The organism is Cycloclasticus sp. (assembly GCF_019090545.1).
GTDB lineage: Bacteria > Pseudomonadota > Gammaproteobacteria > Methylococcales > Cycloclasticaceae > Cycloclasticus > Cycloclasticus pugetii.
In genome coordinates this window covers 1-45,602 of sequence record NZ_JAHRVT010000040.1, presented here as the reverse complement: position 1 = coordinate 45,602, position 45,602 = coordinate 1, and the positions used below count along the sequence as shown (strand labels likewise).

Sequence of the window (45,602 nt, the reverse complement as noted above, 5' to 3'; positions counted from 1 at the left end):
ACTAGGGAGTCTCTAGACAATGTACGCGGTAATTCAAACAGGCGGTAAACAATATAAAGTCGCCGAGGGTGATTTCCTTAAGATCGAAAAGTTAGACGTTGAAGAAGGTAACGAAGTTACGTTCGATTCAGTTTTATTAGTAAATGGTGAAGCAGGCCTGAAAATTGGCACACCAAATATTGATGGCGCAACGGTGACGGCAACAGTCAAATCTCAAGGTCGTCACAAAAAAGTGAATATTATTAAATTCAAACGTAGAAAACACCATATGAAAAAGATGGGTCATCGTCAGTATTACACTGAAGTACTCATTACTGGTATTTCGGCTTAATTAAACAAAGGACAGATTCATGGCACATAAGAAAGCAGGCGGTAGTACTAGAAACGGTCGCGATTCGGAGTCGAAACGACTTGGCGTTAAGCGATATGGTGGTCAAAGTGTTCTGGCGGGAAATATTTTAGTTCGTCAAAGAGGAACACGTTTTCATGCAGGTGAAAATGTAGGCATGGGCAAAGATCACACATTATTTGCGACAGAAGAAGGTAAAGTTGTATTTGAAGTTAAAGGCCCAAAGCGTAAAAAATATATTCGTATCGAAACTGTTTAGTATAAACAGTGCGCTGCGGTTATAGCGGCAGGTACGTATTAAAAAACCCTGTCTAAGACAGGGTTTTTTATTGCGTTAAAAGATTAAGTCAAAACAAGTGGCAAATAGATAAAACATTGAGACATAAACCATGAAATTCGTAGACGAAGCGACCGTTAGAGTTGAAGCAGGTAATGGCGGTAAAGGCCATGTCAGTTTTCGACGTGAAAAATATATCCCATTTGGCGGCCCAGATGGCGGTGATGGCGGTGATGGTGGAAGTGTTTACTTGCAAGGTACCGAGGCACTCAATACGCTAATCGATATGCGCTTTAATCGCTTAATTAGGGCGGAACATGGTGAGCGAGGTCAAAGTCGTAACTGTACTGGTAAGGGTGGCGAAGACTTAATAGTGCCGGTTCCACTGGGGACTATTGTTTACGACGATGGCACAGACGAGCTAATTGGGGATGTCACCGAAGAAGGTCAAAAATTGCTTGTTGCATCGGGTGGTTTTCATGGGCTTGGGAATACGCGTTATAAAAGTAGTACAAACAGAGCTCCTCGACAGTTTTCAAATGGGACAGAAGGTGAGCAACGTGTTTTACGGCTTGAGTTAAAAGTATTGGCAGATGTTGGAACACTCGGTTTGCCAAATGCAGGTAAGTCGAGCCTAATTCGGGCAATTTCATCGGCGCAGCCTAAGGTAGCCAATTACCCTTTTACTACATTGCACCCAAGCTTAGGTGTAGTGCGAGCAGATGAGCTACGAAGTTTTGTGATTGCAGATATTCCAGGCATTATCGAAGGGGCGGCTGAAGGAGCGGGGTTAGGTAATTTATTTTTACGCCATTTAGCGCGAAATAATTTATTGTTGCACGTGGTAGATGTTGAGCCATACGAATCAGATATTGACCCAGTAAAGGCAGCAAAAGCGGCGATAGAGGAAATTGAAAAGTGGGGTGGTGATTTAGCAAAGAAACCACGTTGGCTTGTCTTGAATAAAATTGATTTGTTACCAGAAGATGAAGTGGATAACTATTGCCAAATGATTGTTAATGAATTGAAGTGGGAGGGACCTGTCTTCAATGTTTCTGCCATTAGAAAGCAAGGTACAAACCAGTTGGTTCATGCCATTATGGATTACCTAGAAGAGCAAAAAAGGCTTGAAGTTGAGCAAGCAGACAAGCCAAAGGACGATAGTTAATTTATTCAAATGAAATCAAGAGTCGATTTAAAACGGGCTAAATGCTGCGTTATAAAAATTGGTAGCGCCGTTTTAACAAATAATGGTCAAGGTTTAAATCGTTCGGCTATTAATCATTGGGTCGCACAAATTAGCCAATTAAAAGCACGCGGAATTGATGTAATTATTGTTTCATCAGGTTCAGTGGCAGAAGGAATGGTGAGATTAGGTTGGTCCGCTCGCCCGCATGCGCTTCAGGAGCTTCAAGCGGCTGCTTCAGTTGGTCAAATGGGGCTTATTCAGGCATATGAACAAAGCTTTCAAGCAGAAGGCTATAAAACGGCGCAGGTTTTGCTAACACATGATGATCTGGCAAATAGAACGCGGTATTTAAATGCCAGAGCAACCATTAAGACCTTGTTAGATTTCTCGGTCGTACCAATTATTAATGAAAATGATGTGGTTGCAAATGAGGAATTACGTGTTGGTGATAACGATACGCTGGCGGCTATTATTGCTAATTTAATGAGTGCAGATTTGTTGATGATTCTCACAGACCAAGATGGTTTTTTCGATAGCGATCCAAGAGTCAATTCGGCTGCAGCCTTATTAAATGAAGTAGGTGTTGATGAAGAGTTTCTAGATCAAGCGGCTAGCGGTGGTTCTGGAACTTTGGGGCGAGGCGGTATGCAAACAAAGTTAACAGCAGCGCGAATCGCATCTCGTTCTGGAACGGCAACTATTATTGCTCCAGGGTTAAGGCAAAATGTTATTTTAAGTATTATTGATGGTCGGGCGATAGGGACCTTGCTAATACCTAATGAAGCCCCTGTTTCGGCGCGTAAACGGTGGTTAACAGCGCATTTAGATGTCAAAGGTCGGGTTGTACTAGATGTTGGAGCTGCGCAAGCAATAAAAAGGTCTGGGGTGAGTTTGCTGCCAATTGGTGTTGTTGCCGTTAATGGTGAGTTTGCTAGGGGCGAATTAGTTGTTTGTGTTAATGAAAGTAGTGAAGAATTGGCCCGTGGCTTAGTGAATTACAGCTCAACTGATATAGATAAAATTAAGCAAAACAATAGTTCTGAAATTGAACGGTTACTTGGTTATGTTGGTGAGTCAGAAGTTATTCATCGCGATAATTTGGTCTTGCTATAGGCCGGCAATTTATGGGCAATAAAAAAGCCGACCATATGGTCGGCTTTTTTTATAAAACTTAATAACTACTTATGCTTGCTTAAGTTTAACAATGCGAGCATTAAGGCGGCTCTTTAGGCGAGCAGCTTTGTTTTTATGGATAATGCCTTTAGTGACAGCGCCATCAATGTAAGGAACAGCTTCATGATAAGCGGCTTCTGTTACCTCAGCATTACCTTCTTCCGCACTATACACAACACGCTTAATTTTTGTGCGTAATCGTGTACGCGCAGCCATGTTAAGTTGGCGATTTTGTTCTGATTGTTTGGCGCGTTTTAACGCTTGTGCACTGTTAGCCAAGGTAAATCCTCTAGTGATATTAAAAAAGATTGCGCATTTTGATGAAATAATCGGGCTTTGTCAAGCCCGAGGTGCAATAGGGCATTAATAAAAGCGAGTCTTTGATGGGATTTTCATGGGTTAAATAGGTAGGTGACGTTAAATTAATAGCTCTACTCTTGGCTTTGCTGTCGTTTCGTTATTAAGGTCTTTTTCAACACGGGGTTTGCAAGTAAATAAACGAGTTGCTTTTAAATGATAGTTGTTAACGAGGTGGGTTTTTACAGCAACTTGGCGTTCGCTTGCTAGTTTTAGTAAAGGTTCTTGCAGGGGTTTTTCATTGGGGGCTGTTGACGTTGAGGTGTCGGCGCTGTCACTGTTAGCTAAGTTTTGTAAAAACATGTGGTCATGTTGGGTAGCAAAACCACAGATGTGGATGCTTAACTGTGGTCTTTTTTGCATTAATTCGCCGATTTTATTTATCTGATTTATTGAGTTTTCTGCTAGCACGCTATCTCCAGGAGGGAAAATCAATGGTTCTAATTTGATAGAGGTTGCGATGCCATACGCTTTTTCTGCCGCCATAAACATCACGCCGTATGGCTGCAGTGCATATTTCAAAACATTTTTTACGGTACCTTGTAAGGCATTTCCTAGAGCGGTATTAATCACATCACTGATATTGAAATCTGGTGAGGCGAGATCTCCTTTAACAGGGATGTTGAGTTTAATATTGTTGTTATCATCACGTAGCATGGATAAAGCAGATTCCAGTGGCATTGATAGTTGTTGAGTGATTTTTTTCGCCGTACTTTCATTAGCTGGTTCTAGTGCTAATTGGTTTATTTCTAAGCTGGTTTTCCCGTCAAGGATATTGTCTTTTATATCAATATCCAGGTCTGCATTTAGTTGCCCGTTTTCGATGGTGTAACCGAGTTCATTTTTAAAAATGGGTGAAAAATCATGCAGTTCAAAAGCGGATAGCTGAGTTTGAATAGAGGTGTTTATTTTTTCACTAAGAGGGGCGACCTGGCCTTTTATGGACAGTTTAGAAAATTGATCTATTGTCGCTTGAATATTAATCGGTGTTGGTTTCTTTGGTGTGAGTGAATTAATATTACCAATGTTGAGCTGATCTATCATGATCTTCTTCTCAACGCGTTCCAGCTCAGTTTCTTTTGAAAATTTAATTTGACTGTTTTTTGAAATATCTATGTTAGCCACTTGAAATTGAAAAGGCTTAGCAGCGTTATTTGTCTCGCTGGTCTTTTTTTCATCTGCTGCGGGTAGGCTCTTGGTTAGTGTGTTGAGTAAAGGAATGTCACCTTGTTTATTGATATCGAGAACCGCATTCAAGCCATCAATGTTGATTTTTTTAATATCGATATTATTAAGATCATGCAATTGGAGTTTGTCGATAATCAGCTTTTTGCTCTCTAGGAGCGAATTGTTTGATGCTGTTTTGCCAATCGATAGATCGCCTACCTCTACAGATGAGATCGCTATGTTATTAAGTTTTTTAATGCTTAATTGTTTTACCGTTAATGTCTGAGTATTAGCTAAAACCAACTGGGTGAGTTGATTTGTACTCGAGAGCTCGCTTAGAGTTAGTTGGCCTTCAGCGTTGATGCTTGGTTTCTCGGGGCTTGTTATTACTTGTACCGAGCCACTCCAATCACCAGATCCCAATGTGTGCTGTACAGAGGCGCTCGTTATCACAGCTTGTTTGATTGATAATGAGCCCGTTTGGCTATAATCAATACTGTTTTTACCTAATAACAATGAAAACTTGATATCAGTATCGAGTAGCCCTTTTAACTCCTCAATGTTTTCTCCTGCTAATGCCTTAAAGGCATTAAGATTTAGGTTTTTAACGTTGAGCTGACCCTTAACAGAGGGCTGTTCAGAAAACAGAGAAGCACGAATGTGGCCGTTGATTGGTGATGTATTAAGCTGTGTATTAAAAGAGAGGGTGGACAGGTTATTTGGGTCCCAACTAAAAGCTTCATTAATGGTTAACTGGCTGATGGTGAAGTCGTCTGAGAAAGCGTCAGATTGAAAGGTAAAAGAATTGTTTATTATATTAAGTTTATTTAAGCCTAATTCCCAACTTGTTGATGCCTCTTCATTCGTGTCACGGCTTGCGCCGTTCAAAGGAATTTTAATGCTGCCAATATAGAGAGTTTGGGAGTCTTTTTGCTGAATTTTTATATGTGCGTCTTGAATTGTAAGAGAGTTGATGAGCAACCGTTTATTAAATAGGGGTAGCCAATCAATTTGCAGGTTAACAGAGGATATCGAGAGGTCGGCTTGTTGAGGTTCTTGCGTCCGTAAATGGCTAATGGCTAGTTTGCCAGTAAAAGGATTGAAGTCGACATCATCAATAATGACCGTTTTGCTTGCTGCATTGTTAAGCCCTTTGATAAGGCCAAACTGGATGGCGTAAGGCAGTGCAATAAGTAATACGACGAATAACAATGAGCTAATGATTAAGCGTTTTAGCCAAACAATACGAGAGGTTTTTTTATGATCTGAAGCCAATTTCATTATCCGTTTTTTGCCTGATTTGATTCTAAGTGTATTGTGGCGGCTGTTCAACGATAACTTATAATCGAAGGTGTGTTGATTGCCGTCAGCCCTTATAATAAAAGCCTGATAAGTTTGAACATAACTAGAATCAACTCGATACTAATAAAGCTTGCCTCTGAAGAAGGTAAGGGCTATTTAATAAACAGAGGTTAAGGCGCTGAGTAAAACGTTAATAAAATCGACTGCTATTGTGGGCAGCATGACGATGATTTCGCGTGTTCTGGGGTTTGTTCGTGACATTGTTATCGCGCGTTTTTTTGGTGCGAGCGAAGGTACCGATGCATTTTTTGTGGCCTTTAAAATTCCAAATTTTATGCGGCGCTTATTTGCAGAAGGTGCATTTTCACAGGCCTTTGTACCTGTTTTGTCAGAATATAAAGAGACTCAGTCAACCGAAGCACTAAAAGAATTGCTGGCTAAAACGGCTGGTACGCTGGCAACAGTATTATTTTTTATAACGTTACTGGGTGTTATTGGAGCGCCAGTTTTAATTTATATGTTTGCCCCGGGTTTTGACTCAACAGGCTCACGCTACGAGTTGGCCGTTGATATGTTGAGGATAACATTTCCTTATCTATTTTTTATTTCACTGACAGCCATGGCCGGTGGTGTCTTAAACACCTACGGTAAGTTTGCAATTCCTGCGGTAACGCCAGTGTTATTGAATTTATCATTTTTAGCGGCAATATGCTGGTTGTCTCCCTTGCTTGAAAGGCCAATTATGGCGTTAGCGTGGGCTGTTTTGTTGGCAGGAATCGCTCAACTTGCCTTTCAATTTCCTTACTTAAAACAGTTGGGTTTATTGCCTAGAATGTCATTTGATCGTGGACATGCAGGCGTTAAGAAAATTATGAAGTTAATGTTACCAGCCTTATTTGGTGTGTCGGTAACGCAAATTAACTTGTTGGTAGATACTTTGCTGGCATCATTTTTAGTGGCTGGCAGTGTTTCATGGCTTTATTTTTCTGATCGCTTAGTGGAATTTCCGCTCGGTATATTTGGTATTGCCTTGGCAACTGTCATTTTACCTAATTTATCTAAAAGCCACGCGGCAGGTAAGACTAAAGACTTTTCTGCAAGCCTGGACACAGGCTTACGTTGGGTGGTGTTTCTTGGTTTGCCAGCAGCAGCAGGTTTGTTTTTTCTAGCTCAGCCAATGTTAGCAACACTGTTTCAGTACGATGCGTTTACAAGTACTGATGTCGATAATGCATCGTTAAGTCTTATGGCTTACTCAATAGGCCTGCCTGCCTTTATCCTTGTTAAGGTATTGGTGCCGGGTTTTACCGCGAGGCAAGATATGAAAACGCCCGTTAAAATTGGTATTATTGCCGTGGTTTCAAATATGTTAATGAGTGTTGTCTTAGTATTCTTTTTTCAACATGCAGGCCTGGCTTTGGCAACATCGTTAGCGGCTTTTGTTAATGCCGGTTTGTTATTTACTATTTTGATAAAATCTGAAGCGTTCAAACCTCAACAAGGGTGGGTGAGTTTTGTTATAAAAGTGTTGATTGCCAACCTGGTTGTCGGTGTCATCTATGCCTATGATTATTCGCCAGTTCAGTGGTATGAATGGGGTGCGTTTGACCGAGTTTTGCATTTAACGTTGGAAATACTCATGGTGGTTTTGTTGTATGTTACGACCGCGTTCTTAGTGGGTGTGCGTCCTCGGCATTTGTTACTTAAGGGCAAATAATTTATGAGATTAATTAGGTACTTGCCAGATGGGCAGGCTTTTCCAAATGGTAGCGTGTTAACTATCGGCAATTTTGATGGTGTTCATGTTGGACACCGGATGGTGTTGAGCGCCTTAATTGAACAGGCGAAAAGCTTAGGCTTGCAAGCAGTTGTTATGTGTTTTGAGCCACAACCTATTGAATATTTTCGGGCTGAGGCAGCCCCTGCACGTGTGTCGACTGCGAGAGATAAAATAGAGCAGTTGTCGGAAACCGGCGTTGATGCGCTTTATCTTGTGCGTTTTAATGACTTGTTGGCGAATATGTCTGCAGGGCAGTTTGTAGAAATGTTGGTACAACGGCTTAATGTTCAATTATTGATCGTGGGTGATGATTTTTGTTTTGGCAAAAATCGCCAAGGTAATTTTGAGTATTTAAAAGTCGCGGGAGAAAAATATGGTTTTTCCGTACAGCGCTCCCATTCTTTTAAAATTGAAAATGAGCGTGTTAGTAGTACATTAGTTCGACGTGCGTTGGAAAATGGGCGCCTAGATAAAGTGGCGGTTTATTTAAATAGGCGCTTTAGTATGTCGGGTCGTGTTATGCATGGGCACAAACGAGGGCGAGAGTTGGGTTTTCCTACGGCTAACATCCGGGTGAAAAATAGAAAAACTCCGCTTAAAGGTGTTTTTGCCGTTACAATAACACTCGAATCGGGCGTGGTATATAAAGGGGTTGCGAACGTTGGAACGCGGCCTTCCATTGAAGAAGCAACAGCGGTTTTATTAGAAGCACACCTATTTGAATTTTCTGGTGACTTATATGGTCAACGCGTTGTCGTTGCGTTTGCAAAAAAATTACGCGAAGAGAAAAAATTTGAAAATTTAGAACAGTTAACGCAGCAAATTTTAATTGATTCTGAACAAGCTAAAACATACTTTAATCAGACATTAACATCCTAAGAGCATCATGGATTACAAAACAACACTGAACTTGCCAAAAACCAGCTTTCCGATGAAGGCTAACCTTGCTAACCGTGAACCCAATGCGTTGAAACGTTGGCAGGAAATGGGGTTGTACCAGAAAATACGTGAAAAATTTGCTGGTCGTCCTCAATTTGTCCTACATGATGGACCGCCATATGCAAATGGCCCTATTCATATTGGTCATGCGGTGAATAAAGTACTTAAGGATATGATTATAAAGAGTAAAACCCTGCAAGGTTTTGACTCGCCTTATGTGCCAGGTTGGGATTGTCATGGCCTGCCTATTGAATTGATGGTGGAAAAGAAAATCGGCAAAGCAGGCGTGAAGGTGTCAGCAGCTGAGTTTCGTAAAGCCTGTAGAGCCTATGCGACCAAACAAGTAGCTATGCAGAAAGAAGAGTTTGTGCGTCTGGGTGTTTTTGGTGATTGGGAGCGTCCTTATCTGAGTATGGGTTTTCAATTTGAGGCGGATATTGTTCGCTCACTAGGCCGTATTATTGAAAAAGGTCATTTGCATAAGGGATCAAAGCCTGTGCATTGGTGTACCGATTGTGGCTCTGCGTTAGCAGAAGCAGAAGTGGAATACGAAGATAAACGTTCACCAGCCATTGATGTGCGTTTTACGGTCAATGATGAGTCAAGGTTTTTACAACAACTCCACAGCAGTGATAATGCACCTGGGCAGGGCCCTATCTCCGTCGTTATTTGGACGACTACACCGTGGACTTTACCGGCGAACCAAGCGGTTTCATTAAATCCTGAGTTTGATTATGTGTTGGTTCAAAGCGGTGATGAGCGCCTTGTTTTGGCGGAAAAGTTATTAAAAGATGCAATGTTACGTTATGGCATTGAAGATTACCGTGTGCTTGGGTATTGCAAAGGTAAAGATTTGGAACATATGACGCTGAGTCACCCGTTTTATGATCGTGTTGTTCCTATTATTGTCGGTCATCATGTAACGGCTGAGGCAGGCACAGGTGCAGTGCACACTGCGCCGGGCCATGGGCAGGACGATTATATTATTGGTCAGCAATATAAGTTACCAGTGGACAACCCTGTTGGCGATAATGGCGTGTTTTTAGTCAGTACTCCTTTGTTTGCTGGTAAACATGTTTTCAATGCGAATGATGAGGTGATTGACGTTTTAAAAGAACGTGGTGCGCTCGTGCATTCAGAAGTGTTAAATCACAGCTATCCACATTGCTGGCGACATAAAACGCCTATTATCTTTAGGGCGACGCCACAGTGGTTTATCTCAATGGATAAAAATAACCTACGTGAGAAGGCCTTAGCAGAAATTAAACGGGTTAACTGGGTGCCTGAGTGGGGTGAAGCGCGTATTAATAGCATGGTTGAGGGGCGGCCAGATTGGTGTATTTCTCGTCAGCGCAACTGGGGCGTGCCGATTGCTTTGTTTGTGCATAAAGAAACGGGTGAATTACACCCCAATACGGCTGGCTTGATTGAGCAAGTGGCGGTTCTTATAGAAGAGTCGGGTATTGAAGCCTGGTTTGATTTAGATGCTTCGACATTGCTAGGTGATGAAGCGGATGAGTACAGTAAAATTAATGATATTTTAGATGTATGGTTTGATTCTGGTGTAACGCATGCCTGTGTTTTAGAGCGGCGTGAAGCATTAACGTTTCCAGCGGATATGTATCTTGAAGGGTCAGACCAACATCGAGGTTGGTTTCAGTCATCTTTGCTGACATCGGTTGCCATGAATGATCAAGCACCTTATAAGGCTGTTTTGACACATGGTTTTACCGTCGATGCGAAAGGTATGAAAATGTCTAAGTCAAAAGGCAATGTCATTGCGCCTCAAAAGGTGATTAACTCCCTTGGAGCGGATGTTTTACGCCTTTGGGTTTCAGCTAATGATTACAGTGGCGAAATGACTGTCTCGGATGAAATTTTAAAACGAGCATCTGATGTTTATCGTCGATTGAGAAATACCGCACGTTATTTGTTATCAAATTTAAATGACTTTGATCCAGCAAAAGATATGGTAGCGTTTGCTGATATGTTGCCCTTAGATCGTTGGGCGGTTGAAAAAACCCGTGATGTTCAAAAAGACGTATTGAAACACTATGATCAATACCAGTTTTTACAAGTTCACCAAGGTATCCACCACTTTTGTTCTGTTGAAATGGGCAGCTTTTACTTAGATGTCATTAAAGACCGCCAATACACATTACAACAAAATAGCTTAGCAAGGCGTTCATCGCAAACGGCAATGTTCCATATTGCCGAAGCATTAGTGCGTTGGGTAGCACCAATACTCAGTTATACAGCCGAGGAAATTTGGTCAGCAATGCCAGGTGAACGTGAAGAGTCAGTGTTTTTGGCCACTGCTTATGACGGTTTCCCGATTGAGGATACTGAAGTAAGTAATGAGTTGGCGTTTTGGAAGCCGGTGATAGAGATGCGTGAATTGGTTAGTAAAGAGCTGGAACGCGTCAGAGAAGAAGGTCTAATTGGTTCTGGCTTAGATGCAAGCGTCATCTTGTATTGTGAGGGTGAATTATATGAAACACTGGCTAAGATGAACGATGAACTACGTTTTATCTTTATTACCTCATATGCCGAAGTAAAACCTCTTGCAGACAAACCCGAGCAGGCAAAGGCAACGGATAATGCTCAGTTATTCATCACCGTTACTGCCAGTGAGCATGAAAAATGTATTCGTTGTTGGCATCACCGTCACGATGTGGGTGAATCTGAAACGCACCCTGAACTATGTGGGCGTTGCGTAGAAAATATAGAAGGCAGCGGTGAGCAAAGACTGTTCGCTTAGAGTAAGCCGTATGTTTAAGTGGTTAGGATTGTCACTGCTGGTTATAGTTCTGGATCAGGTCAGTAAACTTTGGGTGGTTGCATCTTTTAGCTTATACGAGTCTATTGATGTTATGCCGTTCGTGAATTTAACGTATGTGCATAATAAAGGCGCGGCGTTTAGTTTTTTAAGTACCGCCGGTGGTTGGCAACGTTGGTTCTTTGTCGCAATCGCATCGATTGCAACACTGATTTTGGTGATTTGGTTAAGCCGTTTGAAGCCGAAAGAAAAATGGATGGCCGTGAGCCTGTCATTGATTTTGGGTGGTGCAATAGGTAATCTATATGATCGGGTTGCCTATGGTTATGTTATTGATTTTATAGACGTTTATTATAATTCTTACCACTGGCCCGTATTTAATATTGCTGATTCAGCCATTTCAATTGGCGTTGTAATGATGTTGATAGATATGTTCCGAGGCGAAGACTCAACGGCCAGTCAGTAGCGTCCTAAATTTTTGCCAATCGAAGCTTTCGCCAGGGTCAGTTTTTCGGCCCGGAGAAACGTCACAATGACCAACGATGGTTTCTGTAGAAAGCTCAGGATAATGTTGTATCAAAGTTTGGCAGCAGCAACTAAGTGCTTGGTATTGTTTCTCTGTATAAGGGATATGGTCCGCACCTTCTAATTCTATGCCGATAGAAAAATCATTACAGTTGTCCTCGCCGGCATACTGTGAAACACCAGCATGCCATGCACGTTCTTGAAACGGAACATATTGCGTCACGCTACCATCACGACGGATTAATAAATGTGAAGACACTTTAAGAGTGCAAATCTCTTGAAAATACGGGTGTTGTTTAGGGTCTAATTGATTAAGAAAAAAATCATCAATCCAACCCGCTCCAAATTGATCAGGGGGCAGGCTGATTCCATGCACAATAATTAACCGAATATCAAAAGGGTTTGGACGCTCGTTTTTATTCGGCGAAGCTTTAAATTCAGCAGTTTCTAGTAGACCTAGGCGAATATTTGTTGGTGTGTCAGGCATATAAAATGAGGGTATCTAAATATGTGCTCTAGCGCACAACTTTATACATAAGCTGACTATACTCTATGTATATTAAAGTAACTTCTTAACGTTATGAAGAATGTAAAAAATATAGAGACTCCTGCTCGTCAAAGTAATAACCAGCCTCCGAGGAGTACTATGGAATCAAATAAACGAAACTTAATTAATGCGTCAGTTGGTTTATTAAAAGGTTTTTTACAAAAAAAGTTGGAGAATGAGTTTGAGCAAAGCTTAAACGACCAGTTAGAGCAAATCAAGTTGCAAATATTTGATGGTAAAGGCAGTAAAAAATTGGATGATGCACTCACTGACATCAAAGTCTTTCAGAAGAAGTCGCAGCAAGTTTCGTCACGTTACATCGAAGAGGTCGTTAAAAATATATCAGGTTTTTCAAATGGAGGTAATGTAAATGTTCCTCGTGGGTTGATAGCAACGATTGAAGTGAAAGATTGGTCTAGTTTGCAATTAGTTGAAACAGATGACATTGAAAACCAATTATTACTTGATGAATATATATCTACTTGTACAAGTGATTTATCTGATGTCTTGTATGCTTTGAGGCACAGGGTTGGGTTTTTGATGAGCGTAAAAGAGCTTAAGGCAAGCGAAAACCCTTTTGGACCAGCTGTTTTACTAAATACGTTTACAGATTTAATGAGTACTGAGCTGTTTTCAAAAAAAGGCTTTGAGATCATTAATAGATCATTTTCACAAGCGGTCTTAAGTAATTTAGGTGATGTGCTTAAAGAGGTGAATGAGCTTTTTATTAAGGCTAATATTATGCCTAAGCTCCCTAAGCATAAGATTGCAAATCATGGCTCATTGAACATAAAAGATACACAGTCATTGACCCATGCAGATACGAAATCTTCAATGATAGGGCAAACTCAAATGCCAGAAATTCAAGGAGGGCACGTTGGAGTCGCCTCTTTAACATCAATGGGGATCGATCCAGTTATATATGCTGACTTAATAAAGATGGCGCAGTTACATCGGTCTCTACAGGGTGAAAATTTTGTGTCCGATGGTTTAACTGTATCTGGAAGTCAGTTGCCAACAACAAAGCTTATTGAGGTATTAACGAGCCTACAAAAAGAAGGTGCAAGGGAGGAAGTTGATTTATCTGAAAGTGTTCGATTACAAGTGGGTGAAAAAATCCAAGTTGACGGACAACGTCAACCGTATGCTGAACAAGATGACACGTTAATTGACGTTGTTGCAATGTTTTTTGATGTGATATTACAAGATCGGCAGTTGCCTGATACAGTTCGAGCGATGATTGCACAATTACAAATACCAATTTTAAAAGTTGCGATGATAGATAAGGACTTTTTTGCAAAAAAAAGCCATCCTGCTAGACAGTTTTTAAATGCGATGTCACAGGCAGGCCTAGGCGTCAGCGGAAATAACCAACAAATTAAAAGTTCGATCTTTGAGAAAATGGAAGAGTTGGTGATGCGGGTTTTGATGGAGTTCGATAATGATGTAGGTATATTTGTGGGGCTTTGCGATGAGCTTGGCGTTTTTATGGAGCAGCAGCAGCGCCAGGTTGATTTGTTAGAGGAGCGTTCTCGTAAAGCAACAAAAAGCTCTGAACAACTAGAGTTAACAAAACGTCAAGCCGCCTATGAAATTGCTTTGCGGATAAATGGTAAATCTATCCCTGAATTTGTTCAAATTTTCTTGGATGAGACATGGAAGGATGTGCTTGTGCTAGCTTTGTTAAGAAAAGAAAGGGAGCCGCAAGAAAGTCAACAATGTATTGATGTGATTGATAGGCTTGTGGTCAGTGTCGTTGAGCCAGTAGACTATGAAGCTAAAGAGTTGATTATTAATAGTTTGGCCAGATTACTGAAAGATATTAAAGTTGGACTGGAAAATATTTCATGTGACTTTCATCAATCAGCTACATTTTTTAAAGAATTAGAATCTTGGCATAAGCAACTTTTGGCGATGGGGCAGGGGGAGCCAAGCGATGTTGCTAGTGTCGAAAAGGTTGTAATGGTTGAGCTAAACGAGGAAATGTATGCCAGCCTAGAAGAGGACTTATTACAAGAGCTTGAAAGCAAAAAAGCACAAATGCCAAACGATAAATTCAGCAAGTTGGCATCTAAAATAGATGTTGGTGATTGGGTTGAGTATACGGGGGAAGATGGTGGTGTTTTACGTGCCAAATTGTCTTGGAAAAGTTCGGTTACTATGCAATGTCTTTTTGTGAATGATTGCGGCGTTAAAGCAATGGATATTAGTCTGGATGATTTAGCAGAAGCGTTTAGGCAAAAACGAATGACTATTATTGGTCAAGAAAGGGCGCCGCTAGTAGACAGGGTGTTAGCGGGAATGAAGAGCCTAATGACATCAAAAAGTGCTGAACCTGGCTTGGCATGAGATTCTTATTAGCATTAAATTATGTGATAATAAAGAGCCTCTAACAAAGAGGCTTTTTTTATTTTTCAGGTGAATGGATTTTTATGCTCGACCCCAAAATAATAGACGAAGATGTTTGTCGGTTTTTAGCAGAAGATGTTGGTAGTGGTGATTTAACCGCACTGGTCATTCCAGAAGATAAATTAGCTAAAGCAACTATTCTAACGCGTGAAGCCATGTTGGTATGTGGCCAAGCATGGGTGAATGCGGTTTTTAAAAAGCTGGATGAAAAGGTTGTCATCGATTGGCAGTTTAAAGAAGGCGAGCAGGCATATGCTGGTGATACCTTGTGTTACCTATCAGGCTCTGCACGGGCTTTATTAACAGGAGAACGCGCAGCGTTAAATATGTTGCAGACCTTATCGGCAACAGCGTCACTTGCTAAGCAATTTGCGAAAGCAGTTGAAGGTACGTCAGCGACCGTATTAGATACGCGTAAAACAATCCCTGGCTTACGGTTGGCGCAAAAGTATGCAGTTCGCTGTGGCGGAGCGTCTAATCATAGGGTTGGCTTGTACGATGGTATGTTGATAAAGGAAAATCATATTATGGCGGCTGGTTCAATTGCAAAAGCGGTCGCTGCTGCTCGTCTAAGCAGCTCGCTGGTTGATGTTGAGGTAGAGGTTGAAAACTTAGACGAGGTGAAACAAGCACTTGAAGCGAAAGCGGACATCTTGTTATTAGACAACTTCACTTTAGAGCAATTGCGTGAAGCGGTTGAGCTTAATAAAGGCGTTGCGAAACTAGAGGCGTCGGGTAATGTTAATTTATCGACTATCCGAGATATTGCTAAAACAGGTGTGGATTTTATTTCGGTAGGCGCGTTAACAAAAAATATTCAAGCTGTCGACTTATCAATGCGCGTGGACTTAGAAGCCTAAGCTAGTCATTAACCCTAGCGGCTAATACATCACAGGTTGCACCGTGTAGGACTGCATTAGCGGTAGAGCCGAGTAATAAACTAAGTCCACGTCGTCCATGACTTCCCACCACAATAAGGTCGCATGGCAGGTCTTTGCTGAGCTGATGAATCGTATCAGCGGGGCGGCCAATTTGGATTAATTGGTTTTCTTCTGCTAGGTCGATGGAAGCGGCGAGTTTACTGAGTTTCTTTTTTGCTGACGCTTCAATCTCATCTTGAACCGGTAATAAATCAGTTGAGATAGTCCCATCAAATGCCAAATGTGAGGACTCTACAAGGGGTTCAATAACATGAATAGCTGATAATTTGGCGTGGTTTTGTTGAGCAAGCTCGTGCGCTTTTTTTAAAACAAATAAGGAATGTTCGCTGAGGTCTAGGGCTACTAAAATATGTTGGTAAGTCGTCATGGTAATTCCTTACTGTTTGCTTCCTTACTGTAAGAATAAGGGTTAGTCATCTGGTTTGGCAAGCCATTTTATGCGTCTATTGGAAATACCTTATCCGGATTTAATAGATTTTTGGGGTCAAATTGAGCCTTAATTTTTTTCATAATGCCGATAGCTGTGGCTTCTAGTTCTAAATTAATATAATCACGTTTTTCAAGCCCGATACCGTGCTCGCCAGATAGGCTGCCATTAAGTTGTATGACTAATTCAAATACCTCGGCTAAACATTCTTTTGCTCTATCTAGCTGCTCAAGCTGAACGAGAAGATTAACATGAATGTTTCCATTTCCTGCATGACCAAAATTAACAATAGGGATTTGATAACGTTTAGATAGTGCCTGAAGGCCATTAATTAACTTAGGAATATGGCTAACGGGAACAACCACGTCTTCATTTATTTTTTTTGGAGCGACTTTTCGAAGTGATGGAGAAAGGGCTTTTCTAGCAGACCAAAGCTGTTTAACTTGTTCAGCTGTATGGGCAATATGAATGTCGATGAGGCCATCGACCGATGCACTCGCTGCGACTTTATCTGCAATGGCATCCAGCCCAAATTGATCACCATCAACCTCTATCATTAGTAAGGCTTGTGCATTATCAGGTAAATCTAATTGGGCGTCTTCTTTAACCAGTGAAATTGCGGTTCCATCCATAAACTCCAAGGCGCAAGGGGTGATTGGTTGTGCCATGATGCGTGCAATGGCATTAGCCGCGGCTTGAATAGAATCGTAAGTAGCTTGAAGTGTGCGTTTGCTTTCAGCCAAAGGTGTTAGTTTTAGGGTTGCTTGGCTAATAATGGCTAAGGTGCCTTCAGAGCCAATAATGAGTCGAGTTAAGTCGTAGCCGACGACGCTTTTTGTGGTGTTTGCGCCGGTTTTTAAGGTTTCTCCACTGCCGGTAATACAGGTTAGCCCTAATGTGTTCTCGCGTGGTGTGCCGTATTTCACAGCCCGTGGGCCAGCTGAGTTATAAGCAAGGTTTCCACCAACAGTGCAAATGCTTGCGCTGGTTGGGTCGGGAGGCCAAAAGAAACCATGTTCTGCCGCCGCTTGTTGAATGGCCTGATTAGTTACACCGGGTTCAACAATCATCATGCGGTTATCAGGATCTATGCTGATGATATTATCCATTTTCTCGGTGGATAAGATAATGGCACCATTCGATGGTACGCTAGCACCTGTTGTGCCGGTTCCGCTGCCACGTGCAGTGATGGCTATATTATGAGTGTTACATAATAGTACGGTATCAATTATTTGTTGATGAGAGCTAGGGAAAACAACAGCAAGGGGTTCTTTGTGTCGTCGGCTGTTATCATAGCCGTAACTCCAACAGTCAGCGGGGTCTAAGAAAAGTGATTTTTCGTGATAAAGCCCGGTTAACTGCTGTAAAAAGTCGTCATTTTTTTTTCTCATTAGTCAGTAATTTCAAACAACTTCACTACACGTTGAACACCGCCTACCCGCCGAACTGTTTCAATGACAGGGGTTACTTCGTGCTGTTTTAGAATACCTAATAAATAAACGACACCGTTTTCAGAAACAATTTTGACGCGAGTGGGATCAAACCCTTTTATTTTATTAAGGCTAAATAAAGCAACTTTAGCTTTGCTGGTAATCAGGCCGTCACTGCTACGAGAGACTAAGGAACTTGGCGCAGCGATTAGAATTTCATTATGTACTTTTCGGACTTTTGGTATTTTGCGCAATCTATTTGCAATATCGTTGCGCAGGCTTTCTGTTGGTGCTTCACCGGTTAGCAATAAGATACCGTTATAGCAAGTAGCATTAACGTGTGTGTTTATACGAATATTATCTACGCCATATAAGACACCCAACGCTTTAAGTTCAATGGTTTGATCATCAATGACGGTGCCAGTGGTGCGTCTGTCATGAACAACGGCAGCGCCTGTGGTGGCGGTTCCAACAGCAACAGCTGCACAGCCTGATAATAAAACGATGGACAGTAAAGCGGGTACTATAAAAGCTTTTTTAAAAAACATGTTGTTTATCCGAATAATTGAAAGTCGATCAGGTCACAAAGACAATGGGTGATTAAAAGATGGACTTCTTGAATACGGGCCGTTGAGTTAGACGGTACCCTTAATTCAATGTCGCTATCTTGTAATAAATCATTAGCGGCTATCGTGCCGCCATCTTTACCAGTAATGACGATCACCAACATTTCTCGGTCATGCGCAGCATTGATGGCTGATACGATGTTCTTGGAGTTTCCGCTTGTTGTGTAGGCTAATAAAATATCGCCCGCTTGCCCCAGTGCACGTATTTGCTTAGAAAACACCTCGTCATACGAATAATCGTTTGCAATGGAGGTTAGCGTTGAGGTGTCTGTGCTAAGTGCAATAGCTGGTAGGCTAGGGCGCTCACGTTCAAAACGATTAAGCATTTCAGAAGAAAAATGTTGCGCGTCCCCTGCCGACCCACCGTTACCGCAGGTTAGAACTTTGCCATTGTTAAGTAAGCTCTGGACAATAGCTTGGCCGGCTAATTCAATGGAGTTGGGAAGCGACTCTAAAGCGTCGTGTTTTGTTTGAATGCTATCGGTAAAGTGTTGATAGATTCTTTCTTGTAAACTCATGTTAGAACTCATCAAATGCGTTGGTAACCCATTGTATCTCATGCTGGCTAGAGGAGGGTGAAATTGCGATTACATCAAATCGAAAGTTTTGCTGGCCTGATGTGTTGGCAATGTAGTGTTGAGCACACTTTATAAGTTTAGCTTGTTTGCGTCGATCGACAGACAGTAAAGCGCCGCCAAATTTCGTTGAGGAACGGTAACGAACCTCAACAAAAACGGTGTAGTCATTGTCTTTCATAATTAAGTCAATTTCACCCAAGCGAGTACGATAGTTTCTTTGTATAAGAACAAGACCTTTTTGACGTAAAAATGTAAGTGCTAAGTTCTCGTTTTGTTGACCAAGAGCATTAGATGAGTCCATTAAAGGGGGGCAGTATTAACTTGTTCGGTGTGTTGAGGAGAAGGCACTACTGATTGCATATTCATCGTGCGCTCAAGGTGAGGTGCCAGGCCTAGTGATTTGACTTGACCGCGCTGGAATTGGCCGCAACTCAATTGCCTGTTAATGACGTTATTATTCATTGAAAGAATACCGGTTTTGCCATCAAGGCGAGCAAAATGGTTGGATTTCAAGTGTTCTAAATGTGGAATAAGTTGATACGCATCGTAACCAAAGGCAGTTAATCGACGGTGTAACCCACGAGTATTGGGCCATTGTTTTAGTGCCTGGTTGAGAGAGCTATTTTGTTGCTTATTAGGTTCGATAAGCCAGGGCATGTCACAGAAAAAAACGTCATCTAAATCACGGTTTGCCCCTTTGTTTTGCTCACCCTCGTAAATTTTGGAAGTACTAAAAACAGCAATGTCGGCAGCGCGGTGGAAACGTAATTGTGGCTTGATTAAGCGGCCTTCACGAGGGCTTGCCAATAAAAAGATAAAGTCTGCATCGTGACGACGTCTTTCTTCGAATTTGATGTTCAGGTTAAGGCGCTGACGAAGTTGTTTAAAGCGGTAAACACTGTCGTCAATTTGTAACAGGCTTTTAATGGCAGTGGAGTAGTCTGCTTGATTAGCTTCGTATGTTTGTACATCTAGAACTTGTCCACCAAGTTTTTGCCAAAGCGATGAAAAATGACCGGCTAATCGTTCGCCACTGTTTGATTGAGGCGTTAAAATTAATGCTTTTTGGTGCCCTTTTAGCCAAGCAAAACTAAGTATTTGCGTAATATCTTCTTCGGGTGACAACGAGAACTCAACGTAATGAGGGCTATGATGACTACCATTTTTATTGAGCCCAATAACAGGGATGGGTAAATCAGGTAATAAGGCTATTTTACTAAGGTTTTTTTTGTCCAGTGGGCCAATAATGATGTTAACGCCATCGCTTATGGCTTGTTGATAAAGCGTTTCAATGGGTGTAGATGAGGTGTCGTAAAAATGAATATTCAGCGGCCATTTGTTGGCCATGGAGTATGCAGCAGCGGTGATACCTTTACGAACACTAAAAGCAGCCTGTGAGAAAGGGCCTTGGCTTGGAAGGAAAACGCCTACTTTATTGGGTGCTATGAAGTTTTCTTGGGACTGTTTGGCCATGGTTAGAAGAAATGAACCATTCGCGGCGTGTGTGGGGTATTGTTGTTTCCACGATTCAACATCAGAACTGTTTGGAATAAAGGTGACTTGTTGTTTTTTTATAATGGCAAGGTCTACCCAGCCAGCCATATTGTTGTCAGCTGTTGGTAATAAAGCACGTAGAGCGTGCTCGGACAATAAAGATAAAACATTCACTAAGTCCAATTGATTATTGAGCTTGCTAGTGGGCTCATTTATGAGTGCATCTAATATAATGCGTTCGCGGGCACTTTCGATTAAATTACCAGCTTGGAAGAAAGCAGAGCTAGTCAGTGTGTGAAGATCAATGCGTTGTTCGTTGTTTAAATTAAGCTCACTTACGCTCATTAATACGCTAATAGCGTCTTCGGCTTTACCTTGCTCAAGTAAGAGTGTTGCGAGGGATAATTTATTATCACTGGTAAGCTGTGATGAACGTGTCAGTAAAGAGTCAATGAGCGAGTCAGCATTTGCTAGGTCGCCAGCATTAAAATAGGCCTCAATAGCAGATATTAGATATTGGTTTTTGAGAGGGGCCTGACTGTTTTTTGCCAGTTGTTTGAACAGCATTGCCGCACGAGAAAATTGTTGTTGAGACAAAGCTTCTTGGGCTTGAATTGCCAATGGGTTAGACTGTTCGACCGTGGGCGTTTCTATCGGTTCAAGAGCGCTACAATTTGCTAAAAGCAGTACGATAAACGCTATAACTACTAGTTTGAAAGGCGTAATTAAACTCTTTTTGTATGGACTCATAAACGAACGACTTAAACCGCAAAATTAAAAATGATCAAACCAGTGCTTAGTATCTTTTTCAGGGTCAACGATGTCAAACGATAAAGGCATACTTTATATTGTAGCCACACCTATTGGGAATTTATCAGATATCAGTTTACGTGCTTTAGAAGTGCTTAAGGCGGTTGATGTGATTGCCGCCGAGGACACGCGTAATAGCAAAGTCTTGTTGAATCACTACTCGATAAACACAGCGATGACGGCCTACCATGAGCATAACGAAAACAATAAGCGTCAGTTTTTATTAGAAAAGTTGAGCGCTGGCGAATCAATCGCGTTGATATCGGATGCGGGCACACCACTTATTAATGACCCGGGTTATTTCTTAGTTGAAGGGGTCAAGCAGGCTGGTTTTGAGGTGGTGCCAGTTCCCGGTGCTTGTGCGTTAATTGCGGCGCTTAGCTCATCTGGATTAGCAACAGATAGGTTTAGTTTCGAAGGCTTCTTGCCGCGAACATCGGCTGCGCGAAAAGCAATTTTTGAGATATATAAGGGTCGTCAAGGTACGCTCGTATTTTATGAATCGAGCCATCGCATTATTAAATGCATGGACGATATATTCGCTACGTATGACCCAACGCATAAGATATCGATTGCCCGTGAATTGACTAAAACATATGAAACAATTGCAACAGGGTCGGTTGCAGATATTTATCAATTACTTCAAGCAGATAGTAATATGCAGCGTGGTGAGTTTGTCGTATTGATAGAAGGCGTCAACAAAAAGCAGCATAAAAAGGATGAGCTGTCCGATGAAGACGTTAAGACCCTAGAAACTTTATTGCAAGAGTGTTCACTAAAAACGGCTGTTAAATTGGCAGTTCAATTGACCGGTCAGCCAAAGAAAGCGCTGTATAAAAGAGCACTTGAAATACAAGCTGATGATTAAAAAAAGGGCAAAAACCAGGGTGTGGTTATCCAGTTTTTGCTCAGGTTTAAAAAATTTATTTCCCTCGGCTGCGTAAAGACTGAACGGTGAAGTCCTTTAGTTTGACAGACGGGTCGTTGATTTTAGTTTTCATTTTGAGTGTCGTGCAGTGTTTAGCAGTAATATCAATCATTGAAATTAGTGTTGGAATGGCTACCCCTGAACCTTTGTTTTGCTCAAGGTGCTCGTCAGGGTGAGAAAAGGCACTAATACCTATACGCCAAATTTGACTGTTTCTATCATAATGGCGCCCGGCAATTGGAATATGTGTTTGAGCATCTATATAAAAGATACGTTTAGATAACGGATGATCGGTGAGTTTAGGCTCCGCCTGAAGAATATGAAGCTCTCTTAGTTGCCAAGGTACATTTGGGAAGCAGCCACCTTCTCCATGAAAGGTGCCAAATGTATAGTCATTCGAGCTTTCTGATTCAACATTTTTTATCAACGTACTGTGTTTATATATTGGAGCTAATAATTGCTGAGTTCCTAAGTAGCGCCATGTCATATCATTTATTCGGCCGTTGTAACCGAGAAAATCTTCTATCATGATATCGCTGCCTAAAAAAGCATCGGTTGTTTGTCCGGCAGGTAGTCGGCGAACACGCCGCTGAACGGAAAAGTACAGCCATGTTCTTTCACGTGCACTATCATCTTCTAATCGATGAACCAGTAATTGAGTGTTTTTTATATCAAAAGGTTCTTTTGCGAGAAGATAAATACCGTTAAAAATGTCAGCAGGGTTTTTAGGAAGGTTCGGTTTGGGCGGCATCAAAAGTCGGTGTTTATAGCGCATCGTTTTACCGATAAATGAAATACTTCTTTCAACTTTACCAGTTTTCATATTGATATAGTCCCAAATAAAAGGGTCAACAACTGAAGTATCACCACCATAAGAATAACGCATGTTCCACGCAAGTTTTAGTCCGGCCATAGGGTCATCAGTTGTTGGTTGTTCTGGAAAAGGTAAGCCCCCCTGATAGTTAATCATTTGACCTGTTTTTGAGTCGATTGAGACAGTTCCTTTATTTGCCTCAGTCAACGCTAAAAAAGAGGGGTTCGGGGACATATCAAACTGTTTGCCAATAGTTATTGAGAATGTGCCTTGTGTTATTAAATCTACAATAGGTTTATCTAAGTAAGGTGTAAACTTTTCAACATTTTGCTGATTAATGAGGTTCCCAGCAATTAGTGACGAATCGGCTTGGGCTGAAATAATGACACTGCTAAGTAATAAGGTTAATAATTGTTTCATTTGAAAGATTCTTCCCTAAATACGGTTACAAATTTTTGAGTGATAAGTTATGTAGTAATGTTATCTGCCGGTAAAGATAATTTAATGCATTAAAAATATTAGCTAATTCTAATAATTGAATCAATGTAAACTATCAAGAACCTTAATAATAGGTGTTTAAAATGATTTGGTGCATTCTTATTGCTTAACAAGGCTAAATAATAATTAATAAAATTGATCGAAGAGGTATTAGTTTGTACACTGCATGCGGAGTTGGCCAGGCAGTCGCTCTGCGCAAGCAGGGAGGAAAGTCCGGGCTTCATAGGGTAAAGTGCCAGGTAACGCCTGGGGGGCGTGAGCCTACGGATAGTGCAGCAGAAAGGAAACCGCCTAAGTCTACTGGTAGACCGGTAAGGGTGAAACGGTGCGGTAAGAGCGCACCGCGTGTACGGTAACGTATCACGGCGATGGTAAACCCCACTTGAAGCAAGACCAAATAGAGAAGTAGCAACGTAAGTTGCAACGTGTGGCCCACACGGCTTCTGGGTAGGTCGCTCGAGGTGCATAGTGATATGCATCCCAGATGAATGACTGTCCTCGACAGAACCCGGCTTATCGGCCAACTCCACTTACTTTTATAACGATTCTAACGCCTAAAAACAGCTCGCTTAAGTGCTAAAGGCATTGTTTTTTCATTGTTTGGCCTATGTTGCGTCGCGGTATTTTATGTAGTAAAATTCGCCTTAACGAACGTTAAGTAACCAGTTGGTAGATGAACGCACAAAGCAAAGAAATAAATACACGCATTAACATACTGGATAAGGCCACACCGTTATTTGCCGCTAAAGGCTATAACGGCGTTTCTATGCGTGAATTATCTAAATTGGTTGGCTTGAGTACCGCCGCAATTTACCATCACTTTCCCGATAAACACGCGCTATATTTTGAAGTGCTGAAACACTCATTTGTTGATAAGGCGACTGCCATAGCAGGCTCTGTTTCAAACACAGGGGCACCGCTAGAGCGACTTGAAAGTTTTATCGAGCGCTTTGCCTTGATGGTTAATGACGATCAAAACGTTAGGGCGTTAGTCATGTGGGAGTTGCTGGATGGGGATGAGGCGAGGTTGAAGTTAGTGGCTGAAGAAGTGCTATTAGAGCCCTTTAAAATGGTTCTAGCCTTGGTTCAGGATATTGCCCCTGAGGCTGACCATTACATGTTAACCGTCTCCAGTATTTGGTTGGTGCTATCGCACTCAGCTACCAGACCTATGTGTCAATACTTACCGGGATGGAAGACATCTTATAGTGACCCAAGTGTTATTTCGTCACACGTTATACAACTATTGAAAAACAATATTAATACCATCAATACAGTGGCCGATGAGAGGGGCCCTAATACATGAGTTTTTTGAAAAAGCAATTAACACTTATGCTGTCAATAGGTTTGCTGGTTAACCTATTAGGGTGTTCTGAGCAGCCTAAGGCTGAAAAAGCAGTGAAAGAACCTTGGGCACTGCAAACAGCACAGGTGCAAGTTGAGAGTCTACCAATAGTTTATCGAACAACAGGCTCTATTGTTTCAGATCATCGTGTTGATGTTGCCTCTAGAAGCACGGGCTATATTAAGAAAATCTTGGTGCGTGAAGGTGATTCGGTGACGACCGGACAAACATTAGTGGTATTGGATGGTGCGGATGTTGAAGGTGCTATTCGGCAAGTCACCGCGTTGGTGGATAAAGCAAAATCGGCATTAAAAGATGCGCAAACCGATCTGGAAAGCTTCCAAGCATTATTTGAGCGTGGCAGCGTGTCTGAAAACAAACTCAGAAAAGTACGATTGCAGCGGGATATCGCGCAAGACACATTACGCGAAGCTAAAGCAGCGCTACAAACAACTCAGGCGCAGCGTCAATATACTCAAATTACAAGTCCAGTTAGTGGTGTGGTAGTGGGGCGGCATAAACGTGAAGGAGATTTGGCAGCACCTGCTATACCTTTACTAACAGTTGAGTCAGCTGACGGTTTGTTATTTGAAACGTATATTGGCGAGGGACAGTTAAAAAATATCAGTCGAGGAGAAACTGTTGAGCTGGTTATTGATGCGCTTGATGAATCGCTTCATGGCGTTATTGCTCGAGTTGTTCCATCGGCTGATCCGTTAACGCGTAAATCACAAGTAAAAGTCTCGTTACCGGATAACAGTAAGCTACGGCCAGGGATGTTTGGGCGAGCTCATTTTAAAGTAGGCGTCAAGTCCTCGCCGGTTATTCGTGTTGAGTCCTTGATAAGCAGGGCGGGCTTAACCGGGGTATATATAGTTGACGAACAACAGCGCATTCATTTTCGCTGGCTACGCTTAGGGAAAACAACCCGCGGAAAAATTGAAGTATTAGTCGGTTTAACGGGTGGCGAGCAAATTGTATCAGCCCCGACTGAGCGGTTACGAGAGGGTGACTCTATTCAAGCAAGGGATGTAGTGGGTGAATAATAAGCGATTAAATCCGGCGGGATGGGTTGCCCATGCTTTCGTTACCTCCAAGTTAACCGTGTTATTTATGCTCAGCTGTGTATTGCTGGGTATTATCGCTATTTTGTTAACGCCTCGTGAGGAAAACCCGCAAATTGTGGTGCCGGGCGCCGAAATTTTTGTCAGCATGCCGGGTGCAACACCAAGCGAAATAGAAGAACTGGTGATCAATCCATTAGAAGGCATTATTCGAGAAATACCTGGTGTTGATCATACCTATGCAACCGCACTGAACTCTATGGGTGTGGTGAGTGTTCAGTTTAAAGTAGGGCTTGATAAGGAAGAATCGCTCGTGAAGCTTTACGACCGAGTTCTAGGAAAACAAGACCAATTACCTGCTGATGCTTCAGTTCCTTTAATTAGAAGTGTTGATGTTGATGATGTGCCAATTCTAACGGTTACCCTAGCCTCAGAAAAATATGATGATTATGCTTTAAAACGCCTAGCAGACCATATGGTAGACCGTTTACGTAGTTTAAATGAAGTGTCGGTTGCCTACGTTAAAGGAGGGCGAGACAGAGAGGTTCGGGTCGAACTTGATCCTGAAAGGTTGTTGGGTTTTGGTATTACGCTAGACCAAATGCAGGCAGCATTGCAAGCTGGTAATGTATCGGCCCCGGTTGGCACACAAGCAATTCAAGGAAAGGTTAGTAACCTCTACTTAGATGGGTTTTTAACGTCTGCTGAACAAGTCAAAAAACTAATAATAGGTAGCTTTAATCAACAAGCTATTTACATGGAAGATGTTGCAGACATCATTGATGGTCCTCGAGAAGAACGAGACAAACTTTCACGATTTGCTTATGGCCCAGCAGACCCAAGATTTGGTTCCACCGCTGCGGTAGAGATTCCCGCGGTTTCTATTGCCGTTGCAAAAAAAACCGGGACCAATGCGGTCTTCGTAGCGGATGATGTGCTAGATAGAATCGAGCGGATGAAAAACAGTTTTATTCCCGCCGGAGTAGAGGTCATTATTACGCGTAATGATGGCAAAAAGGCTGATGATGCGGTTAATAATTTAATTGAGCATCTGGGTATCGCTATCATTTCTGTTTTTGTTGTTATTGTGCTTTTTCTTGGGTTTAAAGAAGCGCTCATCGTTGGGATTAGTGTGCCTTTTATTTTGGCTTTAACACTGGGTTCTGACTATATATTTGGAATCACCATCAATAGAGTCACTTTGTTCGGTTTAATTCTCTCTTTAGGGTTATTAGTGGATTCTTCAATTGTGGTGATTGAGAATATTCATAGGCATTATAAAAGCTTATGGTTAAAGGATAAGGTGGATGTCACCGTTGAGGCCACTAACGAAATTGGGAACCCAACCAATTTAGCGACGTTTGCCGTTATGTTGGTGTTTGGTTCGTTGGTGGTGGTGACAGACATGGCAGGGCAATATTTTTTCCCCATCGCATTTAATGTGCCAATGGCTATGTTTGCGTCATTATTAGTGGCTTATATTGTTACACCTTGGGCTGCTAACCGTTGGCTCAAACCGGGTGAAGGGGAAGATTTAGAAACGCCTCATGACAATGATAAATTACATCAGTTTTACTACAACATTATTACGCCCTTATTAGCTCGTCGGCGTTATCGCTACATTACAATAGGCGTTATTGTCTTAGCTATTGTGTTATCCATGTTGCAACCAGCTTGGCAATTTATTCGCCCTGCGGGTGTGGGTGGCCCAGTGTCAGCGGGCGGTATTCCTCTAGTCTTTTTGCCGAAGGATAATAAAAACACCTTTAACATTACGATCGACATGCCTGAATTCACGCCGATAGAAGTGACCGATCAGATCACTCGCGAAGTGGGTGCTCTATTGCGTGAGCGTGATAACGTGCTTAATTATCAAAGTTGGGTTGGGCAAACGGGCGTTATTGATTTTAATGGCTTGTTAAAGGGAGCGGGTAATAAAAAAGGTCCATTTGTTGCTGAAGTGAGAGTGAATTTAACGGATAAAAAAACGCGAGATATGAGTTCTATTGATTTAGTTGCTCAGCTGCGTCCTGCAATGGAAAAAATTCAGCAACGTTACCCTGGCAGTGTTATTCAATTAGCAGAAGACTTACCCGGCCCGCCTTTACGGGCGACGGTTTTAGCTGAAATTTATGGTAAAGATCCTGAAAAGCTTCGTGAAATATCAGCCAAGGTGAGCAGGGTGTTTAAAGAGACTTACGGCGTTGTTGAGGTGCATGATTCTGAAGTGGCTGATGTGCCACAGTTTAGAGTGATTGTAGATAAAGAAAAAGCCGCTTTATCGGGTGTTTCAGTAGCGCAGGTTGTACAAGCATTAAGGCAAATGGTCAGTGGGACTGAGATGGGCCGTTTACATATTGCATCAGAAAAAAAGATTGTGCCAATACGCTTACATATTCCTTATCAATACCAGATAGACCCAACGCTTTTATCGAGTATTTATTTAACGAACAGACAAGGGCAAAGAATACCGCTATCTGAATTGACTCGAGTGGTTAACGATATTCAAGACCGGCCAATTTTGCATAAGGATTATGAGCGCGTGACATTTGTAGGTGCAGAACTGAGCGATACCACACCGGTGTATGCAGTGATGGATATAGATAAACGATTAGACAATCTGTCATTGGGTGAAGGAGAGGTGTTAACAACGGGTAATTTACAATTACAATCGGTTACCCCTGACACGATTGATGGATACCAATTGCTATGGGATGGCGAGATTCGTTTAACCTTAGATGTTTTTCGCGACATGTTAGGTGCGCTTGGTATTGCATTGGTTTTTATCTATCTTTTATTGGTCGGTTATTATGCCTCGTTTAAAATACCACTGATAGCCATGTCGGCTATTCCACTTGGGCTTATTGGCGTGTTTCCTGGGCACTGGATAGTTGGTGAACCTTTCACCTCAACGTCGATGATTGGAGTAATAGCATTAGCGGGTGTGGTGGTTCGTAACTCATTGTTAATTATTGATTTTGTAGTGGACTATATGAAAAAAGGTATGTCTGCACATGAAGCGGTTAGAGAGGCAGGGGCTGTTCGGTTACGGCCAATTTTATTGACAGCATTGGCGATTGTTTTGGGCTCTGCGGTGATGTTATCTGACCCTGTTTTTGGTGGGCTGGCGATCTCATTAATCTTCGGTACGATTGTGTCAACGGCGTTGACACTGGTTGTGGTGCCGATGTTGCTGTATTCAATGTTAACACGTCAGTCGCTTCATACTGGTTCAACAGGAGAAGACTAATGTTGTTTAAAAAGAACCAACTTTTTGCTCTTGTACTTTTGTTTGGCTGCGTGCTTCCCATGGCTTTAGAAGCAGAAACACTCGAGCAGGCATGGGATATTGCCATCAAGTATGACCATAGTCTTCAAGCGGTGCGTGAAAATACACAAGCTAGTCAATACCAGCTAGAGGCAGCAAAGGCAGCCCGTTTGCCTAATGTCACTGTTGGGGCAGGGTATAGCATGATGGAGAATGACCCAGAAGCAAAAGTAGATTTTGCGGGTGTATCAACACAATTCGCATTGGCTGAACGAGAAAGTTATTCGTACAAAGCGATGACGGTATTACCTATTTACACCGGTGGAAAAATTAGTCGTGGTATCGATGCGGCAACTTCTTCGTTAGAAGCTTCAAAAAAGTTTGAGGCGGGTAAAGTGCTAGACTTGAAGCTGAAAGTGGCTGAAGCCTACATCGCGGTGTTGCGATTAAGTAAAGCACTTGAGGTGGCAAATAGTCATGTGGTCAGCCTATCCTCGCATAAGGCAGATGTTGAAAACCTATATCAGCAGGGGATGGTATCAAGAAATGATTTATTAGCCGCGAAAGTTGCTTTGGCCGATGCAGTGCAGTCATCTATGCAGGTTGAAAATAGGCTTGATATTAGTCAATCTGCCTACAATCGTTTACTGGGGCGAGATTTTCAAACAGCAGTCTTATTGAAAGAATTAGAGCCGCAAAGAGTAGACCTTTCGTTGGATATGTTATTGGCTCAAGCGATTAAGCAACGTTACGAATTGCGTGTTTTAAAAGAACAAGCCGACGCACTTAAATCCAAAGCAAAGGCTGTTCGAGCAGGTAATGCGCCACAAGTTGCTTTAACGGGCGGTTATGATTTTCAAGAAAACGAGTATCAGGCACATGAGGGTCAATGGTTAGTAGGTGTCGGTGTGAAATGGACGTTGTTCGATGCAGGCCTAATTCGTCATCAATCGTCAGCAATGGCTCGTCAAGCGCGTTCACTTGAAAAACAATATTATGAAGTATTAAGCCTTGTTAAACTGCAAGTAAGGCAATATTGGCTAGACGTACAAGAAACACGTAAACGTCTTGGCGTAACCGAGCAATCTATTGATCAGGCAGAAGAAAACCTAAAGGTTAATCGTGATCGGTATGAGCATGGCTTATCAACCAATACCGATGTGCTTAGTGCCGAAGCACTACGGAAAAACAGCCAGAATAACCATGCAAATGCTGTTTATGATGCGGTCTTAGCAAGCATTAGGTTAAAAAGGGCTATCAGTGATTTATAAGCGCTCTATCAACTTACATAAAGAATTTTAATCAAGTATGGAACTATCGACCCCCGCCTTATTATTTCCCGCTATTTCATTGTTACTACTTGCCTATACGAATCGCTTTTTGGGCTTGGCAAACGTTATCCGCGGTTTACATCAGCAAATTAATGAGACGAATAAGCAGCTTATTGCACGTCAGATTATCAGTTTGCAGTTGCGTATAAAGTTAATCATCTGGATGCAAATTTTGGGGGTACTAAGCATTAGTTTTTGCGTAGCTGCGATGTTCCTATTATTTTTAGCGGCTGGTGATTTCGGTCAATGGGCTTTTACTATCAGTTTAGTACTCATGATGCTGTCGCTGGTTGTTTCACTATACGAGCTGATTATTTCAGGCCATGCACTTAATATAGAACTTGAAGATATCGATTGTTAGCCAATAAATGGTAGTCAGTAATACGACTGTTACCCGTGAGTGATAGGCGTATTAGTAATATCTTTTAGAATACCGTTCTTAATATTGTAAACCCAGCCGTGTACCGATAAGTCAGCACCACTTTTCCAAGCATTCTTGACGATAGTGGTGTCACAAACATTAGCTACTTGCTCAATCACGTTTAATTCACATAAACGGTGTTCCATTTCTTCCTGATCAGTAATTGCATTTAACTCAGTTGCGTGAAGGCGATGTACATCTTTAATGTGCCCAAGCCAATTATCAATAAGCCCATGGTCAACGTCCTCCAGTGAGGCTTTGATACCGCCGCAACCATAATGGCCGCAAACGATAATATGCTTAACTTTAAGTACTTCAATGGCAAACTGCATAACCGACAAGCAGTTTAGATCACTGTGGATAACCATATTAGCAATGTTACGATGAACAAAGACCTCACCTGGGGCAAGATTCAGTAGCTGATTGGACGGTACTCGGCTATCAGAGCAGCCAATCCAAAGGTACTCGGGTGATTGCAGTTTAGATAAATTTTTAAAAAAGTTTGGGTCTTCGTCTGTAATGGACTGAGCCCACTCTTTATTTTGTTTAAAAAGATGTTCCAGCTTTTTCATATTCATTTGCCACGATGATTTTTAATGGTGATTAAATTTTACATGAATTTGGGTCACTATCTCACCGATCTTTAGGCCAAATGAATCGATTGCTAAATAATTGTCGGTTCCGACTTAAAGGTATATGCTAAAAGTATCAACAAATGATAGGAGGATAAGATGAGTCATCATACCTATAAATATATTGAGCTAACGGGTAGTTCAGAAGTCAGCTCGGACGATGCAATAAAAAATGCCATTGAAGCTGCGGCTAAAACAACCCGTAATATCGATTGGTTTGAAGTGATAGAAACGCGCGGTCACCTAGCCCAAGGGCAAATTAAACATTGGCAAGTAACCGTTAAAATAGGCTTCCGGTTAGAAGACTAAGGAGTAAAGCGGGGTAGCAGATGGATTATAAAGATTATTACACCATTATGGGTGTTGAGCGCGATGCGAAACAAGATGAGATAAAACGCGCGTATAAGAAGTTAGCACGTAAATACCACCCTGATGTAAACAAAGCCGAGGATGCAGAAGCCCGTTTTAAAGAGCTTGGTGAAGCCTACGATGTACTAAAAGACCCAGAAAAGCGTGCGGCCTACGATCAGTTGGGTGCTAATTGGAAAGCTGGTCAAGACTTTAACCCACCACCAAATTGGGACGAGGGTTATGAATTTAGTGGTGGTTACAGCGATGGCGATGGTGCGGACTATAGTGACTTTTTCGAGTCTTTATTTGGCCAGCAGTTTAACCAAGGGCAAGCAGGTCGTCAGCAAGCCGGTTTTAACGCACGAGGGCAAGATCATCATGCCAAAGTAAGCATAGAACTCATGGATGCCTACTATGGTGCAATACATAGTATTACCCTAAACGCCGCTGAATTGGACGCTAACGGGCAAGTAGTCACTAAACAGCGAACCTTAAAGGTAAAAATCCCTAAAGGGGTTAAAAAAGGCCAGCGGATTCGTTTGGCGGGTCAAGGGTCGGCCGGTATAGGCCAAGGCGGCAAAGGTGATTTATACCTAGAAATTGATTTTAAAGCACACCCTTTTTACCGTGTCGATGGGCATGATGTGTACCTGGATTTACCTATTACTCCATGGGAGGCAGCCTTAGGCGCGAGCATTAAAGTACCAACGCCCGATGGGCCGGTCGATATGAAAATACCAGCGGGCACAAAAGGTGGCGGAAAAATGCGATTAAAAGGGCGGGGTATACCTAGCATACCACCGGGTGATTTATACGTAGTGCCACAAATTACCTTGCCAGCAGCGGATACTGAAGAGGCAAAAGCGTTGTACCAGCAAATGGAACAAACTTTAGGTTATAACCCACGTAGTAAATTGGGAGTGTAATGACGATGAACGATAAAATACTTAAAGGGCTCCTGCTAGATGAAGCAACGGTACTGTCTTTAGATGACTTATGCCAAGCGTGTTCAAGCAGTAATGAATGGGTAATTGAATTGGTGCAGGAGGGTATATTGGAACCTCAGGGGCAGCGGCAAACGCAGTGGCAGTTTAGTGCTCGTTGTCTGCAAAAAGCACACGCCGCCATGCGCTTGCAGCGTGACCTAGATATCAATCTATCCGGTATTGCCTTGGCGTTGGATTTACTCGATGAAATTGACAGCCTAAAATCACGCCTATTGCAGTTAGAGCAAGCGGCAAAATGACTAAAGCATCGGTTGTTGATCGCGCTCAAATCACCGTTTTTTATGATCAATCCTGTCCCAGCTGCGTTAAAGATCGTGCGTTATTTGAGCGGCTAGCCGGTCAGCGGTCGGCTTTATTTAGTTGGTTTGATATCACCAGTCAAGACCAAGCCTTGAGGCAACGTGGGATAGACCCGTTCAAAGCCTTGCGTGAATTACACATAGAAGATGCTCATGGGGTTATCCATTCAGAAATGGATGCCTACAGCATTATGATGAAGCAAGTGCCACTATTAATGCCACTGGGTGTGCTTATCTGCTTGCCGGGTATCAAACCCGTACTCAGTTATTTTTACCGACGCATGGTTGATAAGCGTTTGGCTTGCGAAGGCCGCTTATAAGTTGGGTAACCATTTGCAAACAAGTTGAGCCGCTTTGTATTGGTGCTAGGTTAATGGTGAACTCGCTACAGCAACAAATCCTCATCAATCGGGTGAAAAACGCTAGCCGCATCAATCAGAGACTTTGCCGTTAACGCCGGTACACCATAAACTTCCGTTCTTACGCCATACTGCAGGTTTATTTTCTCCAGCAATAGATCAAAATCTCCATCACCCGACAGTAAAATTACACGATCCACCTCTTTGGCTGCGTCTAGCACGTCAATTGTAATGCCTACGTCCCAGTCGCCTTTAGCGCTGCCATCAATACGTTGAATAAATGGCTTCAGCTTAACGCTAAAGCCCATGTGTTTAAGTGCCGATTGAAACTTATGCTGGCCATCGTCATCGTCACGCTGGGTGGCATACGCAGTAGCCTGTGTAATCGTGCACTGCTGACTAATAATTTGCCATAATTTACGGTAATTAAACTGGCGACCATAGGCTTGCCGGGTAGTGTAGTAGATGTTTTGTACATCAACAAAAAGAGCGGTTTTATTCATAAGGCAGTTGAAGCAGGGCTGATAGTTGGGTGTGAAAAGTAGTGCGTTAGGCTAGCATACACAGTGGTTAAATCGTGTCATGGGTTGAAGAAAAGACTGAGTAACGTGTTTTAAACGCAGTTGCAATAAGAGGATCTTTTTTTGGGTAAAAGGCCCCAAAGTGAAGTATAAGGAGAGGGCATTTTTGTTGTCATCTCTACCGTGTTGGGTATGATCAATAAGTATTTCATTGAAGCTAAAATTTAAGGAGATGATATTGTTTGAGTTTACGGATATGAAAGCTGTTTTTGGTGCAATTAAATGAAGCGTACATATTACTCATCGACTATTTCAGCTTTCTGTAATCAAGAGCCCAATGAAATTTTAGGGCAAATGACTCGGGCTCATTCCTTTGATTTAACTGCTTTCCAAACAGCTGCATGGGTTGAGCAAACAATCTTATTAAGAGAGTGCTTGCTTGAGCATAAAGGGAAAATATACTTCGAGTTTTCAATACCAAGAATGGGTAGACGAATTGATGCTGTTGTTGTCACAGGGTCTGTTATTTTTGTCATTGAGTTCAAAGTAGGAGCTAGCACATATGAAAGTGCGGACTTAGAGCAAGTCATGGATTATGCGCTAGATTTGCACAATTTTCATGAAGGCAGTCACAACATAAAAATAGTGCCTATTCTAGTGGCAACTAAGGCGCCAGCAATTGAAATCATGCTAGAGGATGACGAGCTACTTTCTCCTATTTGCTGTAACAACAAAAATTTAGGTAGCACTATAAACAGAGCTTTAACTACATATTTTAAGCACTTAATTGACTGTAATGAATGGGAAGCGAGTAGCTACAAACCAACACCAACAATTATTGAAGCAACGTTAGCTCTATACAACGGTCACTCTGTTAGTGCGATTTCACGCAGTGATACAAGTACGTTAAACCTGTCGGAAACATCTAAGACGGTTGCAGATATTATTACTCGTTCAAAGGCAGACTCTCAAAAATCGATAATATTTGTGACAGGTGTGCCTGGCGCTGGAAAAACGTTAGTGGGGTTAGATGTTGCAACAGCTCATGTTGACCCCGATGATGAGCTTTATAGTGTGTTTCTTTCAGGTAACGGGCCGTTAGTTAAAATATTGCAAGAAGCCTTAGCGCGTGACAAAGTAACTAGGGAAAAGGCAGTTGGCAAAAAAGTGCGTAAAGGTGATGCATTGAGCGAAGTGAAGGCATTCATTCAAAATGTTCATCATTTTCGTGACGAAGGTTTGTTGGATTTGTTGAAGCCACCTGTTGAGCACGTAGCATTATTTGATGAAGCTCAAAGAGCATGGACGAAAGCGCAAACTGTTAAATTTATGCGCGAGAAAAAGAACAGCCCAGATTTTAACCAGTCTGAGCCTGAGTTCTTGATTTCTTGTATGGATAGGCATAATGACTGGGCAGTAGTCGTGTGTTTAGTTGGTGGTGGGCAAGAAATTAATACGGGTGAGGCCGGTATTAGTGAATGGTTTGAGGCAATCGAAACGTCTTTTCCTCATTGGAAAATATATCTTTCTGATCATTTGACTGACAGTGAGTATGCGGCTGGAAAAATCGTTAGTCAAGCTAGAAAGAATTCGATGGTTACTTTCAAACCTGAATTACATTTACGTACATCGGTTCGTTCTTTTCGAAGCGAAAAAGTATCGCTTTTTGTGAAACAATTACTAGACCTTGATGAAGATGCTGCTCGTGAAAATTTATCACTAATCCATGATAAATACCCTATCGTACTGACAAGGGATCTTTCTGTTGCTAAAAAATGGGTAAAAAAACAAGCTAGAGGTTCTGAGCGTTATGGAATGGTTGTATCTTCACAAGCAGAAAGATTGAAACCCCATGCTATTGATGTCCGTGTAAAAGCGAACCCTGTGCATTGGTTTTTGAATGATAAAAAAGATGTGCGCTCATCGTATTACCTTGAAGATGTCGCGACTGAATTTGATGTTCAAGGACTTGAGTTAGATTGGGTATGCGTGGCTTGGGATGCAGATTTTCGATATGACAAAATTCATTGGAAGAATTGGTCGTTTCGTGGCTCTAAGTGGCAACGAATCCATAAGTCAGAACGACAGATTTATCAAAAGAACGCTTATCGTGTTTTATTAACTAGAGCAAGGCAAGGCATGGTTATATTCGTACCAGAAGGTGATGATGGCGACCATACTAGGCCAAGAGAATATTATGATGGGACATATCATTATTTAAAAAGACTAGGCATAAGATCTCTTTGATATTCTTATAGACAGGCTCTATCCGCTAAGATATTTTTTAACCTAAACCCCCATTATCTAAAATAGTTAGCTAATAATTCCACAGCCCATGTCGGCACAGGCTCTTTAATAAGGTTTATTTGCCCATTACGTATTACAGCAACTTGTTGAAAAGGGTTATCTAAGCGAGAGTTATCTAAGAGATAGCTGAAATCACACAAGGGGAGCACTTGTTTAATATTTTTCATTACCCTTGGGAGTCTGCTGATTACCTTGTCACTGGGTACGTGGTGACCACCTTCGCTGACCCGTTGTGATACGCGTGCTTGGTTAAGAGCGGCTGTTTCTAAGTGAATATATACTAAGACTATTTCGTAACCTAATGCTTTTGCTTTGGCGATAAAGTCTATTTTTGAGGGGTGTGAAAAAACGGTTTCAAAACAAAAGCTGCGACCTTCTTTAAGTAGTTTTAAACGTATGTTTTCTGCTATTTTTGCTGCCTCGTAACTGCGCTGTTCCGCTTCATTTGGGTAGAGCTGTTGGGCTAAAATATCGGCGTTAATAAAGGCCATACCTAGCGGTTCTAGGCGGGTTCTGTAAAAGGTACTTTTACCTGCGCCGTTTCCCCCAGCCAGTAGCCAAAGCTGTTTTTTATTGTGGGTATTCAAGCTTATTTGGCGATGAACTGCCCATTCTCAAATGTGCCTACGGTGATGTTGCCATTAGCCTCTATTTGCTCCAGATAACCGGGGAGGTTTGTTGACGCTTGATAGCGGATGGTGCTTTCAGTCACATGCTTGCTTAAAGTGTTGTCTGTTCGTTCGCGTTCTAGTGCGTCAAACACATCATTGGGATTAATGTTTGGGCTATACACTGGTTCGGTTTTAATTTTAGTTAACCCAGAAACCACGGATAACAAAATGTCTGGGTCAAGTGTGGATGATACTGAGCGGCCTAGCTCGGCCCAATATTCAATTTGTTCTGCGGCACTGCGATGAAAACGCTTGGCGGTTAAGCTAGCGGCTTGCATTAAGTCATCTTGCAGACGAATGGGAGATGATGCTTTTGCCATGTGAACCTCGGGATTTCGAAAACTGGCTAAAAATTGTAGCATAATGCTACAAAGTAAACAAAAGCAATGTGATGGTGGCCCTTGTTCTTCATCGTCTAATGTGGAGTTACCTAATTGGTTTGTAAAATGGGTTCCAAGTGGTCCCAAATCTTTTGTGCAATAATTGGCTGGGCTTTTTCATTTGGATGTAATTGATCGGCTTGCATCATGTCGGGTTCGAGTGCGACATCCTCTAAAATAAACGGCACAAAAGGAACGTCCATTTCTTCGGCCAACTCTGGGTAGTTGTTGTAGAACATTTCGGTGTAGCGTCGCCCATAATTTGATGGAATACGCATGCTAAGCAAGAGGGTTTGCGCACCGTTGGCTTTGATTCGTTTGACGAGTTCTCGTAAATTTTTCTTGATTAAGGTGGGAGGCATTCCACGCAAGCCATCATTTGCACCTAATTCTAATAGAACTATTTCGGGTGTATGTTGTTCTAAGGCTTGGTCAATTCGGGCAAGCCCGCCTGCGGTGGTGTCACCACTAATACTTTTATTTATAAGTGTGTAGGGCTTGTTTTGTTCGTTAAGTGTTTGTTGTAATAGGTTAACCCAGCCTTTTTCTATAGGCATTCCGTAGCCTGCACTTATGCTATCGCCCATGACCACGATGGTCTTAGCGAAAGGTGCGGACGAAAACAATGCAAAAACTAACAGTAAATATATTCTAATCATGTTGAAAACCAGTAATCCTATTATTGAAACAAAAAATCTAAATAAAACTGTACCTGTTGCCGATGGTGACTTGACTATTTTATCAGCCGTAAACTTAACTGTTGATGAAGGAGAAAGTATAGCGATTGTAGGAGCATCTGGCTCAGGTAAATCGACGCTGTTGGGATTGCTGGCAGGTTTAGATAGCCCAACTGGCGGTACTGTCATACTAAATGGCGAAGAATTAACGGCGTTAGACGAGGATGGTCGAGCGGGTATACGAAATAAGTTGGTGGGATTTGTTTTTCAGTCGTTTCAATTGATGCCGCGTTTGAGTGCCTTAGAAAACGTCATGCTGCCTTTGGAATTACGTGGCGATAAACAAGCAAAAAAAACTGCAACGGCTTTATTGAAACGAGTTGGGTTAGGTCATCGTTTAGAGCATACGCCAATGAAACTATCAGGCGGAGAGCAGCAACGAGTGGCGTTGGCACGTGCTTTTGTGACGAGGCCGGCAATTTTATTTGCTGATGAGCCTACGGGCAATTTAGACAGTAAAACGGGCGATCAGATTATTGAGCTGTTGTTTGAATTAAATCAAGAGCAAAAGACAACGCTGGTGCTAGTGACTCATGATATGGCGTTGGCTTCTCGATGTCAGCGTAGTGTGCATATTGAAGCGGGGCAAGTTATATGAACCGATTGAGTTTAGCCCTTCGTTTGTTAAGCCGAGATTTTCGTAGTGGTGAATTAACATTATTAGCGTTGGCTTTGGTGATTGCTGTGACAAGCTCTACGGCCATTAGTTTATTTGCTGATCGCTTACATCGTACGATGAATTCACAAGCAGCAGAATTTTTGGCGGCTGATTTGGTGGTCAGTAGCTCTGATATCATCCCCAATACATGGTTAGATGAAGCAAAGCGGCTAGGATTAAAGCAAGCAAGAACGACTGAGTTTTCGACGGTCGTCATCGAAAATGATGAGTTGCTGTTGGTGGGGGTAAAGGCGGTTAGTAACGCCTATCCGTTACGAGGGCACTTAAAAACAAGGGCAATGCTTGATGCGGTAGAAACCGTTCATAAGCAAGGGCCAGAGGCTGGTAATGTTTGGGTTGATAGCCGTGTTTTGTCTACCTTAAAACTACAAGTGGGTGATGTTTTAACCGTTGGGGATCAGTCTTTGACGGTCAGTCATGTGCTTAGTTATGAGCCCGATAAGCGGGGTGATATTTATAGTTTATCACCAAGGGTTATGATGAATCAGTTAGACCTACAGGCCACCAATGTTATACAGCCGGGTAGTCGTGTCCATTATTTCTTTCAGTTTAGTGGAGAAGCTAATGCGATTAAACGCTTTAATGCGTGGGTAAAGCCTTTGTTATCGGCTTCACAAAGATTAATGGACGTGCAAGATGACCGGCCCGAACTAGGAAATGCGTTGTCTCGAGCTGAGCGTTATTTGGGGCTCTCGAGTATTTTGGTTATTTTAATTGCTGGTGTTGCTATTGCCATGTCTAGTCGCCGATATAGTGAGCGACATTTTAATTCTACCGCGGTGCTGCGTTGCTTGGGGTGTAAGCAGAATGATATTTTGTTGATATTCCTATATCAGTTTTTTTTAATAGGTGCCGTGGCTTGTTCGGCTGGACTATTATTTGGCTGGTTGACACAAGAAGCACTGTTTCATCTATTGCGTAATTTATTACCCGCTATGGTGTCAGATCCAAGCCTTATTGCTGTGATGTTTGGTTTTATGACGGGGTTTGCCATTTTGATTGGTTTTGCCTTGCCACCTTTGCTAAGGCTCAAACGGGTTTCGCCCTTACGGGTTTTACGCCGAGAGCTCGAACCGTTGAATAGTAGCGCCTGGTTGGTTTATGGTTTAGCGCTTACTTTGATTAGTGGGCTTATTTATCGATACACCGATGATTTAATGCTGTTGTTTTCAATAATGGGTGGCGGCTTATTGGCGGTAATTTTTTCAGCAGGCTTGTTGTACGTGCTTTTATTGCAAGGTCGCAAGTTATTACCGCATGTTGGCTTAGCTGGACGCTTGGGTTTGCAAGGCGTGTTAAGAGACCCCAAGGCCAGTGTGACCCAAGTCTTAGCGTTTAGCATCACGATTTTGGCTATGTTACTGAGTTTTACGGTGAGGAATGATTTGTTAACCGATTGGCAACAGCAAATACCTGATGAGGCACCGAATTATTTTGCGATTAATATTTTTCCTGACCAAGTGGCTAACTTCGATAATATATTGAGTCGCCAGGGTGTTCCCGCTGCTAGTTTTCACCCAGTTGTACGTGGACGTTTAGTGGCTATTAATGGAACGCCGGTGCAAAAAATTGTTAGCAAAGACTCCCAAGGAGAGCGTGCAACACATCGTGATTTAAGCCTGACATGGAATAAGGAGCTGCCGCTAGATAATAAAACTCTAGCTGGACAGTGGAGCGGGACGAAAAAAGGCGAAGTGTCTATTGAAAGTAAGTTAGCTGAAAGTTTGCAGGTGAAGCTAGGCGATCAGCTGACCTTTAGTATTGGTAGTGAGCAAATTAACGCCAAAATAACGCACCTGCGGAGCGTGCAATGGGACACGATGAAACCGAATTTTTACATGGTGTTTTCTGAAGAAACCTTGGCTAACTTTCCAACCACATACATCACGAGTTTTTATTTATCAGAAAATAATAAAACGCTCTTAAATGATCTGGTCAGGCAATTTCCAGCGATGACCTTGTTGGAAGTGGATGCCATGTTGAAACAAATAAAACTGATTTTATCGCAACTCACTAGTGCGATTAATTACTTATTATATTTTGCTTTGTTAGCTGGTTTTACCGTACTGCTGTCGTCGATATATTCAACATTGGATACTCGAATTTCAGAAGGTGCTTTGATGCGAACATTGGGTGCTCATCGCAGGCTATTACGCAATGCCCATTTGATTGAGTTTGCTGCAATTGGGGTTATGTCGGGGTTAGTTGCGGTGTTTATTTTCAACTGGGTGTTGTTTGGTTTATATCGCTATGTGCTTCACTTGGATTTTTATTTTAATTGGGTATTGTGTCTTGTAGTACCCATTATTAGTGCTGGCTGCGTTGTCTTGGCTGGTTTCTGGGGTGTTAAAGATGTGGTTAATAAGTCACCTGTGCATATGCTTCGAGGGACGTAAGCAACGTGTATTATTTGTATGAACGATAGAGGTTAAAATATATATTATGAAAAATATTTCCCTACAAGACCAATTGCTAAAGGCTGGCTTGACCAGTAAGTCGAAAGCGCATAAAGCTAAAACGCAAAAGCATAAACAAATTAAACAGAAACAAAAAAATAAAATTCAGGTGGTTGATCAAGCGGCCGTGTTGGCTGAGGAAGCTAAGCTAAAACAGCAAGAAAAGGATCGTTTGCTTAATGAGAAACGCAATCAACAAGCTGAGCAGAAACAAATTGCCGGACAAATTAACCAACTTATCTCGCTTAATAAATTAGATAAAGACGAAGAGGGTGCCCCGTTTAATTTTACTCACGATAATAAAGTAAAAGCCATTTATATAGATGAAGCTTTGCGACAACGTATTGTTGCAGGCACGGCGGTGATTGTTCAGCTAGGTAAAACCTACGAAGTCGTGCCTATTGGGGTTGCTGAAAAAATTGCACAGCGCGATAAAGAGCGTGTGATTTATTTAGAAGATGTTTCACCTATTTCATCGGATGATGCCTATGCTGATTACGCTGTGCCGGATGATTTGATGTGGTAAGGGCAGCTGACGAAAGGGTCATAGAGAGTTGTCGCCAATGGGTTGAGACAGTAATTATTGCGTTGAATTTTTGCCCGTTTGCAAAACCTGTTGTTAATGCGGGGCGCGTTGACTACAAGGTGATTAATGAGCGCGGTGTTGAGCAAGCTTTAATGGCGCTTAGTGATCAGCTCAGTTACCTTGTAAACAACGATCATGTCGAAACGAGCTTATTGATTTACCCACAGGGCTTAGAATCATTCGATGACTATCTTGATTTTGCTGCGATAGCCGATGATTTATTGCTTGAGGAGGGGTATGAAGGTGTATTTCAAATAGCTACGTTTCACCCAGACTATTGTTTTGAAGGCCAGCAGCAAGATGATGCATCTAATTATACAAATCGTTCGCCATATCCAATATTACATATTTTACGAGAAGCAAGCATAGAAGCAGCGTTAGAGGGTGTATCAAGCCCCGATAAAATACCAAGCAGAAATATTGAGTTGGCCAGAGCAAAAGGTTTGGAAGGCATGCAAGCGTTGCTGACGGCGTGCCAATCAACATAAAAAAGCCCGCTTTAGTATTCAAGCGGGCTTTTTTGTAACGATATGACGGTGTCTTTAACGGGTGCCCGTTTTGAGGTTTTCAATATCTTGGCTTTTAAGGTATTCATCATAGGTGCCATGGAAATCAACAATGCCATTAGGTGTTATTTCAACAATGCGGTTGGCAAGTGAAGAGACGAATTCGCGGTCATGACTTACAAAAATTAATGTGCCATCATAATTATCCAAAGCTAAGTTTAAGGCTTCGATAGACTCCATATCTAAATGGTTTGTTGGTTCGTCCATTAACATGACATTGGTTTCGCCCAAGGTTAGTTTGCCAAACAGTAGACGGTTTTTCTCACCACCGGAACACACAGCAACTTTTTTATTAAAATCATCGGATGAAAAGAGCAAACGCCCCAAGGTCATGCGGACTACTTGGTCATTATGACTTGGTTTTCGCCACTGACTCATCCAGTCGAATAAGGTCATGTCGACATTAAAATCGTCGCTAGCATCTTGCGGGCAATAGCCAAGAGTGGCATTTTCTGCCCATTGAATAGTACCCTTGTTAGGACTTATTTCATTCATGAGGCAACGCAAGAAAGTCGTTTTACCGGCACCATTTTCGCCAATAACAGCTAAGCGTGTACCGGCTTGTAAAATCATGCTGGTGTTTGTAAATAAAGTTTCATCAAAACCATGCTCAAGGTTTTCAATGGTGACGGCTTCACGATGAAGTTTTTTAATTTGATTGAAGCGGATAAATGGGCTCACACGTGATGAGGGTTTAATATCGGCCAGTTCAATTTTTTCTAATTTCTTAGCTCGTGATGTTGCTTGTTTGGCTTTAGACGCATTGGCAGAAAAGCGACTAACAAATTGTTGCAGTTCAGCCATTTGAGTTTTCTTCTTGGCATTCTCTGATTGTAGTAACTCGCGCGCTTGGGTTGATGCGATCATGAAATCATCGTAGTTGCCCGGGTATATACGCAGTTCGCCGTAGTCAATATCTGCCATGTGCGTGCAAACGGCATTTAAGAAATGTCGATCATGCGAGATGATGATCATGGTGCTTTTTGACTGATTGATAATCCCTTCAAGCCAGCGAATCGTATTAATGTCCAAGTTGTTGGTGGGCTCATCGAGAAGTAATACGTCAGGCTCTGAAAAGAGTGCTTGGGCTAATAAAACACGCAGTTTCCAGCCCGGAGCAACGTTACTCATTAGGCCGTAATGGAATTCTTGTTCAATCCCCGCACTCATGAGTAGTTCTTCTGCACGACTTTCAGCGCTGTAGCCATCCATTTCAGCAAACTCAACTTCTAATTCGGCAACCCGCATGCCTTCTTCTTCGGTCATTTCAGCTAATGAATAGATACGTTCACGTTCTTGTTTTACCTTCCAGAGTTCATCGTGTCCCATGATGACGGTATCAACAACGGTGTGTTCTTCAAAGGCAAATTGGTCTTGGCCTAATTTACCGATACGTTCTCCTGGGTCTTTTGATACGTTGCCGGATGTAGGCTCTAAATCGCCTCCTAATATTTTCATATAGGTTGATTTGCCACAACCGTTTGCGCCGATAAGCCCGTAACGGTTGCCGTTGCCAAACTTGGCTGAAACGTTTTCAAAAAGTGGCTTAGAGCCAAACTGCATGGTGATGTTTGCGCTAATTAACATAGTGATTGCTCGTTATAAATGTGTTGTTTAAAAGTGTGGTTACCGATTTCCAAAATTATCAGGTCGGTTGGTAGGTTTATTTTGAGTATTGCGTTTTTTTGCACGAGTGGAGCCATTCGGTTTAGCACCGGTGTTTGTTTTAGGTTTGGCAGGTGAATGGTTTTTGGGTGTTGATTTTCTAGGGCGTTGATTATTACGGCCATTTTGAATCGGTTCTGGTTTGATGCTTAGATCAGGTTCATAACCTTCAAAAGTAACTTTTTTGATATCGGTTTTAATCAGGCGCTCAATACCTTTTAGTAGTTTTAATTCATCAACACAAACTAGAGACATGGCTTCACCTTCGCTGCCTGCTCGGCCAGTACGACCGATGCGGTGTACATAATCTTCAGGCACATTAGGCAGTTCAAAATTAACCACATGGGGAAGCTGGTCAATGTCTAGGCCACGAGCGGCGATGTCTGTGGCGACCAGTACACGAATATCGTTGGATTTAAAGTTTGCTAATGCTTTAGTGCGAGCCCCTTGGCTTTTATTACCATGAATAGCGGCTGCAGTAATACCATCTTTATTGAGTTGCTCGGATAATTTGTTGGCGCCATGTTTAGTGCGTGTAAACACCAGGACTTGTTTCCAGTCATTTGAGCCAATAAGAAAAGATAATAATTCACGTTTGCGTTTTTTATCAACAGGGTGAACGACTTGGGAGATCAGCTCCGATGCAGAATTCTCTTTGGCGACTTCTACTAACGCAGGGTTATGTAACAGGCTGCTCGTTAGTTTCTTAATTTCGTTTGAGAAGGTGGCTGAAAACAGTAGTGTTTGTTTTTGCTGAGGTAGTAAAGCTAAAACCTTTCTAATGTCTCGAATAAAGCCCATATCAAGCATACGATCGGCCTCATCGAGTACGAGGATTTCGACGGATGATAGGTCAACAGTATTTTGGCTGACATGATCGAGAAGACGGCCTGGCGTTGCGACTAAAATATCAACACCCTTACGCAACTTTTGCTTTTGTGGATTAATGTTTACACCACCAAATATAACAAACGATGATAAGGGTAAATGTTGACCATAATCTCTGACGCTCTCAGCAACTTGTGCCGCTAGTTCGCGCGTTGGTGTTAATACTAAGGCGCGAACTTTGCCCGCCTTTGGTTTCGCGTCGCCAGATTCCATAAGGCGTTGTAAAACAGGTAACGTGAAACTGGCTGTTTTTCCGGTGCCAGTTTGTGCGCCGCCCATTAGGTCTCGTCCTTCTAGGATGAGTGGAATGGATTGGGCTTGGATTGAGGTGGGTTCGGTGTAGCCTTTTTTAGATACAGCGGTGATTAATTCAGCTCTGAGGCCGAGTGAGTCGAACGACATATAGTTTTCTCCGTGAGTCCATCCGCCATTTAATAAATGGCACGGTCGAGGTGGAAGCAATGTTTAGTTACGGCGGGCAGTATTTTAATATTGCCACGTTTTGAGGTGGGTGCAGACCGATCAGCACAACCATTTTGAGGGGCTTATTGTACCTGATCGCTAAAGAATATAGTGATATATGTCAGTAAAGGTTGAGAAAAAGCTGTTTTTCTAAAGAAAGTACGTTAGAATTAATCTCGCTACATTCTCTACTGGTTTTTGTAAGATCTGCTCTTGTTAATTTCCTTGTAAGATTTGTAACATTTTTTAATTTTAATTTTATTGAGGT

Annotated in this window: 42 protein-coding genes and 1 other RNA gene; 26 read left to right on the top strand and 17 right to left on the bottom strand. The window is 42.1% G+C overall.

The annotated features are described in order from the left end of the window. The first annotated feature begins 19 nt into the window (after positions 1-19). The 4 genes from rplU to proB all read left to right on the top strand — a co-directional run bounded on the left by rplU (position 20) and on the right by proB (position 2,928). The gene (gene rplU, locus KUG63_RS10190; RefSeq protein ID WP_015005372.1) at positions 20-331 is read left to right on the top strand and encodes a 50S ribosomal protein L21; all 312 of its coding nucleotides are present in this window, start codon (positions 20-22) and stop codon (positions 329-331) included. Positions 332-350: 19 nt separating this feature from the next. After that, positions 351-608 carry a 50S ribosomal protein L27 gene (rpmA, locus tag KUG63_RS10185; protein WP_015005373.1) on the top strand — a complete coding sequence of 86 codons (258 nt, stop codon included), beginning with the start codon at positions 351-353 and terminating at the stop codon, positions 606-608. A 130-nt stretch (positions 609-738) separates the two neighbouring features. Continuing rightward, positions 739-1,794: an Obg family GTPase CgtA gene (gene cgtA, locus KUG63_RS10180; protein ID WP_015005374.1), complete on the top strand. Its 1,056-nt coding sequence runs from the start codon at positions 739-741 to the stop codon at positions 1,792-1,794. Between the two features lie 9 nt (positions 1,795-1,803). After that, a complete protein-coding gene (gene proB / locus KUG63_RS10175) occupies positions 1,804-2,928 on the top strand; it encodes a glutamate 5-kinase (RefSeq protein ID WP_287555178.1) in 1,125 nt (374 codons plus the stop codon). Positions 2,929-2,997: 69 nt separating this feature from the next. Here proB and rpsT read toward each other — a convergent pair whose 3' ends face one another. Together rpsT and KUG63_RS10165 are read right to left on the bottom strand one after the other, a co-directional pair. Further along, positions 2,998-3,267, bottom strand: coding sequence for a 30S ribosomal protein S20 (rpsT, locus tag KUG63_RS10170; protein WP_020932924.1), 270 nt, complete (start codon positions 3,265-3,267; stop codon positions 2,998-3,000). A gap of 138 nt (positions 3,268-3,405) precedes the next feature. Continuing rightward, complete coding sequence (locus KUG63_RS10165; protein WP_020932923.1) at positions 3,406-5,793, bottom strand: DUF748 domain-containing protein; 2,388 nt, start codon at positions 5,791-5,793, stop codon at positions 3,406-3,408. A 199-nt stretch (positions 5,794-5,992) separates the two neighbouring features. Between KUG63_RS10165 and murJ the strand changes: the two genes are divergently transcribed. The 4 genes from murJ to lspA are packed head-to-tail and all read left to right on the top strand — an operon-like array spanning position 5,993 to position 11,778. Next, positions 5,993-7,531: a murein biosynthesis integral membrane protein MurJ gene (gene murJ / locus KUG63_RS10160; RefSeq protein ID WP_081651248.1), complete on the top strand. Its 1,539-nt coding sequence runs from the start codon at positions 5,993-5,995 to the stop codon at positions 7,529-7,531. A 3-nt stretch (positions 7,532-7,534) separates the two neighbouring features. After that, complete coding sequence (gene ribF, locus KUG63_RS10155) at positions 7,535-8,473, top strand: bifunctional riboflavin kinase/FAD synthetase (protein WP_020932921.1); 939 nt, start codon at positions 7,535-7,537, stop codon at positions 8,471-8,473. A 7-nt stretch (positions 8,474-8,480) separates the two neighbouring features. Next, the gene (gene ileS, locus KUG63_RS10150) at positions 8,481-11,294 is read left to right on the top strand and encodes an isoleucine--tRNA ligase (RefSeq protein ID WP_020932920.1); all 2,814 of its coding nucleotides are present in this window, start codon (positions 8,481-8,483) and stop codon (positions 11,292-11,294) included. A 10-nt stretch (positions 11,295-11,304) separates the two neighbouring features. Further along, positions 11,305-11,778 (top strand): signal peptidase II, encoded by a 474-nt coding sequence (lspA, locus tag KUG63_RS10145; protein ID WP_016389788.1) that lies wholly within the window; start codon positions 11,305-11,307, stop codon positions 11,776-11,778. Here the strand turns inward: lspA and ampD are convergent. Next, positions 11,761-12,324, bottom strand: a complete 564-nt coding sequence (gene ampD / locus KUG63_RS10140; RefSeq protein ID WP_015005381.1) for a 1,6-anhydro-N-acetylmuramyl-L-alanine amidase AmpD — start codon at positions 12,322-12,324, stop codon at positions 11,761-11,763. The two genes, lspA and ampD, sit on opposite strands and share 18 nt — an antisense overlap. 159 nt (positions 12,325-12,483) lie before the next feature. Here ampD and KUG63_RS10135 point away from each other — a divergent pair, with 159 nt between their 5' ends. Both KUG63_RS10135 and nadC read left to right on the top strand, forming a co-directional pair. Further along, positions 12,484-14,733: a DUF1631 family protein gene (locus KUG63_RS10135; protein WP_020932919.1), complete on the top strand. Its 2,250-nt coding sequence runs from the start codon at positions 12,484-12,486 to the stop codon at positions 14,731-14,733. Between the two features lie 83 nt (positions 14,734-14,816). Beyond that, positions 14,817-15,653 carry a carboxylating nicotinate-nucleotide diphosphorylase gene (nadC, locus tag KUG63_RS10130; protein ID WP_020932918.1) on the top strand — a complete coding sequence of 279 codons (837 nt, stop codon included), beginning with the start codon at positions 14,817-14,819 and terminating at the stop codon, positions 15,651-15,653. Between the two features lies 1 nt (position 15,654). Here nadC and KUG63_RS10125 read toward each other — a convergent pair whose 3' ends face one another. From KUG63_RS10125 to KUG63_RS10100, 6 genes are all read right to left on the bottom strand, one after another. Next, entirely contained in the window at positions 15,655-16,101 is a 447-nt protein-coding gene (locus tag KUG63_RS10125) for a universal stress protein (RefSeq protein ID WP_015005384.1), read from the bottom strand. Between the two features lie 68 nt (positions 16,102-16,169). Beyond that, positions 16,170-17,552 carry an FAD-binding oxidoreductase gene (locus KUG63_RS10120; RefSeq protein ID WP_020932917.1) on the bottom strand — a complete coding sequence of 461 codons (1,383 nt, stop codon included), beginning with the start codon at positions 17,550-17,552 and terminating at the stop codon, positions 16,170-16,172. Beyond that, the gene (locus tag KUG63_RS10115; protein ID WP_020161877.1) at positions 17,552-18,139 is read right to left on the bottom strand and encodes a BON domain-containing protein; all 588 of its coding nucleotides are present in this window, start codon (positions 18,137-18,139) and stop codon (positions 17,552-17,554) included. Before KUG63_RS10115 ends, KUG63_RS10120 begins: the two co-directional genes overlap by 1 nt. Positions 18,140-18,144: 5 nt before the next feature. Further along, entirely contained in the window at positions 18,145-18,735 is a 591-nt protein-coding gene (locus tag KUG63_RS10110) for a phosphoheptose isomerase (RefSeq protein ID WP_073023949.1), read from the bottom strand. A 1-nt stretch (position 18,736) separates the two neighbouring features. After that, entirely contained in the window at positions 18,737-19,096 is a 360-nt protein-coding gene (locus KUG63_RS10105; protein WP_287555168.1) for a YraN family protein, read from the bottom strand. Next, positions 19,096-21,039 carry a penicillin-binding protein activator gene (locus KUG63_RS10100; protein WP_287555165.1) on the bottom strand — a complete coding sequence of 648 codons (1,944 nt, stop codon included), beginning with the start codon at positions 21,037-21,039 and terminating at the stop codon, positions 19,096-19,098. The genes KUG63_RS10105 and KUG63_RS10100 overlap by 1 nt, the downstream gene beginning before the upstream one ends. Positions 21,040-21,109: 70 nt before the next feature. Here KUG63_RS10100 and rsmI point away from each other — a divergent pair, with 70 nt between their 5' ends. Next, positions 21,110-21,967 (top strand): 16S rRNA (cytidine(1402)-2'-O)-methyltransferase, encoded by an 858-nt coding sequence (gene rsmI / locus KUG63_RS10095; protein ID WP_287555162.1) that lies wholly within the window; start codon positions 21,110-21,112, stop codon positions 21,965-21,967. Between the two features lie 55 nt (positions 21,968-22,022). Here the strand turns inward: rsmI and KUG63_RS10090 are convergent, their stop codons facing one another. Continuing rightward, positions 22,023-23,261, bottom strand: a complete 1,239-nt coding sequence (locus KUG63_RS10090) for a DUF1329 domain-containing protein (protein WP_020932913.1) — start codon at positions 23,259-23,261, stop codon at positions 22,023-22,025. 248 nt (positions 23,262-23,509) lie between these two features. On the opposite strand from KUG63_RS10090, the gene rnpB reads away from it, so the two are divergent. The 6 genes from rnpB (at position 23,510) to KUG63_RS10060 (ending at position 30,708) form a co-directional block, all read left to right on the top strand. Further along, positions 23,510-23,871, top strand: an RNA gene (gene rnpB, locus KUG63_RS10085) — RNase P RNA component class A. A 141-nt stretch (positions 23,872-24,012) separates the two neighbouring features. Next, entirely contained in the window at positions 24,013-24,645 is a 633-nt protein-coding gene (locus KUG63_RS10080) for a TetR/AcrR family transcriptional regulator (RefSeq protein ID WP_015005392.1), read from the top strand. Continuing rightward, positions 24,642-25,730 carry an efflux RND transporter periplasmic adaptor subunit gene (locus KUG63_RS10075; RefSeq protein WP_015005393.1) on the top strand — a complete coding sequence of 363 codons (1,089 nt, stop codon included), beginning with the start codon at positions 24,642-24,644 and terminating at the stop codon, positions 25,728-25,730. Before KUG63_RS10080 ends, KUG63_RS10075 begins: the two co-directional genes overlap by 4 nt. After that, positions 25,723-28,998 carry an efflux RND transporter permease subunit gene (locus KUG63_RS10070; RefSeq protein ID WP_020932910.1) on the top strand — a complete coding sequence of 1,092 codons (3,276 nt, stop codon included), beginning with the start codon at positions 25,723-25,725 and terminating at the stop codon, positions 28,996-28,998. Before KUG63_RS10075 ends, KUG63_RS10070 begins: the two co-directional genes overlap by 8 nt. Further along, positions 28,998-30,287 carry a TolC family protein gene (locus tag KUG63_RS10065; protein ID WP_020932909.1) on the top strand — a complete coding sequence of 430 codons (1,290 nt, stop codon included), beginning with the start codon at positions 28,998-29,000 and terminating at the stop codon, positions 30,285-30,287. Before KUG63_RS10070 ends, KUG63_RS10065 begins: the two co-directional genes overlap by 1 nt. Before the next feature lie 37 nt (positions 30,288-30,324). After that, the gene (locus KUG63_RS10060) at positions 30,325-30,708 is read left to right on the top strand and encodes a DUF2721 domain-containing protein (protein WP_015005396.1); all 384 of its coding nucleotides are present in this window, start codon (positions 30,325-30,327) and stop codon (positions 30,706-30,708) included. A gap of 29 nt (positions 30,709-30,737) precedes the next feature. Here KUG63_RS10060 and can read toward each other — a convergent pair whose 3' ends face one another. Then, complete coding sequence (gene can, locus KUG63_RS10055; RefSeq protein ID WP_015005397.1) at positions 30,738-31,340, bottom strand: carbonate dehydratase; 603 nt, start codon at positions 31,338-31,340, stop codon at positions 30,738-30,740. A gap of 159 nt (positions 31,341-31,499) precedes the next feature. On the opposite strand from can, the gene KUG63_RS10050 reads away from it, so the two are divergent. Genes KUG63_RS10050 through KUG63_RS10035 form a run of 4 tightly spaced genes read left to right on the top strand, consistent with a single transcriptional unit; the run spans position 31,500 to position 33,377 of the window. After that, on the top strand, positions 31,500-31,709 hold the full coding sequence (locus tag KUG63_RS10050) for a dodecin (RefSeq protein WP_287555155.1): 210 nt from the start codon (positions 31,500-31,502) through the stop codon (positions 31,707-31,709). A 20-nt stretch (positions 31,710-31,729) separates the two neighbouring features. Next, complete coding sequence (locus KUG63_RS10045; RefSeq protein WP_020932908.1) at positions 31,730-32,677, top strand: DnaJ C-terminal domain-containing protein; 948 nt, start codon at positions 31,730-31,732, stop codon at positions 32,675-32,677. Between the two features lie 5 nt (positions 32,678-32,682). Beyond that, positions 32,683-32,997, top strand: a complete 315-nt coding sequence (locus tag KUG63_RS10040; protein ID WP_020932907.1) for a chaperone modulator CbpM — start codon at positions 32,683-32,685, stop codon at positions 32,995-32,997. After that, a complete protein-coding gene (locus tag KUG63_RS10035; RefSeq protein WP_020161885.1) occupies positions 32,994-33,377 on the top strand; it encodes a thiol-disulfide oxidoreductase DCC family protein in 384 nt (127 codons plus the stop codon). The genes KUG63_RS10040 and KUG63_RS10035 overlap by 4 nt, the downstream gene beginning before the upstream one ends. Before the next feature lie 65 nt (positions 33,378-33,442). Here the strand turns inward: KUG63_RS10035 and KUG63_RS10030 are convergent, their stop codons facing one another. After that, on the bottom strand, positions 33,443-33,919 hold the full coding sequence (locus KUG63_RS10030) for an NYN domain-containing protein (protein ID WP_277642025.1): 477 nt from the start codon (positions 33,917-33,919) through the stop codon (positions 33,443-33,445). A gap of 300 nt (positions 33,920-34,219) precedes the next feature. Here KUG63_RS10030 and KUG63_RS10025 point away from each other — a divergent pair, with 300 nt between their 5' ends. Next, entirely contained in the window at positions 34,220-36,184 is a 1,965-nt protein-coding gene (locus KUG63_RS10025; protein ID WP_287555151.1) for a DUF2075 domain-containing protein, read from the top strand. A gap of 53 nt (positions 36,185-36,237) precedes the next feature. Here KUG63_RS10025 and KUG63_RS10020 read toward each other — a convergent pair whose 3' ends face one another. The 3 genes from KUG63_RS10020 to KUG63_RS10010 all read right to left on the bottom strand — a co-directional run bounded on the left by KUG63_RS10020 (position 36,238) and on the right by KUG63_RS10010 (position 37,852). Further along, positions 36,238-36,831 (bottom strand): AAA family ATPase, encoded by a 594-nt coding sequence (locus tag KUG63_RS10020; RefSeq protein ID WP_277642027.1) that lies wholly within the window; start codon positions 36,829-36,831, stop codon positions 36,238-36,240. A 2-nt stretch (positions 36,832-36,833) separates the two neighbouring features. Then, entirely contained in the window at positions 36,834-37,235 is a 402-nt protein-coding gene (locus KUG63_RS10015) for a TA system antitoxin ParD family protein (protein WP_287555148.1), read from the bottom strand. Between the two features lie 110 nt (positions 37,236-37,345). Then, positions 37,346-37,852 carry an arylesterase gene (locus tag KUG63_RS10010; protein ID WP_287555146.1) on the bottom strand — a complete coding sequence of 169 codons (507 nt, stop codon included), beginning with the start codon at positions 37,850-37,852 and terminating at the stop codon, positions 37,346-37,348. A 100-nt stretch (positions 37,853-37,952) separates the two neighbouring features. Here KUG63_RS10010 and KUG63_RS10005 point away from each other — a divergent pair, with 100 nt between their 5' ends. Genes KUG63_RS10005 through KUG63_RS09990 form a run of 4 tightly spaced genes read left to right on the top strand, consistent with a single transcriptional unit; the run spans position 37,953 to position 42,241 of the window. Continuing rightward, on the top strand, positions 37,953-38,630 hold the full coding sequence (locus tag KUG63_RS10005; protein WP_016389760.1) for an ABC transporter ATP-binding protein: 678 nt from the start codon (positions 37,953-37,955) through the stop codon (positions 38,628-38,630). After that, entirely contained in the window at positions 38,627-41,107 is a 2,481-nt protein-coding gene (locus KUG63_RS10000) for an ABC transporter permease (RefSeq protein ID WP_015005405.1), read from the top strand. The genes KUG63_RS10005 and KUG63_RS10000 overlap by 4 nt, the downstream gene beginning before the upstream one ends. Positions 41,108-41,153: 46 nt before the next feature. After that, complete coding sequence (locus tag KUG63_RS09995) at positions 41,154-41,693, top strand: DUF2058 domain-containing protein (protein WP_015005406.1); 540 nt, start codon at positions 41,154-41,156, stop codon at positions 41,691-41,693. Continuing rightward, on the top strand, positions 41,687-42,241 hold the full coding sequence (locus tag KUG63_RS09990; protein WP_287555142.1) for a DUF1415 domain-containing protein: 555 nt from the start codon (positions 41,687-41,689) through the stop codon (positions 42,239-42,241). Before KUG63_RS09995 ends, KUG63_RS09990 begins: the two co-directional genes overlap by 7 nt. Positions 42,242-42,295: 54 nt before the next feature. Here the strand turns inward: KUG63_RS09990 and KUG63_RS09985 are convergent, their stop codons facing one another. Both KUG63_RS09985 and KUG63_RS09980 read right to left on the bottom strand, forming a co-directional pair. Further along, complete coding sequence (locus tag KUG63_RS09985; protein WP_020932901.1) at positions 42,296-43,906, bottom strand: ABC-F family ATPase; 1,611 nt, start codon at positions 43,904-43,906, stop codon at positions 42,296-42,298. Positions 43,907-43,945: 39 nt separating this feature from the next. Continuing rightward, entirely contained in the window at positions 43,946-45,274 is a 1,329-nt protein-coding gene (locus KUG63_RS09980; RefSeq protein WP_016389754.1) for a DEAD/DEAH box helicase, read from the bottom strand. Positions 45,275-45,602 lie beyond the last annotated feature (328 nt).

Bases quoted from the DNA above. Each gene is read 5' to 3' on its own strand.
- KUG63_RS10075 (WP_015005393.1), top strand. From the start codon at position 24,642: ATGAGTTTTTTGAAAAAGCAATTAACACTTATGCTGTCAATAGGTTTG.
- KUG63_RS10110 (WP_073023949.1), bottom strand. From the start codon at position 18,735: ATGAGTTTACAAGAAAGAATCTATCAACACTTTACCGATAGCATTCAA.
- KUG63_RS10100 (WP_287555165.1), bottom strand. From the start codon at position 21,039: ATGAGTCCATACAAAAAGAGTTTAATTACGCCTTTCAAACTAGTAGTT.
- KUG63_RS10115 (WP_020161877.1), bottom strand. From the start codon at position 18,139: ATGTTTTTTAAAAAAGCTTTTATAGTACCCGCTTTACTGTCCATCGTT.
- KUG63_RS10165 (WP_020932923.1), bottom strand. From the start codon at position 5,793: ATGAAATTGGCTTCAGATCATAAAAAAACCTCTCGTATTGTTTGGCTA.
- rplU (WP_015005372.1), top strand. From the start codon at position 20: ATGTACGCGGTAATTCAAACAGGCGGTAAACAATATAAAGTCGCCGAG.
- KUG63_RS10045 (WP_020932908.1), top strand. From the start codon at position 31,730: ATGGATTATAAAGATTATTACACCATTATGGGTGTTGAGCGCGATGCG.
- KUG63_RS09980 (WP_016389754.1), bottom strand. From the start codon at position 45,274: ATGTCGTTCGACTCACTCGGCCTCAGAGCTGAATTAATCACCGCTGTA.
- KUG63_RS10035 (WP_020161885.1), top strand. From the start codon at position 32,994: ATGACTAAAGCATCGGTTGTTGATCGCGCTCAAATCACCGTTTTTTAT.
- KUG63_RS10080 (WP_015005392.1), top strand. From the start codon at position 24,013: ATGAACGCACAAAGCAAAGAAATAAATACACGCATTAACATACTGGAT.
- KUG63_RS10000 (WP_015005405.1), top strand. From the start codon at position 38,627: ATGAACCGATTGAGTTTAGCCCTTCGTTTGTTAAGCCGAGATTTTCGT.
- KUG63_RS10060 (WP_015005396.1), top strand. From the start codon at position 30,325: ATGGAACTATCGACCCCCGCCTTATTATTTCCCGCTATTTCATTGTTA.
- KUG63_RS10090 (WP_020932913.1), bottom strand. From the start codon at position 23,261: ATGAAACAATTATTAACCTTATTACTTAGCAGTGTCATTATTTCAGCC.
- KUG63_RS10030 (WP_277642025.1), bottom strand. From the start codon at position 33,919: ATGAATAAAACCGCTCTTTTTGTTGATGTACAAAACATCTACTACACT.
- proB (WP_287555178.1), top strand. From the start codon at position 1,804: ATGAAATCAAGAGTCGATTTAAAACGGGCTAAATGCTGCGTTATAAAA.
- KUG63_RS10010 (WP_287555146.1), bottom strand. From the start codon at position 37,852: ATGCCTATAGAAAAAGGCTGGGTTAACCTATTACAACAAACACTTAAC.
- rpmA (WP_015005373.1), top strand. From the start codon at position 351: ATGGCACATAAGAAAGCAGGCGGTAGTACTAGAAACGGTCGCGATTCG.
- can (WP_015005397.1), bottom strand. From the start codon at position 31,340: ATGAAAAAGCTGGAACATCTTTTTAAACAAAATAAAGAGTGGGCTCAG.
- KUG63_RS09995 (WP_015005406.1), top strand. From the start codon at position 41,154: ATGAAAAATATTTCCCTACAAGACCAATTGCTAAAGGCTGGCTTGACC.
- KUG63_RS09985 (WP_020932901.1), bottom strand. From the start codon at position 43,906: ATGTTAATTAGCGCAAACATCACCATGCAGTTTGGCTCTAAGCCACTT.
- KUG63_RS10135 (WP_020932919.1), top strand. From the start codon at position 12,484: ATGGAATCAAATAAACGAAACTTAATTAATGCGTCAGTTGGTTTATTA.
- ampD (WP_015005381.1), bottom strand. From the start codon at position 12,324: ATGCCTGACACACCAACAAATATTCGCCTAGGTCTACTAGAAACTGCT.
- ribF (WP_020932921.1), top strand. From the start codon at position 7,535: ATGAGATTAATTAGGTACTTGCCAGATGGGCAGGCTTTTCCAAATGGT.
- lspA (WP_016389788.1), top strand. From the start codon at position 11,305: ATGTTTAAGTGGTTAGGATTGTCACTGCTGGTTATAGTTCTGGATCAG.
- ileS (WP_020932920.1), top strand. From the start codon at position 8,481: ATGGATTACAAAACAACACTGAACTTGCCAAAAACCAGCTTTCCGATG.
- KUG63_RS10040 (WP_020932907.1), top strand. From the start codon at position 32,683: ATGAACGATAAAATACTTAAAGGGCTCCTGCTAGATGAAGCAACGGTA.
- KUG63_RS10050 (WP_287555155.1), top strand. From the start codon at position 31,500: ATGAGTCATCATACCTATAAATATATTGAGCTAACGGGTAGTTCAGAA.
- cgtA (WP_015005374.1), top strand. From the start codon at position 739: ATGAAATTCGTAGACGAAGCGACCGTTAGAGTTGAAGCAGGTAATGGC.
- KUG63_RS10120 (WP_020932917.1), bottom strand. From the start codon at position 17,552: ATGAGAAAAAAAAATGACGACTTTTTACAGCAGTTAACCGGGCTTTAT.
- KUG63_RS10125 (WP_015005384.1), bottom strand. From the start codon at position 16,101: ATGACGACTTACCAACATATTTTAGTAGCCCTAGACCTCAGCGAACAT.
- rsmI (WP_287555162.1), top strand. From the start codon at position 21,110: ATGTCAAACGATAAAGGCATACTTTATATTGTAGCCACACCTATTGGG.
- KUG63_RS10065 (WP_020932909.1), top strand. From the start codon at position 28,998: ATGTTGTTTAAAAAGAACCAACTTTTTGCTCTTGTACTTTTGTTTGGC.
- KUG63_RS10105 (WP_287555168.1), bottom strand. From the start codon at position 19,096: ATGGACTCATCTAATGCTCTTGGTCAACAAAACGAGAACTTAGCACTT.
- KUG63_RS10015 (WP_287555148.1), bottom strand. From the start codon at position 37,235: ATGGCAAAAGCATCATCTCCCATTCGTCTGCAAGATGACTTAATGCAA.
- KUG63_RS10005 (WP_016389760.1), top strand. From the start codon at position 37,953: ATGTTGAAAACCAGTAATCCTATTATTGAAACAAAAAATCTAAATAAA.
- KUG63_RS10025 (WP_287555151.1), top strand. From the start codon at position 34,220: ATGAAGCGTACATATTACTCATCGACTATTTCAGCTTTCTGTAATCAA.
- nadC (WP_020932918.1), top strand. From the start codon at position 14,817: ATGCTCGACCCCAAAATAATAGACGAAGATGTTTGTCGGTTTTTAGCA.